This is a genomic window from Streptomyces sp. NPDC053673 (assembly GCF_055585225.1).
The window spans coordinates 1-42,908 of sequence record NZ_JBVJKN010000050.1 but is presented as its reverse complement, the minus strand read 5'-3'; the positions used below and the strand labels follow the sequence as shown (position 1 = coordinate 42,908).

At 70.5% G+C, this 42,908-nt stretch carries 33 protein-coding genes and 2 tRNA genes; 28 read left to right on the top strand and 7 right to left on the bottom strand.

The annotated features are described in order from the left end of the window. From ACZ6ZQ_RS36065 to ACZ6ZQ_RS36055, 3 genes are all read right to left on the bottom strand, one after another. A partial coding sequence (locus tag ACZ6ZQ_RS36065; protein WP_469772749.1) for a D-glucuronyl C5-epimerase family protein occupies positions 1-1,329 on the bottom strand: 1,329 nt, incomplete at its 3' end. Positions 1,330-1,716: 387 nt separating this feature from the next. Then, on the bottom strand, positions 1,717-2,319 hold the full coding sequence (locus ACZ6ZQ_RS36060) for an acyltransferase (RefSeq protein WP_469772748.1): 603 nt from the start codon (positions 2,317-2,319) through the stop codon (positions 1,717-1,719). Between the two features lie 50 nt (positions 2,320-2,369). Further along, the gene (locus tag ACZ6ZQ_RS36055) at positions 2,370-4,289 is read right to left on the bottom strand and encodes a hypothetical protein (RefSeq protein WP_469772747.1); all 1,920 of its coding nucleotides are present in this window, start codon (positions 4,287-4,289) and stop codon (positions 2,370-2,372) included. Positions 4,290-4,513: 224 nt separating this feature from the next. Here ACZ6ZQ_RS36055 and rplU point away from each other — a divergent pair, with 224 nt between their 5' ends. The 12 genes from rplU to ACZ6ZQ_RS35995 all read left to right on the top strand — a co-directional run bounded on the left by rplU (position 4,514) and on the right by ACZ6ZQ_RS35995 (position 19,920). Next, positions 4,514-4,834, top strand: coding sequence for a 50S ribosomal protein L21 (rplU, locus tag ACZ6ZQ_RS36050; RefSeq protein ID WP_317432731.1), 321 nt, complete (start codon positions 4,514-4,516; stop codon positions 4,832-4,834). A gap of 14 nt (positions 4,835-4,848) precedes the next feature. Then, the gene (gene rpmA, locus ACZ6ZQ_RS36045) at positions 4,849-5,103 is read left to right on the top strand and encodes a 50S ribosomal protein L27 (protein WP_055703572.1); all 255 of its coding nucleotides are present in this window, start codon (positions 4,849-4,851) and stop codon (positions 5,101-5,103) included. 129 nt (positions 5,104-5,232) lie between these two features. Further along, the gene (gene obgE, locus ACZ6ZQ_RS36040; protein ID WP_469772746.1) at positions 5,233-6,669 is read left to right on the top strand and encodes a GTPase ObgE; all 1,437 of its coding nucleotides are present in this window, start codon (positions 5,233-5,235) and stop codon (positions 6,667-6,669) included. A gap of 254 nt (positions 6,670-6,923) precedes the next feature. Beyond that, a complete protein-coding gene (locus tag ACZ6ZQ_RS36035; protein ID WP_469772745.1) occupies positions 6,924-9,092 on the top strand; it encodes a glycosyltransferase family 4 protein in 2,169 nt (722 codons plus the stop codon). A 193-nt stretch (positions 9,093-9,285) separates the two neighbouring features. Then, positions 9,286-10,785 carry a D-ribitol-5-phosphate cytidylyltransferase gene (locus tag ACZ6ZQ_RS36030; protein ID WP_469772744.1) on the top strand — a complete coding sequence of 500 codons (1,500 nt, stop codon included), beginning with the start codon at positions 9,286-9,288 and terminating at the stop codon, positions 10,783-10,785. Positions 10,786-10,918: 133 nt separating this feature from the next. Further along, the gene (locus ACZ6ZQ_RS36025; protein WP_469772743.1) at positions 10,919-13,087 is read left to right on the top strand and encodes a hypothetical protein; all 2,169 of its coding nucleotides are present in this window, start codon (positions 10,919-10,921) and stop codon (positions 13,085-13,087) included. 233 nt (positions 13,088-13,320) lie between these two features. Continuing rightward, positions 13,321-14,529, top strand: a complete 1,209-nt coding sequence (locus tag ACZ6ZQ_RS36020) for a glycosyltransferase family 2 protein (protein WP_469772742.1) — start codon at positions 13,321-13,323, stop codon at positions 14,527-14,529. Between the two features lie 43 nt (positions 14,530-14,572). After that, positions 14,573-15,700, top strand: coding sequence for a glutamate 5-kinase (gene proB, locus ACZ6ZQ_RS36015; RefSeq protein WP_469772741.1), 1,128 nt, complete (start codon positions 14,573-14,575; stop codon positions 15,698-15,700). A gap of 155 nt (positions 15,701-15,855) precedes the next feature. After that, positions 15,856-16,461 (top strand): hypothetical protein, encoded by a 606-nt coding sequence (locus ACZ6ZQ_RS36010; protein WP_469772740.1) that lies wholly within the window; start codon positions 15,856-15,858, stop codon positions 16,459-16,461. A gap of 312 nt (positions 16,462-16,773) precedes the next feature. Continuing rightward, positions 16,774-18,057 carry a glutamate-5-semialdehyde dehydrogenase gene (locus ACZ6ZQ_RS36005; protein ID WP_469772739.1) on the top strand — a complete coding sequence of 428 codons (1,284 nt, stop codon included), beginning with the start codon at positions 16,774-16,776 and terminating at the stop codon, positions 18,055-18,057. Positions 18,058-18,123: 66 nt separating this feature from the next. After that, positions 18,124-18,735 carry an SCO2584 family spore wall biosynthesis protein gene (locus ACZ6ZQ_RS36000; protein ID WP_469772738.1) on the top strand — a complete coding sequence of 204 codons (612 nt, stop codon included), beginning with the start codon at positions 18,124-18,126 and terminating at the stop codon, positions 18,733-18,735. A 78-nt stretch (positions 18,736-18,813) separates the two neighbouring features. Further along, positions 18,814-19,920 (top strand): SCO2583 family membrane protein, encoded by a 1,107-nt coding sequence (locus ACZ6ZQ_RS35995; protein WP_469772737.1) that lies wholly within the window; start codon positions 18,814-18,816, stop codon positions 19,918-19,920. On the opposite strand, the gene ACZ6ZQ_RS35990 is transcribed toward ACZ6ZQ_RS35995, so the two are convergent. Continuing rightward, complete coding sequence (locus tag ACZ6ZQ_RS35990; protein WP_469772736.1) at positions 19,905-21,014, bottom strand: M48 family metallopeptidase; 1,110 nt, start codon at positions 21,012-21,014, stop codon at positions 19,905-19,907. The genes ACZ6ZQ_RS35995 and ACZ6ZQ_RS35990 overlap by 16 nt on opposite strands. Before the next feature lie 132 nt (positions 21,015-21,146). Between ACZ6ZQ_RS35990 and ACZ6ZQ_RS35985 the strand changes: the two genes are divergently transcribed. From ACZ6ZQ_RS35985 to ACZ6ZQ_RS35955, 7 genes are all read left to right on the top strand, one after another. Further along, entirely contained in the window at positions 21,147-21,311 is a 165-nt protein-coding gene (locus ACZ6ZQ_RS35985) for a hypothetical protein (RefSeq protein ID WP_469772735.1), read from the top strand. Positions 21,312-21,394: 83 nt separating this feature from the next. Further along, a complete protein-coding gene (locus tag ACZ6ZQ_RS35980) occupies positions 21,395-21,556 on the top strand; it encodes a hypothetical protein (protein WP_453667322.1) in 162 nt (53 codons plus the stop codon). A 38-nt stretch (positions 21,557-21,594) separates the two neighbouring features. After that, positions 21,595-22,212, top strand: a complete 618-nt coding sequence (gene nadD, locus ACZ6ZQ_RS35975) for a nicotinate-nucleotide adenylyltransferase (RefSeq protein WP_469772734.1) — start codon at positions 21,595-21,597, stop codon at positions 22,210-22,212. A 19-nt stretch (positions 22,213-22,231) separates the two neighbouring features. Beyond that, on the top strand, positions 22,232-24,004 hold the full coding sequence (locus ACZ6ZQ_RS35970) for an LCP family protein (protein ID WP_469772733.1): 1,773 nt from the start codon (positions 22,232-22,234) through the stop codon (positions 24,002-24,004). Positions 24,005-24,162: 158 nt separating this feature from the next. Next, on the top strand, positions 24,163-24,603 hold the full coding sequence (rsfS, locus tag ACZ6ZQ_RS35965; protein WP_469772751.1) for a ribosome silencing factor: 441 nt from the start codon (positions 24,163-24,165) through the stop codon (positions 24,601-24,603). After that, positions 24,600-25,259: a histidine phosphatase family protein gene (locus ACZ6ZQ_RS35960; RefSeq protein ID WP_469772750.1), complete on the top strand. Its 660-nt coding sequence runs from the start codon at positions 24,600-24,602 to the stop codon at positions 25,257-25,259. Before rsfS ends, ACZ6ZQ_RS35960 begins: the two co-directional genes overlap by 4 nt. Before the next feature lie 244 nt (positions 25,260-25,503). Beyond that, a tRNA-Ala gene (locus tag ACZ6ZQ_RS35955) sits at positions 25,504-25,576 on the top strand. 155 nt (positions 25,577-25,731) lie between these two features. On the opposite strand, the gene ACZ6ZQ_RS35950 is transcribed toward ACZ6ZQ_RS35955, so the two are convergent. Then, the gene (locus tag ACZ6ZQ_RS35950) at positions 25,732-26,598 is read right to left on the bottom strand and encodes a helix-turn-helix transcriptional regulator (protein WP_469772732.1); all 867 of its coding nucleotides are present in this window, start codon (positions 26,596-26,598) and stop codon (positions 25,732-25,734) included. A 110-nt stretch (positions 26,599-26,708) separates the two neighbouring features. Here ACZ6ZQ_RS35950 and ACZ6ZQ_RS35945 point away from each other — a divergent pair, with 110 nt between their 5' ends. The 3 genes from ACZ6ZQ_RS35945 to ACZ6ZQ_RS35935 all read left to right on the top strand — a co-directional run bounded on the left by ACZ6ZQ_RS35945 (position 26,709) and on the right by ACZ6ZQ_RS35935 (position 29,050). Then, positions 26,709-28,151: an MFS transporter gene (locus ACZ6ZQ_RS35945; protein ID WP_469772731.1), complete on the top strand. Its 1,443-nt coding sequence runs from the start codon at positions 26,709-26,711 to the stop codon at positions 28,149-28,151. Positions 28,152-28,390: 239 nt separating this feature from the next. Beyond that, positions 28,391-28,624, top strand: coding sequence for a hypothetical protein (locus ACZ6ZQ_RS35940; RefSeq protein WP_040916346.1), 234 nt, complete (start codon positions 28,391-28,393; stop codon positions 28,622-28,624). 353 nt (positions 28,625-28,977) lie between these two features. Next, a tRNA-Ala gene (locus ACZ6ZQ_RS35935) sits at positions 28,978-29,050 on the top strand. A gap of 65 nt (positions 29,051-29,115) precedes the next feature. Here the strand turns inward: ACZ6ZQ_RS35935 and ACZ6ZQ_RS35930 are convergent. Continuing rightward, a complete protein-coding gene (locus tag ACZ6ZQ_RS35930) occupies positions 29,116-30,696 on the bottom strand; it encodes an NADH-ubiquinone oxidoreductase-F iron-sulfur binding region domain-containing protein (protein ID WP_469772730.1) in 1,581 nt (526 codons plus the stop codon). Next, positions 30,693-32,216 (bottom strand): hypothetical protein, encoded by a 1,524-nt coding sequence (locus ACZ6ZQ_RS35925; protein WP_469772729.1) that lies wholly within the window; start codon positions 32,214-32,216, stop codon positions 30,693-30,695. The genes ACZ6ZQ_RS35930 and ACZ6ZQ_RS35925 overlap by 4 nt, the downstream gene beginning before the upstream one ends. A 472-nt stretch (positions 32,217-32,688) precedes the next feature. Here ACZ6ZQ_RS35925 and leuS point away from each other — a divergent pair, with 472 nt between their 5' ends. The 6 genes from leuS (at position 32,689) to ACZ6ZQ_RS35895 (ending at position 42,801) form a co-directional block, all read left to right on the top strand. Beyond that, positions 32,689-35,580, top strand: a complete 2,892-nt coding sequence (leuS, locus tag ACZ6ZQ_RS35920; protein WP_469772728.1) for a leucine--tRNA ligase — start codon at positions 32,689-32,691, stop codon at positions 35,578-35,580. Positions 35,581-35,728: 148 nt separating this feature from the next. Further along, positions 35,729-36,508 (top strand): hypothetical protein, encoded by a 780-nt coding sequence (locus ACZ6ZQ_RS35915; RefSeq protein ID WP_469772727.1) that lies wholly within the window; start codon positions 35,729-35,731, stop codon positions 36,506-36,508. A 317-nt stretch (positions 36,509-36,825) separates the two neighbouring features. Beyond that, positions 36,826-37,671 (top strand): DegV family protein, encoded by an 846-nt coding sequence (locus ACZ6ZQ_RS35910; RefSeq protein ID WP_469772726.1) that lies wholly within the window; start codon positions 36,826-36,828, stop codon positions 37,669-37,671. A gap of 582 nt (positions 37,672-38,253) precedes the next feature. Continuing rightward, positions 38,254-39,126 carry a ComEA family DNA-binding protein gene (locus tag ACZ6ZQ_RS35905; protein ID WP_469772725.1) on the top strand — a complete coding sequence of 291 codons (873 nt, stop codon included), beginning with the start codon at positions 38,254-38,256 and terminating at the stop codon, positions 39,124-39,126. Further along, entirely contained in the window at positions 39,123-41,687 is a 2,565-nt protein-coding gene (locus tag ACZ6ZQ_RS35900) for a ComEC/Rec2 family competence protein (protein ID WP_469772724.1), read from the top strand. Before ACZ6ZQ_RS35905 ends, ACZ6ZQ_RS35900 begins: the two co-directional genes overlap by 4 nt. A gap of 307 nt (positions 41,688-41,994) precedes the next feature. Continuing rightward, the gene (locus ACZ6ZQ_RS35895) at positions 41,995-42,801 is read left to right on the top strand and encodes an arylamine N-acetyltransferase family protein (protein WP_469772723.1); all 807 of its coding nucleotides are present in this window, start codon (positions 41,995-41,997) and stop codon (positions 42,799-42,801) included. Positions 42,802-42,908: the final 107 nt, after the last annotated feature.

Genomic DNA, 42,908 nt, shown 5'->3' with positions numbered 1-42,908 from the left:
CTTCGAGGCGACGTAGTCGCCGTCCGCGTCGGTGTCGTACCGGTACAGGGTGTGCGCACCCGCGGCGAACGCGACGGGGGAGCCCGCGGGCAGGAACCCGGAGGGGAAGTCGTCGGTCAGCAGGTCGGTCATGTGGGCGAAGCGGGGGTTGCCCGTCTGCCAGTGCAGCTGCCGGTACAGATTGATGTGGTGCTGGTGGTACGACGGCGTCGGGATCCGGTGGGTGTGGCAGTAGTACGAGGCCCAGCGCCGGTTGCGCAGCGTCGGGAAGCAGTGGTCCATGGTCGTGCACGCGCCGTCGTACAGCCGGGCCGCGAGGGCGTTGCCCGTCGCCTGGACGTAGTCCCAGAGCCCGAGCATGGCGAAGATCATGCCGTTGTACGTGCAGTCCGACGCACCGGGAGCGGCGACGGGGTACTCCTGGATCCACAGATAGCCCGCGCTGTCGCGGTTCACCACCCACGGAGTGCCGTCGTCACCGCGCAGCAGGGAGCCGAACGCGCCGTCGGCGGCCGCCCGGTAGAGGCTGCGCTCCGCCGCGGTCACACCGTCGAGCTCGGACAGCTGGATGAAGAGGCTGATCGCCTCGCCCTGCGCCATCCCGGAGTACCACGGCGCCCGGTAGGAGATGCCGCTGTGGGAGCGGTGTGTGAAGTCGAACGGGTACGGGAAGTACCAGGCGCCACGTGCCTCCACCCGGGTGTCGATCAGGCGCTGCGCCTGGGCCTTCGCGCGCTTGAGGAAGAGCGCCTTGCGGGCGGGGTCCTTCTCGGTGCGGTACCCGGAGACGCAGCCGAGTGCGAACTGGATCTGGGTGACCGGCTGGTTGTACCCGGCCGCGGTTCTGCTCGGGCGGTACATGATCACGCCGGCGGGGTCCAGGTAGGTGTGCTCGGTGTCCGGGGTGATCTTGGCCCAGCTCGTGGGCCGGTCGCGCCAGGGGCGCAGGTGTTCCGGCAGGTCCGGCAGCGCCGTGTAGCCGGAGGTGTGGAACGTGAACGGCAGCGTTGTGGGCATGTCGTCCCGTACGGCCTCGGCGACAGGGGTGCTACGGATGCGGGGGAGGCGGACCGGCCGGTCGGGCGCGCTGATCACGCCGTCGGCGGGCTGGTCCGGAAGAGGTGGCAGTGGGGGCGCCACGGCACGCCTGCCCTGCAGGCCCGGCGCCGCGGGCGTGCCCGGGACGGCGTCGGCGGCCAGCGCCGTGCTGGCGTCCGTGCCGACGAGGGCGGCGCCGATGGCTGTGCTGATCGCCGTGCCGAGCGCGGTGCTGCTCGCGAGGTGGATGAAGCGTCTGCGATCCAGCGCGGAGCGGCTTCCATCAGCCATGCCTGAGCCCCCCAAGGAAGACCAACGATGGCTGGGGATCCTAGGGCGGGCCAGGGGGCATTTCAGGACGGACACGCGGCAACCGGGACGGCCGACTCGATCGGATGACTGAGTCGGCCTCCCGGCCATCACGGAGTTGACGCACTGCGGCGTGACGCGGCGTTCTGTGGCGTCCCGCCGCGTCCTGTGGGGCTGACGCGGCGGACACACGTCGCGCACCGCGGCTGACACCCGGAGCCCGCTGTGACCGACGCCTGGCGGAAAAGCTCCGTCACAGCCGACGCCCGGCGTCTTTCCCGGCGGACGCCCAGGCCCGGACGGGGCTTGGGTCGTGACCCGGCGAGCCTGTCGGTCTGATCGACCGGACAGTGCTGAAGGTCAGTACACCTAGGCGGCGCGTTCCGTCAGCACGCCGTCCTTCTCCTCGTACACGGAGCCGGTCTGCGGGCACTCCCACACGCCCGGCTCGCCCTCGCGCTCGGTCAGGCGGACGCCGGACCGGCCGACCCAGCCGATCTGCCGGGCGGGAACGCCGACGACGAGGGCGAAGTCCGGGACGTCCTTGGTGACGACCGCGCCCGCGGCGACCATCGCCCAGCGGCCGATACGGACCGGCGCGACGCACACCGAGCGCGCGCCGATCGAGGCACCGTCGGCGATCTTCACACCGACGGCCTCCCAGTCGCCGCCGCGCTTCTGCTTGCCCTCGGGGTCCACGGAGCGCGGGTTGTGGTCGTTGGTGAGGACCACGGCAGGACCGATGAACACACCGTCACCGAGCTCGGCCGGCTCGTAGACCAGCGCGTAGTTCTGCAGCTTGCAGTTGTCGCCCATCTGCACGCCCGTACCGACATACGCACCACGGCCGATCACGCAGCCCTCACCGAGGCGGGCGCCTTCGCGGATCTGGGCGAGCTCCCACACACTGCTGCCGGCGCCGATCTCGGCGGTCTCGTCGACCTGGGCGGTGGGCTGGACCCTGTAGTTCACTTCTCTGCCTTCCGGTGTCTGGCTTCGTTCGTGAGCATACGGGGCCGGTCTCAACGATGGCGGCGCTCCCGCCGGGCCTGGACGAGCTGTCCTGCGAAGACCAGGGTCAGCAGGGAGACCAGCACCGAGCGGAGCACCCCGATGTCCGGGGACCACCAGGAGTGGATCGCGGCCGAGCCGAAGAACAGGACGCCCAGGGTCCGCAGCAGCCACCAGCGCTTCCGTCGCGGGGGCGGGCGCTCGCCCGGGGAGGGCGCGAGAAGCCGGTCCGGGTCCTCCGCCATCGTGTCCCGCATGCCTGCGAGGAGACCGCGCCGCTCCAGCAGCCGGGCGCCCGGCACGCCCTCGAGGACATCGGGCCGCTCGCCGAAGCCGTCCGGGAGCGGCGGGAGGCCGAGGGCGGCGACGAGCTCCTCCTGACGGCGGGCGGGGGCGTCCGAGGAGCGCAGCAGGCTGGTGAGCGGGCGCGGGTCGGGGAGGCCGTAGACCCGGGCCAGTGCGCTCGCGGTGGTGGCCGCGGTGGTGTGGTCGCCGACCGGGGCGGCCGGGTCCCAGGCGTGCGCGGCGATCTCCTTGCCCTTGTGGAGCAGGGTGAACCCGGCACGGTCGCCGGTCCGGCGCAGCACCAGCGTGGGCCACTTCTCGCCGGTGGTGAAGGTGTCCGCGGCCCCGGTCAGCCGGTCCCCGCCGCCGATCAGCGCGGCCCGCTTGCCCGGTGACTCGTCGGGGGCGAGCGCCACGAAGCTCGCGGAGTCGCCCGCCGGGGCGATGCGCAGCGGCACCCCGCACATCAGGGCCGCCTCGGCGACCTTCGACGGCAGGGCGGCGGCTATCGCCAGCAGATGCACACCGGGTCCGGCGGTTCCAGCGGTTCCGGAGGGGACTCCGGCCGCCGAGCCCGTCACGGACTTCGGCGGCCTGGAGAAGAACGGCGTACGGCTCGCGATCTGCATCCGTACTCCCGTGCGGAAGTCCAGGAATTCCTGGCGCGGTTCTCCGAAGTAGCGCCAGGGATACGAGCGGGCCTGCACCCCGATCGCCCGGAAGACGTCCAGCGCCTCCTCGAAGCGCTTGGTCAGGATCAGCATCAGGGCCAGCTCGTTGCGGAATCCGGCTGCCTCCGGGTCGCCCGGCTCATAGAAGGAGGACAGCTCCCGCGCACGGTCCACCGCGGCCGTGATCCGGGAGCGGTCCACCGGCCCGTCGTCGCCGGCGCCGGCCACGACGTCGTACTCGATGGCGGCGGCCAGCGGCAGGGCGTGCAGCTTCGAGCCCGGCAGAGCCTCTGCGGCGGCCCGCTCGGCGAAGGTGAACATCTCCTCGTGCGAGCCGTGCCACTTCGCGCACAGGTACTGGAGCGCGGCGGCGTGGCAGCCGTAGTGGTGCGGGGCGCGGGCCGTCGCCTCGGCCCAGTACGCGTCGAAGAGATCGCGCGGCGCCTGGCTGCCCATGGCGTGGGTCAGGGCGATCCGCCAGGGCACCGGGTCGTCGGGGTTGAGCTCGGCGGCCGCGCCGATCACCGGTACGGCGTCCTCGAGCAGGGCGAAGAACGCCCGGAACTGATCGCGCGACACCTGTTCGGCGCGGGCCGCGGACCGTATCGCCCAGGCCCGGTCGATGCAGAGGTCGGCCTTGACCAGCATCGCGTCCGGGTCCTCCGGCGCCTCGGCGAGCCAGGCGTCCAGCCAGCCCGGATTGTGCAGCGCGGACTCGGCGAGCGCGCCGACGTAGTGGCTGCGCCGTTCCCACTCGGCGCGGAGCCGGGTCGCGGCGAGCAGCTCCCGCGCGGGTCCGTGGTCACCGGCGACGGCCGCGGCGACGGCGGCGCGCAGCGCTGCGGGACGTTCGTCGAGGAGAACCGCCTCGTCCGGCGGAAGGTCGGCGCCGATGGCGGAGCCGTGCCGGAGCAGACGCGGCATGGTGATGAAGGAGCGCAGGGGCACGAGCGCACATTCAACAACCAGGGGCATGCTTCCACCAGGGATCTGCTTGGTTCGGCCCCGGCCTGGTTTGACCCCCTGCGGCCCGCCCCGTAACCTTGACCGTCGGCGTGTTTCCATGCGCGCCAGCTTCTGAGCACCTCCCTCCGGCTCGGCCGGAGAGGCCGTTCATCCCGTGTGGAGAGTCGCAGGCCCGTGGCCTGTGCGGACGGCTGGCATCAGAGGTTCCCGTTCCGAGCGAGAGAGAGATCCGCGTGTACGCCATCGTGCGCAGCGGTGGTCGCCAGCACAAGGTTGCTGTCGGCGACATCGTTGAGGTTGACAAGATTTCCACTGCCAAGGTTGGCGACACGGTCGAGCTCTCGACCCTGCTCGTTGTCGACGGCGACGCCGTGACCAGCGACCCGTGGGTGCTGGCCGGGATCAAGGTCCAGGCCGAGATCGTGGACCACCACAAGGGCGCCAAGATCGACATCCTGCGCTACAAGAACAAGACCGGCTACCGCCGTCGTCAGGGCCACCGCCAGCAGTACACGGCGATCAAGGTCACGGCGATCCCCACGGCTGCGAAGTAAGGGACTGAGGAGAGATGGCACACAAGAAGGGCGCATCGTCCACCCGGAACGGTCGCGACTCCAACGCTCAGCGGCTCGGCGTGAAGCGCTTCGGCGGTCAGGTCGTCAACGCGGGTGAGATCCTGGTCCGTCAGCGCGGCACGCACTTCCACCCGGGCGCCGGCGTCGGCCGTGGCGGCGACGACACGCTGTTCGCGCTGCAGGCCGGTGCGGTGGAGTTCGGTACCCACCGTGGCCGCAAGGTCGTGAACGTCGTTCCGGTCGCCTGATCCAGGCCCCGTAGAACAGTTCTTCGCGAGGGCGGACCTCACTTCTCGTACGGACGTACGGGAAGCGGGTCCGCCTTTCGCGTGTTACTGAAGAGACATTTCCGTACGTAATTTTCTGGAGGCACATCCATGACCACCTTCGTGGACCGCGTCGAGCTGCATGTCGCCGCGGGTAACGGAGGCCACGGCTGCGCCTCCGTGCATCGGGAGAAGTTCAAGCCGCTCGGCGGGCCCGACGGCGGGAACGGCGGTCGTGGCGGTGACGTCATCCTCACCGTCGACCAGTCGGTCACGACCCTGCTCGAGTACCACCACTCGCCGCACCGCAAGGCCACCAACGGCAAGCCCGGCGAGGGCGGCAACCGCTCCGGCAAGGACGGCCAGGACCTCGTGCTGCCCGTCCCGGACGGCACGGTCGTCCTCGACAAGCAGGGCAATGTGCTGGCCGACCTGGTCGGGCAGGGCACGACGTACGTGGCGGCTGACGGCGGCCGCGGCGGCCTCGGCAACGCGGCACTGGCGTCGGCCCGCCGCAAGGCGCCGGGCTTCGCGCTGCTCGGCGAGCCCGGTCGCGCCGGCGACATCGTCCTGGAGCTGAAGACCGTCGCGGACGTGGCGCTGGTCGGCTACCCGAGCGCGGGCAAGTCCTCGCTCATCTCGGTGCTGTCCGCGGCCAAGCCGAAGATCGCGGACTACCCCTTCACGACGCTGGTACCGAACCTGGGCGTCGTCACGGCCGGCTCGACCGTCTACACGATCGCGGACGTGCCGGGCCTGATCCCGGGCGCCAGCCAGGGCCGCGGCCTCGGCCTGGAGTTCCTGCGCCATGTCGAGCGCTGCTCGGTGCTGGTGCACGTGCTGGACACGGCGACGCTGGAGTCCGACCGGGACCCCGCCTCCGACCTCGATGTCATCGAGGAGGAGCTCAAGCAGTACGGCGGCCTCGACGACCGTCCCCGGATCGTCGTCCTCAACAAGATCGACATTCCGGACGGCCAGGACCTCGCGGACATGATCCGCCCGGACCTGGAGGAGCGCGGCTACCACGTCTTCGAGGTGTCGGCGGTCGCGCGTACCGGTCTGAAGGAGCTGTCCTTCGCACTGGCCGACATCGTGGCGAAGGCGCGCGCGGCCAAGCCGAAGGAGGAGGCGACCCGGATCGTCATCCGCCCGAAGGCGGTCGACGACGCGGGCTTCACGGTCACGCAGGAGGAGGACGGCCTCTTCCGCGTGCGCGGCGAGAAGCCGGAGCGCTGGGTGCGCCAGACCGACTTCAACAACGACGAGGCCGTCGGCTACCTGGCGGACCGCCTCAACCGCCTCGGTGTCGAGGAAATGTTGATGAAGGCGGGCGCCCGCGCGGGCGACGGCGTTGCGATCGGCCCCGAGGACAACGCGGTCGTCTTCGACTGGGAGCCCACGATGATGGCCGGCGCGGAGATGCTCGGCCGCCGCGGCGAGGACCACCGCCTCGAAGCCCCGCGCCCCGCGGCCCAGCGCCGCAAGGACCGCGAGGCGGAACGCGACGAGGCACAGCGCGAGTTCGACGACTTCGACCCGTTCTAGACCTCAGGCCCTGACGGGCCTCAAATGCCAAAGGGGCTCCGATGGAGCCCCTTTGGCATTTGTAGGGAGTGCCGTTGGCGGTTGAGGAGCGGTCTGGGGCAGCGCCCCACTTCGCCTGCCCCGGGAAGGGTGGCCCGTGAGGGACAAATCCGATCCGTTCAGATCCGTGAGGTGGAACAACCTGCCGTCCCCGATCACCGTCTTGTACGCGGGGGCAGGGCACATTGCCCCGGCTGGCACTGAACGGAGCGTTGATGAAGGTCTCCTTCCTCATCCACACCATCTACGGCATCGGCGGCACCATCCGCACCACGCTCAATCTCGCGGAGGAGCTCGCCGGACGGCATGAGGTGGAGATCGTCTCCGTCTTCCGGCACCGGGACGAGCCGCTCTTCGCGATCGACCCCCGCATCGAGGTCGTACCGCTCGTCGACACCCGGCCGTCCTCCCCGGGGAACGAGCAGAAGCATCCGCTCGCGCTGCGACCCGCCGAGTGCTTCCCGGCCCATGAGGCGCGTTTCACGGAGTACAGCAAGCTCACCGACGAGCGGGTGCGGGAGCACTACGCCGGCTCCGGCGCCGACGTGATCATCGGGACCAGGCCGGGGCTCGTCGCGTACGTCGCCCAGTTCGCCCCGGAACGCGCCGTGCTCATCGGCCAGGAGCACATGACGCACAATCACCACAAGCCCGAGCTGCGCGCGGAGATGCGCGAACACCTCGCCGCGCTCGATGCGTTCGTCACCGTCTCGGAGGGCGACGCGGCGGTGTGGCGGGAGCGGATGCCGCTGCCGGACACCCAGGTGCTGGCCATCCCGAACAGCGTGCCCGAGCCCATGGTCGCTCCCTCCGATCTGAGTGGGACGACCGTCGTCGCGGCCGGGCGGCTCGCCTCGGAGAAGCAGTACGACGTACTGATCGAGGCGTTCGGCAAGGTCGTCGCCGTACGCCCGGAGTGGACCCTGCGCATCTGCGGCTGGGGCAACCAGAAGGAACGTCTCCGCCGGCGTATCGACGCACTCGGCCTCTACAACAGCGTCCATCTCATGGGCCCCCGATCGCCGATCGAACCGGAGTGGGCGAAGGGCGCGATAGCCGTGTCCACCTCGCGCCACGAGTCCTTCGGTATGACGCTCGTCGAGGCCATGCGGTGCGGGCTGCCGGTCGTCAGCACCGACTGCGACTACGGTCCTCGCGAGATCATCGCGGACGGGGTCGACGGACTGCTTGTCCCCGTCGGCGACACCGACGCCGTCGCCGCCGCGCTGCTGCGGCTCATCGACGACGAGCCGCTGCGTCACCGGATGGGAGCCGCCGCCCGTTCGCATGCCCGCCGCTTCGACCCGGGCCCGGTCGCGAAGCGGTACGAGGAGCTCTTCGCGGACCTCGGCGCGGGCTCCCGTGCCCACGCCACCACCTCGGCGGGCGGCCCCGCAGTGCGCGCCGGGTCACCGCCGGACTCGGACTCGCTCTCCGACGTGGACTCGCTCTCCGACGTGGACCCGGACACGCTCCCGGATTCGGATTCGGCCCCGGACACCCCCCGCGTGGACTGCGTCGCCGAAGACAGCGGTGCGCTCACCGTCACCCTTCTCGGAGAGCGGACAGGGGACGCCGTCCTCGTGTGCGTGCATCCCAACGCCGCCGTCCCTGACCGCGTCTTCCCCTTCGACGCAAGCGGCCGCGCCACCGTCCCCGCGGGCGAGGACTTCGCCGAGGGCATCTGGACCTGCCACACCGAGCGGCAGCACGACCCCGATCAGCCGCAGCCCGCCGCCGAGCAGACCTCGTCCGCCGCCGAGCGGACCCCGCTCGCCACCCGTGCCGTCGACCAGCGCGGAGTGATGCGGGCCGCCGCCCGCGTCCGGCCCGGCACAGCCGTACGCACCCTTGTCCCCTATGTACGGCAGGGCACGCTCTGCCTGCGTTCCTGGGTACGCCCGGTCCACGCCGAGTCGGGCGACGTCAACATCAGCGACCGGCAGATCACCATTTCCGGGCGTTTGCTGGGCGAAGCGCAGCCGACCCGTGATCCGGTCCTTCTCCTGCGCCGCCGTGGTAAGGAGGCCGGCGAGCTGGAGTTCCCCGGTGTCCGCGAGGGCACCGACGGCTTCCGCTGCGCCCTCCCGACCTCCGCACCCGCCGCGGGCCAGGCCTCCGCCCACGACGTCTGGGACCTCTGGCTGCGGTACGCGCCGGGCGCCGCACCGGTCCGGATCGGCCGCGTACTCGACGACGTGGTCGAGAAGGGCACGGTCTATCCGTATCCCTCCGTGGATCTGCTGAAGAAGCGCCCGCTCGCACGTGTGCGCGCTGTGGTGGACCGCTTGCGCTCCCGGCCACGGGACGAGGTAACGGTGAAGATCTTCTTCAGTGCCGGAAACGAACTTGTACTCAACGTCGTCGACAAAGCAATGAAGTAACTGTGAGCCACAGGTCGTCTCTGTGGTATCAGTCACCCCTTCGTCCCGTTCCGCCCTCTCAAATTCCCCTGGCCGACGGGTGAACACCCGGTTTCGGCAGGGTGTGGAGAGCTCGTTGCCTGCCTTGCGGGACCGTCACGGAGAGTGCGACCATCACACCGACCCCCAGTCATCGCAAGGTAGAGGTTCGTCTGTGTCCGTGCCGCAGGAAGCCAAGCCCCGCACCACAGCAGTCGTGCTCGCCGGTGGTACCGGCCAGCGCGTGGGGCTCGCGATCCCCAAGCAGCTGCTGAAGATCGCCGGCAAGGCCGTCATCGAGCACACGCTGACGATCTTCGAGCAGGCGGAAGCCATCGATGACGTGATCGTGCTGATGGCGCCGGGATTCGTGCCCGATGTCGAGAAGATCATCGCGAAGGCCGGGCTCACCAAGGTCACCAAGGTGATCGAGGGCGGTGCGACCCGCAACGAGACCACCGAGCGCGCGATCCGGGCCATCGGTGAGGACCTCGCGGAGGGTGAGGACGCCAATGTCCTCTTCCATGACGCGGTGCGTCCGCTTCTGTCACAGCGAGTGATCGCGGACTGTGTCGACGCTCTCGAGCGCTACCAGGCCGTGGACGTCGCCATCCCCTCCGCGGACACGATCATCGTGACCCGCACCCACGGCGAGGACGGCGAGTTCATCACCGACGTCCCGGACCGTTCCCGGCTCCGCCGCGGCCAGACCCCGCAGGCCTTCAAGCTCTCCACGATCCGCAGGGCGTACGAGATCGCCGCCGGGGACCCCAACTTCCAGGCCACGGACGACTGCAGCGTCGTGCTCAAATACCTGCCGGACGTGCCGATCTACGTCGTCGCGGGCGACGAGTACAACATGAAGGTCACTCAGCCGGTCGACGTCTTCATCGCCGACAAGCTCTTCCAGCTGGCCTCCACCGCGGCCCCGCGCCAGGCCGACGAGGCCGCCTACCGCGAGCTGCTGGCAGGCAGGACCCTGGTCGTCTTCGGGGGCTCGTACGGCATCGGCGCTGACATCGCCGCGCTCGCCGAGCAGTACGGCGCGAAGGTCTACGCACTGGGCCGCTCCACCACCGGCACGCACGTCGAGAACCCGGAGCACGTGGACGATGCGCTCTCCAAGGCGTACGCCGAGAGCGGCCGTATCGACTACGTCATCAACACCGCGGGCGTCCTGCGCATCGGCAAGCTCGCCGAGACCGACAACGTGACCATTCAGGAAGCGCTGAACGTCAATTACCTGGCACCTGTCCAGATTGCTCGCGCCTCGTACAAGTATCTGGCGGAGACCAAGGGGCAGCTGCTTCTCTACACCTCTTCCAGCTACACTCGCGGCCGCGCCGAATACAGCCTTTACTCGTCCACCAAGGCGGCCATGGTGAATCTCACCCAGGCCCTCTCCGACGAATGGGCGGCCGACGGAATCCGTGTGAATTGCGTCAACCCGGAGCGTACGGCCACGCCGATGCGCACCAAGGCGTTCGGCCAGGAGCCGGCCGGCTCGCTGCTGTCCTCCGAGGCCGTGGCCCGGACCTCGCTGGACGTGCTGCTCTCCGAGCTGACCGGCCATGTCATCGATGTACGGCAGCAGGACCCGACCCGCGAGGCCAGCGAGGCCAGCGGATTCGAGCAGGCGCTGGCGTCCGTGCTTGACCGTCAAGAGGATGTGTAATAATTCTCCGTTACTGAAACAATTCGGGCCTCTGTTGGTCGCCATACGCGACACAGAGGCCCGAGTTCGTGAAGGCCCGTCTTCACAATTTCCTTAAACGTGAATCAACCGGCACCTTTGGAGCAGGTTCTACGTGATTTCGACCGCCATTCGCCTGGCACGTGTGGGCAGCCGGTCAGAGCTGGCCGCGGCAGTCCTGATGGGACTGGGGTATCCGTGCGTCATGATCGCCGCGCTGATCCCCAGCATCTGGATGTTCGCCGCGGCGGCCGCCGTGACCTATGCCGCGGACTGGTATCTGCACCAGCGCGGCAGCTATCTGGTCAACCGCCTGAACAAGGTCCGGGCCGGTCTGCCGATCCGCTTCCTGCTCCGCCAGCTGCTGCTGATCCTGCTGCTCGCCCGCGAGAACCTCGCGGAGCAGCCGCTGTTCTACGCGACGGTCGCCTGCTTCCTGCTCTTCTACGGCCTCCAGGCGCCGCACGGCGCGCTGACCACCTTCATCCGGCTGCGCCGGACCATGCCGGTCGTCACGCGCAACGTCGATCTCAACGCCGTACGCATCCCGGACGCCCCGCCGCGCGCCCTGCTGCGCCGCTCCGGCGAGAAGATGCTGCACCTCGACATCCCCGCGATGGCGGGTGTCGTGATCGCGGCCGCCACCGGCCGTGAGCTCGTCGGATACATCGGCACCGCCGCCACCATCGCTCTCGGCCTGCTCTACACCGCCGCGCTCGTGCCGTTCGCGCGCCGGGGGCGCCGTGTGCCGTCCGCGCCCGCCGTGCTCAAGGCCGTGCAGAAGTGGCTGAGCGAGTACCAGCCCACCGTCGCCCTGTACTTCTCCGGCTCCGACGAGTCGGCGTACCAGGTCAACATGTGGCTGGAGACGATGGAGCAGATCGACGGCAGGCCGGTCATCATCATGCGCGAGCGGGGTCTCGTCGCGAAGCTCAACGAGACCTCCGTGCCCGTGCTCTGCGTTCCGGGCGGCCAGCACCTGATGGCGATGAAGCTCGACACGGTCCGGGTGACGCTGTACCCGGCCAACGTCGGCAAGAACATCCACATGCTGCGCGTACCGACCATGAAGCACGTCTTCATCGGCCACGGCGACAGTGACAAGCTCGCCAGCGTCAACCCCTTCTCCAAGGTGTACGACGAGGTGTGGACGGCGGGACGGGCCGGCCGCGACCGGTACGCGCTCGCCGACGTCGGTGTCCTCGACGACGACATCGTCGAGGTGGGCCGCCCCCAGCTGGCCCCCATCAAGACCTGGACGGGGGCCCCGAAAAACCCCATCCCGACCATTCTGTACGCCCCCACCTGGGAGGGCTGGGACAACAACCCCGGCAACACCTCCCTGCTGCTCGCCGGCGAGAACATCGTCCGGCGGCTCCTGGAGGCAGAGCAGCCGGTCCGTGTGATCTACAAGCCACACCCCTTCACCGGCATCCGCAACAAGAAGGCCCTGGCCGTCCACGAGCGGATCATGGCGATGGTGCGGAGGGCCGCCGCCGAGCGCGCCACCGACCCCCGCTGGGCCGAGCAGGCCGCCGCGGCACAGTCCGGGCAGTCGGCCGCGCGTGCCGAGCTGACCCGTATCGAGGCCCGGCTGGCCGAGCTGTCCAAGCCCGGCCGCGCGGGCGGCGACGAGTCCGAGGAGTCGCGAGTCTCCCTCGCCGACCCCCAGCGGCTCGCCGAGATCCAGCGCCTGCGGGCCGAGTGGAACGACGCGTACTGGCGCTCGTTCGGCTGGTGGGAGCACAAGGTCGTCACCGGCTCCGAGCCCAAGCTGTACGACTGCTTCAACGAGTCCGACGGCATGGTCTCCGACATCTCCAGTGTCGTCTCCGACTTCATCGCGAGCGGCAAGCCGTACGCCGTCACCGACTCGGCGGAGCTCGGCACCGACGAATTCAAGCGGCAGAACACCGCGGTACGGGCCGCGGTCATCCTTTCCAACAGCGCCGAGGAGATCGATCAGCTGCTGGCCGCCGTGGCCGACCCGGCGGCCGACGCCCTCGCCGACGGGCGGGACGAGCTGAAGAAGTATCTGCTCGGGCCCGACGAGCCCACGTCCATCGAGCAGTTCGACGCGGCGGTACGGGCGCTGGTGGCCAAGGCCGAGGCGCGCAACGCCGGTGTGGAGCAGCGCATCGGGGCTCAGACGATCGGTGAGCTCGACCGCGAGTCGGACGCTGGCGGCGCGGGTGGCGCGGGCGGCGACACGGAGGGCAACGGCGTCGAAGACAATGGCGCGGCGGGCAATGGCGCGGAGGCGGCGGCCACCGCGGTCCGCTGACGACACCGTCGGCCGAACGGCCCGTAAGCCTCCCTGACAAGGGCGGGCTTACGGGCCGTTGCGCGTGCCGTCACGCCGCTGACATGCGCGCTGTGCACCATGTGCCAATGTCCGACAGCTGTACAGAGCCTCCCGGCTCAGAGCGTCCCGGCCCTGAGTCTTCCGGCGCCGAGTCTCCCGGCCCTGAGTCTTCCGGTGCCGAGTCTCCCGGCTCACGGACTCCCGACGTCAGCGTGATCATCGGCGCCTATGAGGCGATGCCTTATCTGATCAAGTGCCTGGCATCGGTCGAGGCCCAGACGCTGGGCCCGGACCGGCTGGAGATCGTGGCCGTCGACGACGGCTCCGCCGACGGCACGGGGGAGTACCTGGAGGAGTTCGCGGCTCGCACGAAGGTGGCCACGAGGGTGGTGCACCAGCCCAACTCCGGTGGCCCCAGCCGCCCCCGCAACACCGGCCTGGCCATGGCCCGCGGCCGTTATGTCTTCTTCCTCGACGCCGACGACCACCTGGGCGAGGAAGCACTGGAACGGATGGTCGCGATGGGCGATCGGGCCGGCACGGACGTCGTGCTCGGCAAGGTCGTCGGCGTCAACCGCAACGCCGCCAAGTCGATGTGGGCGCGGACCGTCGAGCGCGCCGACATCTACACCTCCAACGTCAAGTTCACGCTCAGCGCGCAGAAACTCTTCCGGCGCGAGCTGCTCGTCCGGCACGGCATGAGGTTCGACGAGTCCCTGCGCACCGGCGAGGACGCGCTGTTCACGATGGAGGCGTATCTGCGCGGCGCCGGAGTCTCCGTCGTCGCCGACTACACGTGCTACTACCTGGTCGGCCGCGAGGACGGCAAACATCTGACGAAGACGGGAGGATACGAGCCGCGTTTCGACTCGGCCCGCGCGCTGATGAAGCTGATCGCCGCGCACGTACGCCCGGGCGCGAGGCGCGATCAGCTGATGGTGCGGCCCTTCACGGTCACGCTGCTGCCGCAGTTCGGGCCGGTGGTGCTACGGCAGTCGGAGGAGAACCTTCGGCACAAGATGGAGCTGGCCGCCCCGCTCATGGCCGCGTACTGGACACCCGGGGTGGCCCGTCGGCTCCGCGCCGAGGCACGGCTGCGGCTCACCTGCGTCGCGCTGGACCGCCCCGATCTGCTGCGGGACGTCCTGGCATTCAGCCGCACGGGCACCGTGCCGCAGGTGGTGCGCCGACGCGGCCGGGCCTATCTCGCCTATCCGCACTTCCACGAGCCGGAGGCGGGCATCCCCGTCTCCGCGTACGAGGTGACCGTGCCCGAGCGCATCGGCGACGAGCGCATCGAACCGCACGCACGGCTCGCACGGAGAGCCTGGCGAGCGGCACGACGGGTGCGCCGGGGAGCCGGGCACGCCCTGGCCAGGATGCGCCGGGCGGTGCTCCCCAAGCGCTTGTCCAGCGGATGAAATGGATGAGCGACGACGGCGGTCCCTGGCATAGATTCGCCACGTGACAGTGGCAAGGCAGTACGTAACGGAAGCACGCAGGATCGTCGTCAAGGTCGGTTCGTCCTCGCTCACCACGGCCTCGGGCGGCCTCGACGCCGACCGCGTGGACGCCCTCGTCGACGTACTGGCCAAGGTCCGCAGCGGCGGCGAGAAAGAGATAGTGCTGGTCTCAAGCGGTGCCATCGCCGCCGGGCTCGCACCGCTCGGACTGGCCCGCCGCCCCAAGGATCTGGCCCGTCAGCAGGCCGCCGCCAGCGTCGGCCAGGGCCTGCTCGTCGCCCGCTACACCGCCTCCTTCGCCCGCTACGGCGTCCGCGTCGGCCAGGTGCTCCTCACCTCCGACGACACCAGTCGCCGTGCCCACTACCGCAACGCCTACCGCACCCTCGACCAGCTGCTCGCCATGGGTGCGGTCCCGGTCGTCAACGAGAACGACACCGTCGCCACGGACGAGATCCGCTTCGGCGACAACGACCGGCTCGCCGCCCTCGTCGCCCATCTCGTACGGGCCGACCTGCTGGTCCTGCTCTCCGATGTGGACGGACTGTACGACGGGGACCCCAGCAAGCCCGGCACCTCCCGGATCGAGGAGGTCCGCGGGCCGGAGGATCTGACGGGCGTGGAGATCGGCTCGGCCGGGAAGGCCGGCGTCGGCACCGGCGGCATGGTCACGAAGGTCGAGGCGGCTCGTATCGCCGCGGCCGCCGGCGTACCCGTCGTGCTCACGTCCGCGAGCCGCGCCGCCGACGCCCTCGCCGGACGCGACACCGGCACCTACTTCCGCCGCACCGGCCGGCGCTCCGCCGACCGGCTGCTGTGGCTCGCCCATGCCTCCACTCCGCAGGGGTCGCTCACCCTCGACGAGGGAGCCGTAAGGGCTGTCGTCGAGGGCAAGAAGTCGCTCCTTCCCGCCGGAATCGCCTCGGTCGACGGCGAGTTCAGCGCCGGCGACCCGGTGGAGCTGCGCGACTCCAGCGGCCGGGCCGTCGCCCGGGGCCTGGTGAACTTCGACTCGAAGGAGATCCCGCAGCTACTCGGCCGCTCCACCCGGGACCTCGCCAAGGAACTCGGCCCCTCATACGAGCGAGAGGTCGTACACAGAGACGATCTCGTCGTCCTGCACCCCTGACGTCCCCCTGAAACGGCTGAAAGTCCGGCCTTCTGGCAAGGACCTTTACCAAAACCGCCCCACGTCCCGTCCCGGGCTGGTCAACTTTGTCAGGGGGCTTTGTCACGGGGACAAGGCGGGGTTCGGCACCACAACGCATCAACAGGAGGCCTCCGGTGAGACGAGCGCGCCCAGGGGCGGCGTCCCGTGGGACACGGGGCACCACCCAGGCCCGCAGGGCCGCGGGGGAGCAGCGTGCCCTGACGAGTGTGGAAGCGGGGGCGGACTTCGACGATTCCGACGACTTCGACAACGTTGACGGTTCCGGCGGTTCCGGCGGGTTCGACGGCTTCGACGGCTTCGACGAGGACAAGGGCGTCGGCACGGGCCGGGGCCAGGAGCCCGGACAGGACGCGGACCCGCACGCCAGGGATCGTGTGGTGTCCAAGCTGTGGCACGTCACGCTCTGCGTCTCGGGTGTGGAAGCCCCGCTGAAGGAGGTCAGGCGCGGACTCGAACAGCTCGCCCACGACCACCCCTTCCTGCTGACCAGCCGGTACGCCAACGATCACGCCGAGATCCGCTACTGGGAAGAAGCCCGGGACCTGCACGATGCCGCGGCCGTGGCACTGCGTCTGTGGGGCGAGCACCGCTCCAGTGCCAAGCTGCCGCCGTGGGAGATCGTCGGCCTGGAGGTCATCGACCGCGAGACGTACCACCAGCGCATCGCGGAGGGCTATGGCCCGCCACCCGCCGCCCCCGTCGGCGTTCACCCGTTCTGACGAAGCACCGCGGACCGGCCGGCCGCCCTGGGCTGTCCGGGTGACGGCCCGTGCAGCCCGGGACGGTCGGGCGCCTGAACGCCTGGACGCCCGGGCGGTCGGGCAGGGCGGGAGGGCCGGAAGGCCGGGGAGCGCCGACTGAGGAACCACGGAGCTGCGCGTGAGGACCGCTAGCTGCGCGTGAGGACCGGGCGCGGCGGCGAGGAACGGGGAGGCCGTGGCGCGGGGCCCCGGTCTCGCTCCGGGGCCCGATCCGTCTCGTAGTACGGAATACGTGCGGGATGCCCGCAGACCGCGCATTACCCTGCGGGCATGACCTCGCTCTCCCCGTACGACAACATGACCCCGGTCGCGCAGGCCGCCTACCGGGCCCGCGCGGCCGCCGCCGGGATCGCGCCACTCCCGCGCGCGGTCAAGGACGACGCCCTGCTGGCGATCGCCGACGCCCTCGAGGTCCGTACGAGCGAGATCGTCGAGGCCAACGCCGAGGACATCGCCCGCGCCCGGGAGGCCGGCACCAGCGAGGCGATCATCGACCGGCTCGCCCTGACCCCCGAGCGGGTCCGGGCCATCGCCGCCGACGTCCGGGACGTCGCCGCCCTGCCCGACCCGGTCGGCGAGGTCGTCCGCGGCTCGACCCTCCCCAACGGGATCGACCTGCGCCAGGTCCGCGTCCCCCTCGGCGTCGTCGGGATCATCTACGAGGCCCGGCCGAACGTCACGGTGGACGCCGCCGCGCTCTGTCTGAAGTCCGGCAACGCCGTCCTGCTCCGTGGCTCCTCCTCCGCCTACTCCTCCAACAACGCCCTGGTGAGGGTCCTGCGCGACGCCGTCGGGGGGGCCGGCCTGCCCGCCGACGCCATCCAGCTCGTGCCCGGCGAGAGCCGTGACTCCGTACGCGAGCTGATGCGCGCCCGCGGCCTCGTCGACGTCCTCATCCCGCGCGGCGGCGCCTCCCTGATCCGCACCGTCGTCGAGGAGTCCACAGTCCCGGTCATCGAGACCGGCACGGGCAACTGCCATGTGTACGTCGACGCCCAGGCCGACCTCGACATGGCCGTCTCCATCCTCATCAACTCCAAGGCCCAGCGCCCCAGCGTCTGCAACGCCGCCGAGACCCTCCTCGTGCACCGGGACATCGCCGACGCCTTCCTCCCGCGTGCCCTCGACGCCCTCGCCGAGGCCGGTGTCACCGTCCACGCCGACGAGCGAACCCAGGCCTACGCCGAAGGCTCCAAGGCCAAGGTCGTGCCCGCCACGGCGGAGGACTGGGAGACCGAATATCTCTCGTACGACATCGCCGCCGCCGTCGTCGACTCACTCGACAGCGCCGTCGAGCACATCCGCCTCTGGTCCTCCGGGCACACCGAGGCCATCGTCACCACATCCCAGGCCGCGGCCCGCCGCTTCACCCAGCTGGTCGACTCGACGACGGTCGCCGTGAACGCGTCCACCCGTTTCACCGACGGCGGCCAGTTCGGTTTCGGCGCGGAGATCGGCATCTCCACGCAAAAGCTGCACGCCCGCGGTCCCATGGGCCTTCCCGAGCTGACCTCGACGAAGTACATCGTGACGGGCGACGGTCACACCCGGTGACGAAGGAGTGCGGGCAGTTGACCGCACTCCCTGCCCAAAACCCGCACCCAGGTCTACCCTGAAGGCGTGCCGGACGACGTGGGGGGCAGGCCGTTCCCGGACGGCTGGGAGCCCGACGACGACCGCGGAGGCGCGGACGAGGACTTCGCCTCCGTGGTGTTCGACGAGGACTTCGTACGGGCCGCCGAGATCCACGAACCGACGGCCGTCGAACGGCTGCTCGCTGCGGCCCAGGCCCGCGCCGAGGCCGAAGCCGCCCGCGCCCGGGCCGGCGCCGGCCCCGCCGACGACGAGCTCTACGACGACGGCTACGGCCCTGCGGACGAGTACGGCCGCGAGCGTCGCTACGACGACTACGACCCCGTCGGCCGCGCGGGCCGGGACCTGGGCCCGTACGGACCGCACGGCGGCTCCCTGCGCCCCTACCGCGGCGCCGCCCGCTGGCATCGCCCCGTCGCGTGGGTCCTCGCCCTGGTGATGGGCATCGGCATGGTCGCCCTCGCCTTCACCGCCGTCTACCGCGGAGCCGCGGCCAACCGCCAGGACCGTGTCCCGCCGCCCGCTACCACGGGCGTCGACGGCCCCACCAAGGGCTCCGTCCCGGAACGGGTCACCCGCCCCTCGGCCTCCGCCGAGTACTCCGCACCCCCCGCCTCCGCAGCGCCGCGCACTCCCTGACGGAGCGCGTGAGAGCTTGTCAGAACTTGTCGCGCGGCAGCGCGTTTACGTGTGCTTCTCCCGACCTACCCTGAAGGTATGGCAGGGCGTGGAGACCCACCTGAGGGGACACCCGAGGGGCTCCCCGGCGGAGGTGAGGACGAGTACCGGTCCGTCGTCTTCGACGAATCGTTCGTCCGCGCTGCCCGCCTTCAGGAGTTCTCCGCGCAGGAACGGATGGGCGACCACGCCAGGGCCGTCAGAAGCCGTCCCGGATGGATCCTGTGGACCGGGTCGAAGCAGATCCTGCTGCTGCTCCTGCTGATCGCACTGGCCTTCGGCACCGCCATCTACATGGGCGTCCGCCATCCGTATGAGACACCGGCGGCCCAGCCCGCCCAGCCGCTGCGGAGCACCGTGATACCCCTGGCGCCCAAGGACCCCGTGCCCGGCGGGGAGCCCGCCGAGCTGTACGCCCACAGTCCGGCCGCGCAGTTCCGCAACGGCGGCGCCGGCATCACCTTCCCGGGCGCCCGCCGCACCAAGAACTTCTCGGAGAGTCAGGTCACGACCGCGCTGACCATCGCCAAGGACTACCTCGTGGAGTCCTCGCTCGACCCCGACGTGCTCACCGGGGACGCGGTGCGGCCCGTGCGGGTGCTGCTCGACCCGGAGCAGCTGGACCAGTTCGACCGGTCCCTGGCCGCCCCCGCGGACGACGGCAGGCACGCGCTGACCGGCTGGCTGGTCCGCTTCGACCCGGCGAAGACGGCCCTGGCCGACCCCGAGGTGCGTGTCCAGGGCACGCTCCGCGTCACCGACGCAGGCCCCAACGCCCTCGAAGTGACCTCGGACCACACTTTCGTCTACGCCCTGCGCCCCGCCGCCGCGGGCTCGGGCTCGGGTCCGAGCGCCGAAGAGGGCGGGCAGCACGCCGACGACGCCTCCCTGTTCACGGTCCGCCGCGAGCTGCACTTCCGCTTCGACCGCGACGACCTGCGCACACACCGTGCCGAGCTGCTCTTCAGCTATGTGCAGGCCGGTCCCATGGCCTGCTCGGCCGACGCCTCAGGCGCCCTGCAGCCGCTTCTGGCGGGCCAGCGGGGCACCAGTGAGGGCCCAGCCGGCACCGACCCGTACGAGACGGGCCGGGCCGCCGCCGCGCTCTGCGGGGTCCTCGCCCCAAGCGCTCAGCCCTCGTCCTGACCGCCGGTCCCGGTCCCGGTGCCACCGTCCGCCGGACGGCTGCCGTTACCGCCGCTGCGGCCCGCGCCGCTCGCGCTGCCCGTGAACTTGTCGCGCAGCCGGCCGCCCAGGTCGCCCGCACCTCCGGCTATGTCCCCGACCAGCTTCATCAGCGGATCCTTGCTGGTCCGTACCGTGTCCGCATAGTGGGAGGCCGACTCGCGGAACGAGTCCGTGACCGAGGTGTCCTTGTCCTCCGTACGGCGCGGGTAGTGACCGTCCATGATCCGCTGGAAGTCGCGGCTCTCGGCCCACTTCTTCAGCTCGGCGGCGCGCACCGTGGTGAAGGGGTGCGTGCGCGGCAGCAGATTGAGGATCTTCAGCACGGAGTCGCGCAGGTCGCCTCCGGCCTCGTACTCCTCGGCCTGCTCCAGGAACGCGTCCACATTCATCTCGTGCAGGTGGTTGCCACCGGCGATCTTCATCAGGCCGCGCATCGACGCCTGCAGATCCTGACCCACCAGCAGTCCGGCCCGGTCCGCCGAGAGCTCCGACTTGCGGAACCACTCCCGCAGCGCCGTCACGATCGCCATGATCGCGACATTGCCGAGCGGGATCCAGGCGACCTTCAGCGCGAGATTGGTGAGGAAGAGCAGGATCGTGCGGTAGACGGAGTGGCCGGAGAGGGCATGCCCCACCTCGTGGCCGACGACCGCCCGCATCTCCTCCTCGTCGAGCAGCTCCACCAGGCCGGTGGTGACCACGATGATCGGCTCGTCCATGCCGATGCACATGGCATTCGGCTTCGGGTCCTGCGTGACGTACATCGGCGGGACCTTGTCCAGGTCCAGGATGTAACAGGCGTCGCGCAGCATGACGTTGAGATGTGTGAACTGGGCGTCGCTCACCCGCACGGAGTCGGAGAGGAAGAGCAGCCTGAGGCTGCGCTCGGGCAGCAGCCCGCTGAGCGCCTTGAAGACGGTGTCGAAACCGGTCAGCTTGCGCAGCGCGACCAGCGCCGAGCGGTCCGCGGGGTGCTCGTACGCCCGGGAGGAGATGGCCGTGAAGCGCTTGCGCTGCCTGCTCGGCACATTCTCGTGGCTGCTGTCGGTCATTGGGTGCCCCCTGATTCTTTACGAGTCCTGCTGTTCTTTGCGAGTCCTGACTCGTCCCCCTGGCAGACCCCAGCGTAGGTGCTGGAGCCACGGTGTGGCGGGGCCTGTGGATAACCGAGGAGCAGCCCCGATATGCCGGACACCGCCGCACTGCTCGCCGCCGCATCCGAGCAGCAGGGGCCGGGCGACACGCTCCGCATCGTGTTGCTCGTCTCGACGACCGGAGCTGCCCTGCTCGCCTGGTTCCTGCTGCGCGGACACCGCGGAGACGGGGGCGACGAAACCGACAACGACTGAGTCGGCGTGAGCGTGCCCGGACCGCACGCATACGATGTGCCCGAAGCTCCGCTCCGTCCCCCGATCGATAGGTCCTGCAGAAGATGAGTCTCGCCAGCACCGCTGCCAACCTGGTCACTCTTGCCGAGGGCGCCGAGCACGGTGGCAGCCACGAATCCCTGAGCCCGTACCTCACCGGCGGCGGCGCCCTCTTCGCCCTGCTCCTGCTGCTGTGGATCACCACCCGCTTCAACCGCGACCGCTGAGACGGGGCCGAATCGCCGTGCCAGTAGGCTCTGCACGCATGGGACAGCAGGAAGTGCCTACCGGCCGCGGCAAGCGCCGACTCGGCGTCATGGGCGGGACGTTCGACCCGATCCACCATGGACACCTGGTGGCCGCCAGCGAGGTGGCCGCCCTGTTCCACCTCGACGAGGTGGTGTTCGTTCCGACCGGGCAGCCGTGGCAGAAGACCCACAAGGCGGTGTCGCCGGCGGAGGACCGCTACCTGATGACGGTCATCGCCACGGCTTCCAACCCGCAGTTCTCGGTCAGCCGTATCGAAATCGACCGCGGCGGCCCGACGTACACGATCGACACCCTGCGTGACCTGCGGGCGCTCAACACCGACTCGGACCTCTTCTTCATCACCGGGGCCGACGCGCTCTCCCAGATTCTCACCTGGCGGGATGCCGAAGAGCTGTTCTCGCTCGCCCACTTCATCGGCGTGACCCGGCCCGGCCACGACCTGACCGACGACGGACTGCCCAAGGGCGGGGTGTCCCTCGTGGAGGTGCCCGCGCTGGCGATCTCGTCCACCGACTGCCGGGCGAGGGTCGCGCAGGGCGACCCGGTCTGGTATCTGGTGCCGGACGGTGTGGTGCGCTACATCGACAAGCGCCAGTTGTACCGCGGCAAGTGAGCCACGGAGAGGGGCACCGGTGAACGACCAGCAGAACCCGTACGACCCGTACTACCCGCAGCAGCCGCAGATCATCGGCTACGACGAGTACGGGCAGCCGGTTTACCAGCAGCCCCAGCACTCCCAGCAACCTCAGGGTTACGACCCGTACGCGCAGCAGCAGCACCCGCAACAGAACCCGCAACAGAACCAGCGGCAGTCGCCGCAGCAGCAGGGATACGGCTACGACCCGTACGCCCGGCCGCAGCAGCCCCAGCAGCCCCAGCAGCCCCAGGGGTACGACCCGTACGGCCAGCAGCCGCAGACCCAGGGCGGGTACGGCTACGACGGCTACAACTACGACACGGGCCAGCAGGCCGCCGTCGTCGACGCGACCCAGCAGTGGAGCGTCCCGCCCCAGCAGCCCCAGCCCCGGCATCAGCCACAGCCCGGGGCGGCCCGACCCGCACCGGCTCAGCCCGCTCCGGAGCAGGCCGGTGTGCCCGGGCAACGCCGCCCCGCGCCCGGGGGCGCCGACCGGGGCCCCGGCGGTGACCGTGAGTACCGCACCGAGCAGTTCTCGTTCATCGAGGAGCCGGACGAGGACTCCGAGGACGTCATCGACTGGCTGAAGTTCACCGAGAGCCGCTCCGAACGACGCGAGGAGGCCAAGCGCCGCGGCCGCAACCGCGTCGTCGCTCTCGTCGTCGTCCTCGCCCTCGCGCTCGCCGGAGGGGTCGGCTACCTCTGGTACACGGGCAAGCTGCCCGGCACCTCGGGTTCCGGCGGCCCGCAGAACACCGCCACCGGCCCGCAGAAGCGCGACGTGATCGTGCTGCATCTGCACAACACCAAGCAGAAGGGCACCTCCACCGCCCTGCTGGTCGACAATTCCACCACCAAGCAGGGCACGACGGTCCTGCTCCCGAACTCGCTCTCCGTCGCCGACGACGAGGGCGCCGCCACCACCCTCGGCAAGTCCGTCGACGAGGACGGCACCACGGGCACGCGCGAGGCGATCGGCACCCTCCTGGGTACCCGGATCACCGGCACCTGGCGGCTGGACACCCCCTACCTGGAGAACCTTGTCGAGCTGGTCGGCGGCATCGACCTCACCACCGACACCGCGGTGCCCGGCGCCAAGAAGGGCGAGGCGCCGGTGGTGAAGAAGGGCGAGAACCAGACGCTCAACGGCCGCATGGCCGTCGCCTACGCGACCTACCGCGGACCCGGTGAGGCCGAGGCCAAGCAGCTGCAGCGCTTCGGCCAGGTCATGTACGGCGTGCTGCGGAAGATCTCCAGCGACCCGAAGGGCGCGACGGTGACCGTGGAGACTCTGGCCCAGATCCTGGACCCCTCGCTGCCCGAGGAGGACCTCGGAGCCTCACTCGCGAAGCTCGCCGAGCACGCGAAGGGGGGCGACTACAAGACCGCCCTGCTGCCCGTCCAGCCGGACGGCACGCTCAGCCAGGAGGCGAGCGACAGCGTGGTCAAGGACATCCTGGGCGGCAAGGTCAGCGCACCGGAGCAGGGCGCGGCGGTGCGGGTCGGTGTGCGGAACGCCAGCGGCAACGGCGACGCCACCGAGGCCGCCAGGATCGTCCTGATCAACGGCGGCTATGCGTTCGTCGACGCGGGCAAGGCGGAATCCGAGTCGTCGTCGCAGGTCATCTACGGTGACGCGGCCCAGAAGGCGAAGGCGGCCGAGGTCGCCAAGACCCTCGGCCTGCCGGAGAGCGCGGTCGAGAAGGGCAAGGCGGCGACGAACGCGGACGTCCTGGTCGTCCTCGGCCAGGACTACAAGGTCAAGTGATCCGGTAGCCCGGTCCGGCCCCGGCCGGACCGGGCGGGTCGGCGTCGCCCGGACCGGGCCAGGGCCGGCGTCGTACGGGCCGCAATTAAATCGCTGCGTGGGCTGTCGGCGGTCCGTGAGACCCTTGAGGGGTCTTGACCGCCGACGAAAGCCTGCTTGTGACCGCCACGGACCGCTCCATCGAGCTCGTCAACGCCGCCGCCCAGGCGGCCGCCGACCGGCTCGCGCACGACATCATCGCGTACGACGTCAGCGACGTGCTGTCGATCACCGACGCCTTCCTGCTCGCCTCCGCACCCAGCGACCGCCAGGTCAAGTCGATCGTCGACGAGATCGAGGAAAGGCTGCTCAAGGAGCTCGGCGCCAAGCCGGTGCGCCGTGAGGGCGACCGTGACGCGCGCTGGATCCTGCTCGACTACGTCGACATCGTCGTGCATGTGCAGCACAGCGAGGAGCGTGTCTTCTACGCCCTCGAGCGGCTGTGGAAGGACTGCCCGGAGCTGCCGCTGCCCGAGGACGCCCTGAAGACCCGCGGCAAGGCCGAGGAGCACGCCAGGCTCGTCGGCGACGGCAGTGGTACGGACGGTGAGCTGAGCTGAGCGGCAGCGACACCGGCAAGGGCAGAGGCCGCCGTATCGTCCTGTGGCGGCACGGCCAGACCGCCTGGAACGTGGAGCGTCGGTTCCAGGGCTCCACGGACATCGAGCTGACCGAGACGGGCGTCGGCCAGGCACGCCGCTCCGCTCGGCTGCTCGCCTCGCTGAAGCCGGACGCGATCATCGCGTCCGACCTGAAGCGGGCGGCGGCCACCGCCGGCCAGCTCGCCGCGATCACGGGGCACGAGATCACCCGTGACGCCGCGCTGCGCGAGACCTACGCGGGCGCCTGGCAGGGTCTGACCCACGAGGAGATCGTCGAGCGCTACGGCGAGCAGTACGCCGCGTGGAAGCGCGGCGAGCCCGTCCGCCGCGGTGGCGGCGAACTGGAGACCGAGGTCGCCGACCGGGCCGCTCCCGTCGTCCTGCGCCATGCCGACAAGCTGCCCGACGCCGGCACGCTCGTCGTGGTCAGCCACGGCGGCACCATCCGCACCACCATCGGCCGGCTGCTCGGCCTGGAGGCGCACCATTGGGAGAGCCTGGGCGGTCTGTCCAACTGCTGCTGGTCCGTGCTCGGTGAGGGCGCCAGGGGCTGGCGGCTGCTGGAGCACAACGCGGGCACGCTCCCCGAGCCTGTCCTCGGCGACGACGACTGAGACCGGGCGGCAGCTGGGACCCTTCGGCGCCTGGGACGGTTCGGTGACCGGACTGCCGACCGGGTTCCGACTGATCCATTCGGCGTAGGGGACCGGCCGCCGGCTGAGGCCGGTCGTCGGCCGTGGACCGGCCCGATGACCGCCCAGGACCGGACCGATGGCCCAGCACCGTCCGGATTTCACTTTCCGGCTGGTCACAGGCTAAGGTTCTTCTTGTTCGCAGCGCGGAGCGCGAAGAACACAAGGGGCTATAGCTCAGTTGGTAGAGCGCTTGCATGGCATGCAAGAGGTCAGGAGTTCAATTCTCCTTAGCTCCACAAGCACCATCGTCCGGATCCCGTCCCCATCAGGGGGCGGGATTTCGCTTTTCAGGACTCGCTTTTCAGGACTCGCTTTGCAGGGCTTGCTACGCGCGCGCCGACCGTTGCGTCGCCGGGTCACGCTACGAGCCTCAGTCCGGCGGGCACACAGCTCATCCCCAGGCCTCAGTCCGGCGGGCACGGAGCTTCCACATGCGGTGGTCGCTCTCCTCGTCGTTCGGCGTATAGGCGACGATCCGGCACTCCGGCATCCCGTCGATGGAGAGTGAGACCGAGGTCATCCGGACCTCGCCCACCGCCTCGTGCCGGAAGGTCTTCACCCTGGGCCCGGGCGGGACGACATCGCCGCTCTCCCACAGCTCCGCGAAAGCCGGGCTGGCATCCGACAACCGGCGTACGAACGCCTCCCACGAGGGCTCGCCGACATGCCGCCCGTACGCGCCACGCAGCGTCGCCACCATGACCGGCAGCTCGCTCTCGCGGAAGACCAGCGGGCAGCTGGGCTCCGGCACGGTGAAGAGCGTCCACAGGACGTTCGGTACCCCCCTGTTGCCCGCAGGGCCCGAAGGCGGCCGAATGTCGTAGAACAGGTCCCGGTAGGCGGGGTTGGTGGCGAGGATGTCGTAGCGCGAGTTGTAGACCACGGCCGCGTGAGGATCAAGGGCGTCGATGATGCCCTGGATCTCCGGGCTGACACTGGCCGCATCCGACTCGCGGTCCGGCGCGTACGGCACCTCCGCCAGGTGGTACAGATGCTCCCGCTCGGGCTGGTCGAGCCGGAGCGTGCGAGCCACGGCATCCAGGACCTGCGCCGAGGCATTGATCGGGCGGCCCTGCTCCAGCCATGTGTACCAGGTCACACCCACTCCGGAGAGCTGCGCGACTTCCTCGCGGCGCAGCCCCGGGGTGCGTCTGCGCAGCCCTGGCGGCATGCCGACATCCTCGGGGGTCACCCGGGCCCGGCGGCCGCGGAGAAACGCTGCCAGCTCTGGACGGCGGCGCTGTGCCGGTGCTGTCATCGTCGCCACACCCCCATGGTCGAAGACCTGTGCCGCCGCTGCCAGGTGCTGCCAGTACCAGTATCAGCGGGCTCTCGTTACCCGTATCAGTTCGCCTGGAGGCTCGGTCCATGACCACGACCTCTACGGCGGCTCCAACTTCCGTACCCAGTAAAGACCCTGGCACTGACAACCGGCCCGGCCTGCTGCTCGCCGTCGTGCTGGCGGCGCAGTTCATGGCCCTGCTCGACGTCTTCATCGTCAATGTGGCCGCTCCGACGATCCGTACCGAACTGAACGCCTCCGGAGCAGGGCTGCAGCTGGTCATCGCCGGTTACACCATCTCGTACGCCGTCCTGCTGATCACCGGCGCGCGGCTCGGTGATCTGATCGGCCACCGGCGCATGTACCTGGGCGGGCTGGCGGTCTTCACGGCCGCCTCGCTCGCCTGCGGACTGGCCGCGGGCGCCGGACAGCTGATCGTCTTCCGGCTGGTCCAGGGGGCGGGAGCGGCCCTGATGATCCCGCAGGTGCTCAGCCTCATCCAGCGGAACTTCACCGGCGAGCGGCGGGTGCGGGCCCTCGGCGCCTACTCCGCCGTCCTGGCCACCGGTGCAGCCGCCGGGCAGGTCGCCGGCGGTGTACTGGTCAGCGCAGACCTGTTCGGTGCGAGCTGGCGCCCGGTCTTCCTGGTGAACGTCCCGATCGGCATCGTCCTGCTGGCGCTGGGTACGAGGGCGCTGCCGCGCGACCGCCACGACGATCCGGAGCGCACCCGCGGTCTCGACCTCCCGGGCCTCGTCCTGCTGGCCGCTGCGGTCTCGCTCTTCACCGTTCCGCTGGTCCTCGGTCAGGAGCAGGACTGGCCGCTGTGGTCCTGGCTCTCCTTGGGGGCATCCGTGGCCCTCTTCGCGGCGTTCTGCGCGTACGAGTCGCGGCTCGCGCGGCGCGGCGGTGCCCCGCTGATCGCCCCGCGTGTGCTGCGTATCCCCGGTATGGGCCGCGCGGTACTCCGGATTCTCCTGGTGATGGGCGTCAATGCCGGTTTCCTGTTCACCCTCACTCTGCACATCCAGGGTGGTCTCGGTCACAGCGCGCTCCGCGCGGGCCTGACCTTCGCGCCGACGGCTGTCGTTTTCGGCGTGATCGGGCTGACCTGGCGGCGCTGGCCCACAGCACTCCATGGAGCGCTGATTCCGGGCGGATTCGTGCTGACCGCCGTCTCCACCGTGGCGGTGGGCTGGGTGCTCAGGGACGGTGGCAGCGGCGGCGCCGGCTTGTACGCCGCCTTCGCCGGTGTCGGCACGGGCCTGTCCCTCGCCTTCAGCCCCGCCCTGACCAGTGCGCTCGCGACGGTACGGCAGGAGGACGCCGCGGACGCCAGTGGTTTGCTGGCGACGGTCACCCAGCTCGGGCAGCTGCTCGGAGTGGCGACTTTTGGCACACTCTTCCTGAACCGGCTGACCGCGCCGGGGGCGCAGCCGTCCGCCGACGCGCTCTGGGTATGCGCGCTCGCGCTGGGCGCCGCCGCGATCTTGGGAGCGATGGCAGGTCTCGTTCGCCGACGCCCATGACCCTCTTGCGGTGCCATGGCAGAATCGGGACGGGCGGAGGGAGATGACGGCTCGGACGGGAGGGAGAGGCGATGCCCGGAGGCAGCATCGAGGAGGATGATGACCTGCTCGTCGCTGCGGAGGGCCGTGCTCGCCTCAGCTGCCCCTCATGCGGTTCGTCCCATGTTGCCCAAGTGCTCGGCGACAACGGAGGTATCTCGTACGTGTGCACGGCCTGCGGCCACAGCTGGAGCTGAGTGATGGGTGCACACAGGAGGAAATGCGACTGGTGCGGCAGCGGTACGCCGATCGTCCGTGACATGGATCCGATCAACCCGGAGTACCAGTACTGGTGCGAGGAGTGCGCCCGGGCGCTGATCATAAAGGGCGACCCCATCGAGACATACCGTGAACTCGAAGGGGAGCCGATCTACGGACGGCTGCTCGACGAACACTGCACGCTCAAGCGCTTCTATTCGTTCGCGACGGCCTGACGCTCCAGCCCGACCGGCACAGCGACGGTCATCAGTCCGGAGCACCGCGTTCCCGGCGGTCGCCGGCGTCCGCAGTTCCGGTACCCCGAAGGCTGTGAGCGGTGTGAACAGCAGGGCTGCGAACGGTGGGTAGGCCGTCGGCAGATCCGCCTTGCGTGCAGGCGGCTGCGCCGAGGGTGTAGTGGTTGAGCCTGGCGGGCGGAGGCGAGCGCCATCACGATCACAGTCACGAACAGGGACGTTACCGGCCTTCTCGGTGCAGACCGGAAACGATTTGGTGAACCACCGGGGGGACCGTGTAATGTTCTCTGTGTCGCCGCGGGGGAAACCCACAGCGAAGCGACAGACAGCAAGGGGCTATAGCTCAGTTGGTAGAGCGCTTGCATGGCATGCAAGAGGTCAGGAGTTCAATTCTCCTTAGCTCCACAACAGCTCGTCAGAGCACAAGAAGAGGGCCATCCGATCCGGATGGCCCTCTTCCGTGTCTCCCGTCAACCCCGGCCGCTGCCAAGGGCCTTGCGGTCGCCGCCGGGCGGCAGCGCCGGGCGGCGCTCGGCAGGCGCCTGCTCGATACGGAGCGCGAGCGCCGGGCAACGGCGTACGGCACGCTGGGCGCGCCCCCGCATATGCATCGGCACCGAGGCTTCCGCCACCGACGGATACCCGTCGGCGCCCATGCGGATCAGCTCCGGAACGATTTCCGCGCAGATCCCGTGGCCCCGGCAGAGCGTCCAGTCCACGGCGAGCTTCTCTCCGCTCGGGATGGACTCCTCCGCCTCTTCGTAACCGGCACCGGGCAGCGGCAGCACACCGAGCGTCTCGCGACCGCAGCCGCCATGCAGGACGTGCGCGGCGAGGTCGTCCGTGAACGCCGAAAGGGTCGACGCGAAGAAGCGCGCGGAGCCGTCGGGGTGCTTGCACGCGCCGCGCCCCTTCACGGCCTGGGTCACCTCGCGCAGCGCCTCCAGGGCGGCCGGTCCACCCCCGTTGATCACGTCGGACAGCCCGCCGGCAGCCGCGGGCAGACCCAGCTTGCACGGACCGCACTGGCCGGCCGTCTCGGCCGCGAGCCAGTTGGCCACGCGCTGCGCCTCCCCCAGGGGGCAGGTCTCGGGGCCGATCGGCAGGATCGCGCCGGCGCCCAGCGCGCCGCCCACGTTGGCCAGCGATTCCCGCGAGATCACGGCGTCGTGCGTGGCGGCGGCGTCGATCCAGTTGCCGTGGTAGCCGCCGGTCAGCACGCCCTGGGGGACCGGGGGAGCACCGGCCAGCTGCAGCACATACCGCATCGGCACACCGGTCGGCACCTCGATCACCATCGGGCGCGCGACAGCACCGGAGACCGTCAGCATCACCGTGCCCGGCTCGGTCTCCAGGCCCGTGTGGCCGTACCGGCGCGCCCCGATCCGGGCGGCGACGGCCAGCTGCGCGAACGTCTCAGCGTTCGACAGAAGCGTCGGCGCCCCGCCGACACCGGACTCGGCGGCGCGCTCGCGGCGGCCCGGAGGCAGAGCGGGGCCGCCGTTGATCGCCCGGATGATCGCCGAGGCCTCGCCTGAGACCATGCGCTCGGGGTTCCGCTGCACCCGTGCGCGCAGCTGCTGCCCGCGCCGGTCGGAAAGTCCGCGCTCGGCCAGCGCGGCCCGCATCGAGATCTCCGTGGAGTTGCGGGTCACCGCGACGATCAGGGTGCGTGCGCCCAGCGCCTCGGCGGCGAGCAGCGCGCCGTCCAGGATGAGGTGGGGCGCCCGGTTGACCATCACGGTGTCCTTGCGGCAGGCCGGCTCGTCCTCACTGGCGTTGATCACCACGACGGGCCGCACACCCCGTCGAATGGCGGCCTTGGCCACGGCTCGCAGCTTCTGGGCGAACGGGAATCCCGCCCCGCCGCGGCCCCGCAGGGATATGTTCTCGGCGAGCTGAGCCAGCAGCTCCCCGGTCATGGGTTCGAGCGGCCCGTGCACTTTCAGGTGCATGGAGAGGTCGAGACGCTCGACCAGGTCGAAGCCCTGGGTCAGCTGGGGGAGGCCGACGACGCGGACTTCGGGGACATCGGGGAGGGGGGTGTTCACGGTCGGTCTCCTGCGGGTGCGTGCCAGGGTTCCCCAGCCGGGGGCGGGTAGAGCGGGCCGGGCGAGGGCTGGGTGTCGTCCAGCCGGGACGTGTCGGGCGTCCGGCCGTCGTAGCCGCCCCCGGTGCTGTATGCGGAACCCTGGTCGTACGTGGTGCTGTAGGGGGAGGTGGCGTTTGTGTCGTACGGGGAGGTGGCGCTCGTGTCGTACGGCGACGACAGGGGCGGCGAGGGGATGGCCTGCGCGGGCGGCGGCGGGGAAGGTGCCGGCCAGAGCCCGGAGCGGGGCGCGGACTCGGAGACGATGGGCAGCTCCTCGGTCATGGGCACACGCTCGGCGAGCGGTATGCCGTCCGAGGAGGCCCCTGGAGGGGTCCCGGACCCTGCCGTACGCGCGGAGGCGTCACCGGCCAGGGAGACGGCGCGGTAGGCGGCGGAGATCCCCGTTCCGGGGCCGTCGCCAGGCAGCGGCCCACTGGGCACCGGGCCGGCATCGGGGAAGGACCCCGCGGCCGTGGCCGGCTCGGCGGCGAGGGGCGGTGTCGCTTCGTAGAGCTGCGTCGCCTCGTACAGCGGCGGGGCGGGAGCGGCGAGCCGGCGGGGCTCACCGCGCGACGGGCCGAGGGGCTGTCCCATGGGTGAACCGAGAGGCGATCCCAGGGGCTGCCCGATCGGCCTGCCCACCGGCTCGTCCTGGTCGGCGGGACGGCGCTGGAACTCGCGCTCGAACCGGGGCTGCGGCTGGGAGGGAATGCCGGAGGCGCCGGGGAGCGGCGCCGTCGACAGGTTGCGCACGCCCTGCTCCGGGGCGGCGGGCGGTTCGCCGGCCGCGCCGGTCAGTGCCAGGAGCTGCTCGACGATCCTGCGCTTCGCCGGGCGCGGCAGCAGCCGCAGGGACACGGCGGCGGCGACTCCGGTGAGCGAGAGGCAGTACATGACGACCACCCAGGTGGCCGCGGGACGGCCCGTGTACAGGCCGTGCATCAGCGCCGAGCACCACGCCGGGTAGGCCAGCATGTGCAGGGCCCGCCAGCTGCCGGCGAAGCTGCTCTTGCCCGCGAGCGCGCTGCGCGCTGCGCCGGTCGAGGCGGCGATCACCATCAGAAGGCCGGCGAGCGAGCCCAATCCGATGAGGCCGGAGGTGCCTGTGACACCGAGGCCGAACGGGACCAGAGCGCCCAGCAGTTCGACATGACCGAGCGAGACCTTGACCGTGGCGTGCAGCAGAAGGAATCCGAGCGAGGCAACAGCGGTGGTTCTGTGGATGGCCTGGGCGAGCAGACGGTGGCGCGTGGAGAGAAACAGCCGGTCGGTGGCGATGAGGCCCCAGGCGATCGAGGCCGTGAGGGAGACCAGTGAAAGAACACCGGTGGTGAAGTCCAGCGCGGCGCGGAAATCGTCACTGCCGCCGATGGCGAGCAGGGGTATGAGCACAAGCGCGGCGACACTCAATCCGCCCCGCGCCTGACGGCTCAAGGCCGGTTGACCGGGCGACGAACGGATCTTGCGATGAGGTTTCATGGGGGCGACTCCGAGTGGTGCGGGAAAGCGGTCCCGTGAACGCACTCTAGGTCGCCGCATACCCGCTGGTACGAGGTTTGCGTGTTTATCGAGGCGGGTGGACGACAACTGACTCTGGGGTTGCCCCGGATAGGGGCGATACGCCGAGTAACCTCTGTGACGAAGTCGCTCGTCACTCTCGCGGCGGACGCTCCGCGGCTTTCTCCCGGACCCCTTCCGGGTGCCTCGCACACCGTTCCCTGTGCTCTGACGTGGCGTTCGTGCCCGCCGAGCGGACACTCGATGCGGCCCGGAGGGGCCCTGCTGTACCCTGACGCCATGCGTGCCGTACGCCTTCTGCTTAGCGAGCCGCGCTGATCAGTCCCGACCGGTGAATCAAACGGTCGGAATCGGCGCGGCGTCCCCTCCTGTGCGAGGGGATTTTTCGTTTCGGTAATCGCCGGCAGAGACGATCGATGGAGCTTTCAGGATCATGAGCGAGACGAATTCCTCCCCCGTGGCCTTCGGCGCGGGTGGGGCCCCCTCCGCGGAGGCGGCTGCACCGCACCGCTATACGGCGGCCATGGCCGCCGGGATCGAGGCACGCTGGCAGGACTCCTGGGACGCCGACGGCACGTACGAGGCGCCCAACCCCAGTGGTGATCTGGCCGGTGACCCGAATGTCGTCGCCCGGCCCAAGAAGTTCGTCATGGACATGTTCCCGTACCCCTCCGGTGCGGGCCTGCACGTCGGACACCCGCTGGGCTACATCGCGACCGATGTCTACGCCCGTCACCAGCGGATGACCGGCCACAACGTGCTGCACACCCTGGGCTTCGACGCCTTCGGCCTGCCGGCCGAGCAGTACGCAGTCCAGACCGGCACGCATCCGCGCGTGTCCACCGAAGCCAACATCGAGAACATGAAGGTCCAGCTGCGCAGGCTGGGCCTGGGCCACGACAGGCGCCGGTCGTTCGCGACGATCGACCCGGACTACTACAAGTGGACCCAGTGGATCTTCCTGCAGATCTTCAACTCCTGGTACGACGAGGCGGCGAAGAAGGCCCGTCCGATCGCCGACCTGGTGGCGCAGTTCGAGAGCGGGGAGCGCACGCCCGAGAGCGGGCGCCCTTGGAATGAGCTGAGCGCTGTCGAGCGCGCCGATGTGCTGGGCGGGTACCGCCTGGCGTACGCCTCCGCCGCCCCGGTCAACTGGTGCCCTGGCCTGGGCACCGTGCTGGCCAACGAGGAAGTCACTGCCGACGGCCGCTCCGAGCGCGGCAACTTCCCGGTCTTCAAGGCCAATCTGCGCCAGTGGAACATGCGCATCACCGCCTACGCCGACCGCCTGCTGGACGACCTGGACGCGCTGGACTGGCCCGAGGCCATCAAGCTGCAGCAGCGCAACTGGATCGGCCGCAGTGAGGGCGCGCGCGTCGACTTCTCCATCGACGGCCACAACGGCGCTTCGGTCACGGTCTTCACCACCCGCCCCGACACCCTGTTCGGCGCGACCTACATGGTCCTGGCGCCCGAGCACGGTCTGATCGACTCGATCCTGCCGGCCGAGTGGCCGCAGGAGGCCCAGGGCAAGGATGCCTGGACCGGTGGCGCTGCCACCCCGGCCGACGCCGTCGCCGCGTACCGCAAGCAGGCCCAGACGAAGAGCGACGTCGAGCGGCAGACCGAACACAAGGACAAGACCGGTGTGTTCACCGGCACCTACGCCCTGAACCCGGTCACCGGCGCGCGGATCCCGGTCTTCGTCGCCGACTACGTGCTGATGGGCTACGGCACCGGCGCCATCATGGCCGTCCCCGGTCAGGACGAGCGCGACTGGGAGTTCGCCGAGGCCTTCGGCCTGCCGATCATCCGCACCGTGCAGCCGCCGGAGGGCTGGGAGGGCGAGGCGTTCACCGGCCAGGGGCCGGCGATCAACTCCTCGAACGACGAGATCTCCCTGGACGGTCTGGGCGTCGCGGAGGCAAAGGCCAGGATCACCGAGTGGCTGGTCGCCAAGGGCATCGGCGAAGCGACCATCAACTTCCGGCTGCGCGACTGGCTGTTCAGCCGGCAGCGCTACTGGGGCGAGCCCTTCCCGATCGTCTACGACGAGGACGGCGTCGCCCACGCGCTGCCCGACTCGATGCTGCCGCTGGAGCTGCCGGAGGTCGATGACTACTCGCCGCGCACCTTCGACCCGGACGACGCGGACACCGAGCCCGAGACCCCGCTGTCCCGCAACGAAGAGTGGGTCAACGTCGAGCTGGACCTGGGCGACGGCGTCAAGCGCTACCGGCGCGAGACCAACACGATGCCGAACTGGGCCGGTTCGTGCTGGTACGAGCTGCGCTACCTGGACCCGCACAACGCGGACAAGCTGGTCGACCCGGAGATCGAGCAGTACTGGATGGGCCCGCGCGAGGGGCAGCCGCACGGCGGCGTCGACCTGTACGTCGGCGGCGCCGAGCACGCCGTACTGCACCTGCTGTACGCACGCTTCTGGTCCAAGGTGCTGTTCGACCTGGGGCACGTCTCCTCCGCAGAGCCGTTCCACAAGCTGTTCAACCAGGGCATGATCCAGGCGTACGTCTACCGTGACGGCCGCGGCTTCCCGGTGCAGGCCACCGAGGTCGAGGAGCGGGACGGCAAGTTCTTCTTCGACGGCGAGCAGGTCAAGCGCGAGCTGGGCAAGATGGGCAAGTCCCTGAAGAACGCCGTCACTCCGGACGAGATCGCCGCCGAGTACGGTGCCGACACGCTGCGCCTGTACGAGATGGCGATGGGCCCCCTGGACGTGTCGCGGCCGTGGGACACGCGCGCCGTGGTCGGCCAGTACCGCCTGCTGCAGCGCCTGTGGCGCAACGTCGTCGACGAATCGACCGGCCAGGTCACCGTCGTGGACGAGGAGCCGGACGAGGTGACGCTGCGCGCTCTGCACAAGGCCATCGACGGCGTCGGCCAGGACATGGCCGCGATGCGCTTCAACACCGCCATCGCCAAGATCACCGAGCTGAACAACCACCTGACCAAGACGGGCGGTCCGGTCGCCCGGTCGGTGGCGGAGCGGCTGGTCCTGCTGATCGCGCCGCTGGCGCCGCACATCGCCGAGGAGCTGTGGCGCAAGCTGGGCCACACGGACTCCGTCGTGCACCAGGACTTCCCGGTCGCCGACCCCGCGTACGTCGTGGACGAGACCGTGACCTGCGTCGTGCAGATCAAGGGCAAGATCAAGGCGCGCCTGGAGGTCTCCCCGTCGGTCACGGACGCGGAACTGGAGGCCCTGGCGCTGGGTGACACTGCGGTTGTCGAGGCGCTGGGCGGCGCGGGCATCCGCAAGGTGATCGTGCGGGCGCCGAAGCTGGTGAACATCGTCCCGGCGTAGCCGCCGTCGTCCCTGGGGTGAGCCCGGTCGTTGCCGGCCTTCCCTGGTCTTTCCCCTACGGGCAGGTTGGGGGTTCTGATGGAACCCTCGGCCTGCCCGCTCCGTTTACGGTGGAAGGACACATCCATACGACTCGGAGGGCGCCCCCATGGAAGCCGTCATCATCATCCTGGCGCTGCTCTTCGTCGCCTTCGTGGCACTCGGGGTCTATGTGAGCGTCAAGGTGATCGGTGCGGCCAAGCGCGGAGTGGACCGCACGATCACTCAGGCCCGGCGCACCGTCGAGGACACGACGCTGCGCGCGAAGAGCCTCGGGCAGGGCGGTGTGGTCGGTGAACTGGCACAGCTCCGGCTCCGCCTGCGTACGTCGATGAAGGCCACCCAGGACGCGCTGCACGCGGGCGTGGCCGAGGACGCGTCGCTGTCGGAGTCGATCGGCCTGTTCGAGCGGTTGAGCGCGCACGGACATGAGCTGGACGACGAGCTGAGGCGACTGGAGCGCGAGCCCGACCGGAGCAGGATCGTGGAGCGGCTGCCGCAGCTGCGCGAGCGGGTCGAGAGGATCACGCACTCCGCGGAGTCGCTGCGATGGGCGGCCAGGGACCGGGCCCGGGCGTTCGCCGAGGACGATCTCGAGGCGCTGAGCGCGCAGATCGACGTGGAGGCGGGGGCGCTGCGGGACTGGTCCAGGACGGAGCCGATGTGGGGGCCGGAGCCGACGCGGGACTCCTCGTCGGCTCCGGCGCAGGCTCCGGCATCCGCACCGCAGGCGACACCGGCTCCGGCACAGGCTCCGGCGTCCGAGGCGGCGCGGACGGGGGAGTCCGAGGCCGGAGCGTCGGGGCCGCAGGCGATCACGGGCCGTGATCCACGACAGCCGATGATGTACTCGTGGGAGAAGACGGCCCGTCCGGAGACGACGAACTAGGACGAGCTGGACGGGCCTGTGGGGTGGCCCGGGCCGGAGGCGGCCGCCGGGGCGGACAGGCGTGCCGGACCGGATGTTGTGCCGGACCGGAGAGGGTGTGAGGGCGGGACCGTCAGGCGAAGCGGAATGCTTGGCGGTGCCCGGTGGAGGGTACGTGATTGCTCGTGCCAGGCTTGGATCCGGCGCGGACCAGCTCCGTGCCGGGCACTGTGCAGGACTGCGAACCGCCCCCAGACGGAAGGGTTCGCCGACCGGAACCGATCACTGGGGCGGGGTCGGACTGCCCTGCGGCGGCTCCTGGGGGTAACCTCCCGCTCATGTCCCGCCATGTCGCGATCGTCACCGATTCAACGGCCTATCTGCCGCCGCAGACGATGGAGCGGCATGGCATCACCGCGGTGCCACTGACCGTCGTGCTCGGCGACCAGGCCCTCGAGGAGGGCACCGAGATCTCGGCCCGCTCGCTCGCCCTCGCACTGCAGAAGCGACGTCCCGTGACCACGTCCCGGCCCAGCCCCGAGACGTTCGCCGCGGCCTACCGGGCCACGGCCGAAGCCGGTGCGACCGGAATCGTTTCCCTGCATCTCTCGTCCGAGTTCTCCGGGACCTACGACGCAGCGGTGCTGGCGGCTCGGGAGGCGCCGGTTCCGGTCCGTGTGGTGGACACCGGAATGGTCGCGATGGCGCTCGGCTTCTGCGCGCTCGCTGCGGCCGAGGCGGCCCACGGCGGTGGCACTCTCGACGAGGCGGTGGCCGCGGCCGAGAAGAGGGCCGCGGGCACGTCCGCGTACTTCTACGTCGACACACTGGACTATCTGCGCCGGGGCGGGCGCATCGGCGCGGCCCAGGCGCTTCTGGGCTCGGCGCTCGCAGTGAAGCCACTGCTCCAGCTGGACGGCGGGCGCATCGAGCCGCTGGAGAAGGTGCGTACGGCATCGAAGGCGATCGCCCGGCTGGAGGAGATCGTCGTCGAACGTGCGGGCGCCGACGGGGTGGATATCGCGGTGCACCATCTCGCGGCACCGGAACGGGCGTCTGCGCTGGCGGAACGGCTGCGGGAGCGGGTGCCCAACCTCGCCGAACTGCATGTGAGCGAGGTGGGCGCGGTGATCGGTGCGCACACGGGGCCTGGACTGCTGGGGGTTGTGGTCTCACCTCGGTGAGGCCCACAACCCCAGCGGCGGTCTCAGCGAGATGAGCCAGCGGCTGTTGGGGATGGCCTCGTCTGCGCTGTGTGCTCCATGTGGTCCCTATGGTTCCTGGGCTCTCTTTGACTCCTGTGGGTGACGTAGTTGTCCACAACGGCTGGGCCATCCACCGGAATTGAGGCGGCTCGGCGGGATTCGACGGACGTGCCTACCGTCGGGGGCATGACCTATCGATCACGCTCCGCGACGAGTGGCCCTGGCCGTGTCCCTGCCTCGGACAGCCGTGTCCACGACCGACGGAGGTTGCGCGCCAGACGCCGCCCGGCATCGGGTTCGCCGGCCCCACCGGCCTCGGCCCTGCGGCGACGTGCGGACGCGCTGTTCCAGACACCGAGCGGTCCCGTTGAGGGTGTGGGCGTCCCGTCGGCGCCGGATGGCGGACGGGGGGACCGGTCGGCGGAGGCTGTGCAGGTGGAGGGGGTTCGGCGGGCGCTGACAGGGCGGTCGGTGCCACGGCGGCCGGACGGCAACCGACAGTCTGCGGAATCACGTAAGTCTGAACCGCCTGTGCCTGAACGGCCTGTGTTTGAACCGCTCGTGCCTGAACGGCCTGCGTCTGAACCACTTGCGTCTCAGCCGTCTGCGTCTGAACCATCTGCGTCTGAACGGGTGGCGCCTCAATCGTTGGCGTCTGAATCGTTGGCGCCCGATCCGGTGACGCCCGATTCGGTCACGCATGGACTGCCCGCTCCCGAGCTGTCGGTGCGGCAGCGTGGGCGACTCGCTCTGTGGGAGCGAGTGCCGCTGTGGCGACGAGTGCCGCTGTGGGTCCGGCTCCGATGTGGGCTGGAGCCGCGGGCACTTGCCGCGCTGGCGGTCGTCCTTGTGGTGGCCGTCGGGTTCGCCGTGCAGCACTTCTGGTCCGGCCGTCCGGAGCCCATGAGGGCACCGGAGCTCGTCAGGGAGGGCCGTCCCGCGCCTGTCGCACGGGAGCCGAGGCCCTCGCCCGGGGCGCCACCCACGGAGGAACCGGCTGCGCGGATCGTGGTCGATGTGAGCGGCAAGGTACGGCGTCCGGGAGTGCTTCGGCTGCCCGCCGGCTCGCGTGTGGCCGATGCCCTTCGAGCGGCGGGCGGTGTCAGGGCCGGTACGGACATCACCGGCCTCAACCGGGCGCGGGTGCTGATGGACGGCGAGCAGGTGGTGGTGGTGGGCGTCGTGCCGCCGCCGGGCAGTCCTGCTCCGGGTCCGGCCGGTGGCGGCGGAGCACCGACCGCGGGACCCGTGAGCCTGAACTCGGCGACGGCGGAGCAACTCGACACGCTGCCGGGAGTCGGCCCGGTGCTCGCCCAGCACATTGTGGACTACCGCACCGAGCACGGCGGATTCCGCTCGGTGGACGAGCTCCGCGAGGTGAGGGGGATCGGCGACCGCCGGTTCGCGGACCTCCAGTCCTTGGTACGGCCATGACGCGCCGGGGAGTTCACAGCACAGCGGCTCATCCGCTGGGCGCGTCCGATCCCCGTCAGGAGGGCCCGCCGGACCTGCGCCTGGTCCTGCCCGCGCTGGCGGCATGGGGAGCGGCAGCCTTGTCCCTGTCCGCTCCGGCGGGCTGGCCGGCCGTGGCGGTACTGAGCTGCCTTGCCGCGGCTGTGCTGCTTGTGGTGCTCCCGCTGGTGCGGGCTGCGCGACGGGGAGCCCGGCGCGGCGCCGGGAATCGCGTTGCGGCCGCTGCCTTGCTGCTCTGTGCCGCCGCGGGGGCGACGGCGGGTGGGCTGCGCGGTGCGGATCTGTACAGGGGGCCCGTGCCTGAAGCGGCGCGCCGGCACGCGCGGGTCACCGCGGAGTTGACCGTGACCTCCGATCCGCGCATGACGCGGCCGCGTGTGCGGGGTGATCGGATGACGGGGGCGGCGGTCGTGCTGGAGGCGGAGGTCACGCGGTTGACGGCGACCGACCGGTCCGTCGTCGCCACCCGCGCACCGGTCCTGGTGATCGCCCGGTCGGGGGCGGCGACGGGGAGGTGGCTGCGGCTGCTGCCCTCGACACGGCTGCGGATCGACGCCCGGTCGGTGCCGGCTCTGGAGGGGGACGACCGTTTCGCCGCCGTTCTGAGGGTGCAGGGCAACGGGCCGCCCCGTATCACGGGGCCCCCGACCGCGGTGCAGCGTACGGCCGGGACGCTTCGGGCCGGGCTGCGCCGGGCGACCGGCGGACTCGAACCCGATGCCCGCGCGCTGCTCCCGGGGCTGGTCGTCGGGGACACCTCCCGTATCGGACCTGAGCTGTACGACGCGTTCCGGGCGACGGATCTCACTCACTTGCTGGCGGTCTCAGGAAGCAACCTCACTGTTGTGCTGTTCCTGCTCATCGGTCCACCCGGTACCGCACTGCTGGCCGAACGCCGTGGACTGGCGCCCCGGTTGGGTATCTCGCTCCGCGCGACGGCGCTGCTCGGCGGAGCGCTCGCGATCGCCTTCGTGGTGGTGTGCCGGCCCGACCCGAGTGTGCTGCGGGCAGCGGCGTGCGGGCTAATCACGCTGCTTGCCATCGGGACCGGCCGCCGGAGATCGCTGATTCCCGCGCTGGCCGCCGCCGTGCTGCTGCTCGTGCTGTACGACCCGTGGCTGGCCCGCACGTACGGCTTTCTGCTGTCTGTGCTGGCCACAGCCGCCCTGCTCACCCTTGCCCCGCGCTGGAGTGCGGCCCTGAGTCGGCGCGGGGTGCCGGGACGGCTCGCGGAGGCGCTGGCAGCGGCTGCCGCGGCACAGGCCGTGTGCGCCCCGGTGGTGGCTGTGTTCGCGGCGCGGGTCAGCCTCGTGGCGATTCCCTGCAACCTGCTTGCCGAGCTGGCGGTCGCGCCGGCCACGGTGCTGGGATTCGCGGCGCTCGCAGTGGCGCCCTTGGCGATGCCGGCCGCGGAGATGCTGGCCCGGTGCGCGGGCTGGCCGGCCGGGTGGATTGCCGACGTCGCCCGTGCCGGGGCGAGACTGCCCGGAGCTCAGGCCGAGTGGCCGGGCGGCTGGCGCGGCGGGCTCCTGCTGGCCGCGGGCACGGCCGTCGCCGTGCTCGCGACGCGGAGGCTGATGCGCCATCCATGGCCGGCCGCCGGCTGTGCCCTGCTGCTTCTGCTCGCAGTGCTGCGGCCGCCACCGCTGACCAGGATCGTCACCGGATGGCCGCCACCGGGCTGGTCGTTCGCGATGTGCGATGTGGGCCAGGGCGATGCCACGGTGCTGGCGGCAGGTGGTGGCACGGCCGTTGTCGTGGACGCCGGGCCGGATCCCGAGCTCACCGACCGGTGTCTTCGTGAGCTGGGGGTCAGGAGGGTCCCGCTTCTGCTGCTGACGCACTTCCACGCCGACCATGTCGCGGGGCTGCCCGGCGTATTGCGGGACAGGGCGGTCGGCACGATCCAGACGACGACGTTCGAAGAGCCGCGCGACCAGGCGGAGTTCGTGCACCGGACCGCCAGAGCGGCCGGAGTCCCGGTGATCCGCGCGGGACCGGGCGAGCGGCGCCGGACGGGCCGGCTCACCTGGCAGGTGCTGTGGCCGGACGCCGGACCGGCTCCCGGCTCGGTTCCCGGACCGGCTCCCGGCTCGGGTTCTGGGTCGGTTCCCGGACGCGGTGGGACGCCGGACGGGCCGAACGATGCCAGCGTCACTCTGCTCGTCCGTGCCGCCGGAGGCCTGTCGTTGCTGCTCCTCGGAGACCTCGAACCGCCGGCGCAGCAAGGGCTGATACGGGCTCATCCCGCACTGCCGCCGGTGGATGTGCTCAAGGTCGCCCACCACGGCTCGGCGTACCAGTACCCCGCTCTTATGGCCGGTGCGCGACCGCGGCTCGCGCTGATTTCCTGTGGCCGGGACAACCCGTACGGTCATCCGTCGCCCCGTACCGTCGGCGCTCTGCGGGCCCAGGGGGCGCTGGTACTGAGCACGGACAAGGACGGGGCGATCGCGGTGACGGGAGCCGGTGCGGAGCTGCGAGCCGTGGCACGCGGTCCGCGCGGCCCCGACGCCGGGTGAGCCGCGTAGCCGGGTGTACAGGCTGGGCGCGCAATCGGTCGGACCAGCCGGTCGGTCCAGCCGGTCGGTGCAGCCACCGGCCGTCGCGCATGAGCAGCGGCCCGGCTGCGTGACGGCGGCCGGCGGAGTTGTCATGGCCGTAACGCCAGGTCCGGGCGGTCTTCGAGGGCCCGACAAGATCACCCGGACAGGACCTGGGAGGCATGGGGGGCACGGTACGTCGGGCTACGGGCGTACGTGCCTACGCCGACCGGCCTAGGACCAGTGGCGCATGGCGCAGCCTCGTGCTCCCGGCGAGACTGCCTCTATGGACACCGCATCGCAGACACTGCCGCCGGAGACCGTCGACGCCTACCTCCGCCGCATCGGAGCCGTCCGCCCGGAGCGGCCGGACGCCGTGGCCCTGCGGGAGCTGCAGCTGCGGCATCTGCTCTCGGTTCCTTTCGAGAACCTCTCGATCCATCTGGGGGAGAGCCTGGTACTGGAGGACAAACCGCTCCTCGACAAGATTGTCGGCGCCCGACGCGGCGGCTTCTGCTACGAACTCAACGGTGCCTTCGCGGCGTTGCTGCGAGGCCTGGGCTTCGGCGTCACGCTGCTCCAGGCGCGGAGCTTCGGGCCGGACGGGCGGCTCCGTATTCCGTACGACCACCTCACCCTGCGCGTGGAGACGGCGGATGGCGCCGGTCCTTGGCTGGCCGACGTCGGATTCGGCGACCACAGCCACCACCCCCTCGTCCTGGAGGAGCAGGGGGACCAGAGCGATCCGGCCGGTGTGTTCCGGATCGTCGAGGCGCCCGATGGGGATCTCGATGTACTGCGGGACGGCAAACCGCAGTTCCGCGTCGACATGCGTCCGCGCGTGCTGGCGGACTTCGAGGCCGGGGCCTGGTATCACCGCACCTCTCCCGCCTCCCACTTCACTCGGTCGCTCGTCTGCTCCCGGCTCACCGAGGACGGCCGGATCACCCTGAGCGGCCGCAAGCTCGTCACCACGGCGCACGGGGAGCGGCAGGAGCGGCCGCTCGGGGACGACGCCGAGGTGCTGGCCGCGTACCGGGACCACTTCGGGCTGGTGCTGGACCGGGTCCCGGAGGTCCGGCAGGACTTCTGAGAAGCGTCGCTGAGCTTGTTCTTTAACCCTTGAACCGCTGTAGGGCGATAAGCGTCTTCTCGCGGCGGACGGTTTTGCCGACGTCGTAGCGGGGTGCCCGGCGCCTG

Excerpts from the sequence above, each read along its gene's own strand:
- ACZ6ZQ_RS35980 (WP_453667322.1), top strand. The coding sequence starts at position 21,395 with ATGAGTCTCGCCAGCACCGCTGCCAACCTGGTCACTCTTGCCGAGGGC.
- ACZ6ZQ_RS36055 (WP_469772747.1), bottom strand. The coding sequence starts at position 4,289 with ATGCCCCTGGTTGTTGAATGTGCGCTCGTGCCCCTGCGCTCCTTCATC.
- leuS (WP_469772728.1), top strand. The coding sequence starts at position 32,689 with ATGAGCGAGACGAATTCCTCCCCCGTGGCCTTCGGCGCGGGTGGGGCC.
- ACZ6ZQ_RS35945 (WP_469772731.1), top strand. The coding sequence starts at position 26,709 with ATGACCACGACCTCTACGGCGGCTCCAACTTCCGTACCCAGTAAAGAC.
- obgE (WP_469772746.1), top strand. The coding sequence starts at position 5,233 with ATGACCACCTTCGTGGACCGCGTCGAGCTGCATGTCGCCGCGGGTAAC.
- ACZ6ZQ_RS35895 (WP_469772723.1), top strand. The coding sequence starts at position 41,995 with ATGGACACCGCATCGCAGACACTGCCGCCGGAGACCGTCGACGCCTAC.
- ACZ6ZQ_RS35990 (WP_469772736.1), bottom strand. The coding sequence starts at position 21,014 with ATGACCGACAGCAGCCACGAGAATGTGCCGAGCAGGCAGCGCAAGCGC.
- ACZ6ZQ_RS35910 (WP_469772726.1), top strand. The coding sequence starts at position 36,826 with ATGTCCCGCCATGTCGCGATCGTCACCGATTCAACGGCCTATCTGCCG.
- ACZ6ZQ_RS36035 (WP_469772745.1), top strand. The coding sequence starts at position 6,924 with ATGAAGGTCTCCTTCCTCATCCACACCATCTACGGCATCGGCGGCACC.
- rpmA (WP_055703572.1), top strand. The coding sequence starts at position 4,849 with ATGGCACACAAGAAGGGCGCATCGTCCACCCGGAACGGTCGCGACTCC.
- ACZ6ZQ_RS35950 (WP_469772732.1), bottom strand. The coding sequence starts at position 26,598 with ATGACAGCACCGGCACAGCGCCGCCGTCCAGAGCTGGCAGCGTTTCTC.
- ACZ6ZQ_RS35915 (WP_469772727.1), top strand. The coding sequence starts at position 35,729 with ATGGAAGCCGTCATCATCATCCTGGCGCTGCTCTTCGTCGCCTTCGTG.
- ACZ6ZQ_RS35995 (WP_469772737.1), top strand. The coding sequence starts at position 18,814 with ATGGCAGGGCGTGGAGACCCACCTGAGGGGACACCCGAGGGGCTCCCC.
- nadD (WP_469772734.1), top strand. The coding sequence starts at position 21,595 with ATGGGACAGCAGGAAGTGCCTACCGGCCGCGGCAAGCGCCGACTCGGC.
- ACZ6ZQ_RS35900 (WP_469772724.1), top strand. The coding sequence starts at position 39,123 with ATGACGCGCCGGGGAGTTCACAGCACAGCGGCTCATCCGCTGGGCGCG.
- ACZ6ZQ_RS36005 (WP_469772739.1), top strand. The coding sequence starts at position 16,774 with ATGACCTCGCTCTCCCCGTACGACAACATGACCCCGGTCGCGCAGGCC.
- ACZ6ZQ_RS35925 (WP_469772729.1), bottom strand. The coding sequence starts at position 32,216 with ATGAAACCTCATCGCAAGATCCGTTCGTCGCCCGGTCAACCGGCCTTG.
- ACZ6ZQ_RS35985 (WP_469772735.1), top strand. The coding sequence starts at position 21,147 with ATGCCGGACACCGCCGCACTGCTCGCCGCCGCATCCGAGCAGCAGGGG.
- ACZ6ZQ_RS35940 (WP_040916346.1), top strand. The coding sequence starts at position 28,391 with ATGGGTGCACACAGGAGGAAATGCGACTGGTGCGGCAGCGGTACGCCG.